The organism is Mycobacterium simulans (assembly GCF_900232995.1).
Classification (GTDB): domain Bacteria; phylum Actinomycetota; class Actinomycetes; order Mycobacteriales; family Mycobacteriaceae; genus Mycobacterium; species Mycobacterium simulans.
In genome coordinates this window covers 2,008,603-2,066,273 of sequence record NZ_OCVX01000003.1, presented here as the reverse complement: position 1 = coordinate 2,066,273, position 57,671 = coordinate 2,008,603, and the positions used below count along the sequence as shown (strand labels likewise).

The following is a 57,671-nucleotide window of genomic DNA, read 5'->3' as shown; positions in this document are numbered from 1 at the left end:
GTTGAATATTGATGTGTCGGGTGGTTTGCCGGCGTTCACATTGTTCCCGGGTGGCTTGTCGATTCCTCAGGAAGCGATCCCGTTGACGATCGATGCGTCGGGTGCGCTGGATCCGATCACGATTTTCCCCGGTGGTTTTACGATCGATCCGCTTCCGCTCAATTTCGCATTCAACATGAGCGTGCCAGACAGCACCATTCCGATCATCAATATCGCGCCGACCCCGGGTTTTGGGAACACGACCACGGCTCCGTCATCGGGCTTTTTCAACTCCGGCGCCGGAGGGGCCTCGGGTTTCGGCAACTTCGGCGCGGGCATGTCGGGCTGGTGGAACCAGGCGCACGCCGCGTTGGAGGGAGCGGGCTCAGGCGTACTCAATGCCGGCACGCTGGGCTCGGGTGTGCTCAACGTGGGCTCCGGGCTATCGGGGATCTACAACACCAGCACGTTGCCCTTCGGAACGCCGGCGATGCTGTCGGGTATCGGCAACGTCGGCCAGCAGTTGTCGGGGTTGTTGGCAAACACGACCGCGGGCCCCATCAACGTGGGGTTGGCCAATATCGGCGACTTCAACCTGGGGTTGGGCAACATTGGCGACAGCAACATGGGGCTGGCAAACATCGGCAGCGAAAACTTGGGGTTCGCCAATGCGGGTCTGGGTGCGGGCCTGCCCGGCATCGGCAATGTCGGTTTCGGCAATGCGGGCAGCAACAACTTCGGGTTGGCCAATCTGGGTGTCGGCAATATCGGGTTGGCCAACACGGNCCTCAACCTCGGTGCGGCAAACATCGGCCAGCTGAACCTGGGGTTGGGCAACATTGGCGACGGCAACCTCGGGCTCGGCAACATCGGCAACTCCAACTTCGGGTTCGCCAATGCGGGTCTGGGTGCGGGCCTGCCCGGCATCGGCAATGTCGGTTTCGGCAATGCGGGCAGCAACAACTTCGGGTTGGCCAATCTGGGTGTCGGCAATATCGGGTTGGCCAACACGGGCACCAACAACGTTGGGATCGGGCTGGTCGGGGACAATCTGACTGGTATCGGTGGCCTGAATTCGGGTAGCGGCAACATCGGGTTGTTCAACTCGGGCACCGGCAACGTCGGGTTCTTCAACACCGGGACCGGGAACTGGGGCCTTTTCAACTCGGGTAGCTACAACACCGGTATTGGTAACTCCGGAACGGCCAGTACCGGGTTGTTCAACGCCGGGGGCTTCAACACCGGTATCGGCAACCCGGGTTCATACAACACGGGCAGCTTCAACGCCGGTGACACCAACACCGGTGGCTTCAACCCTGGCAGCATCAACACCGGCTGGTTCAACTCAGGCAACGCCAACACCGGATTCGCCAACTCCGGCAACGTCGGCACCGGCGCCTTCATGTCGGGCAACTACAGCAACGGCATCCTTTGGCGGGGCAACTACGAGGGCCTGTTCAGCCTCTCCTACAACCTGGCTGTCCCCAAGGTTCCCATCTTGGATATGCACGCCACCGCCGCCTTTGGCCCAGTCGTTATTCCACCCATCCCGGTCCCGGCAACCAACCTGCACCTGACCGGAAACGTCGCGATGGGCTCCTTCACCATCCCTGAAATCGCGATCCCCGAAATCAACCCCGACATCATCGGAAGCATCACCCTGGGGCCCATCTCGGTGTCGCCCGTCACGATCCCCGCCCTGACTGCCCAAATCGACCTCAACCTCGACCGAATGACCTCGTCAGCCACGACGATAGACCCAATCCTGCTGTGGACTCCCACTGGACCCTTCGGGCCGACTTTCTACTCCATCGGGTCGATTTCTACGGGCACTTACGCCACCGGCGCAATCACGCTGGGAGGCAGTATGACGGGCCCGGTTCATGGCGTCACCGTTGCGGGCAGCCAGGCTTTCACTACTCCGGCATTGAATATTCACCAGATTCCGCTCACCTTCCGCGTGCCCGGCGGCATCGATGCGATCACCCTCTTCCCGGGTGGTCTCACGTTCCCCGAGGCTTCACTGTTGAATCTCGATATGACCGCCGGCAACCAGGCCGTCACCATTCCGGCCATCGTGTGGCCCGAAATCTCGGCGAACGCCGACGGTTCGGTGTATGTCATCGCCAGCAATATTCCGCTGATCACCATGCCGCCGACACCGGGCTTTGGGAATACGACCATGGCTCCGTCGTCGGGTTTCTTCAACTCTGGGGCGGGCGGTGGATCGGGTTTCGGCAACTTCGGTGCGAGCATGTCGGGCTGGTGGAACCAGGCGCACAGTGCGCTGGTGGGGGCGGACTCAGGCTTCGCCAATGTCGGCTCACTGGGCTCCGGTGTGCTGAATGTGGGTTCGGGGATATCGGGGCTGTACAACACCAGCATGCTGCCGTTGGGGACCCCGGCGTTGGTCTCCGGTATCGGCAACGTGGGCCAGCAACTGTCGGGGTTGTTGGCGGGCGGGTCGGCGCTCAACCCGGCGACCATTCTCAACATCGGGTTGGGCAACATCGGGGCCGGCAACCTCGGGTTCGGCAACATCGGCGACCTCAACCTCGGTGCGGCAAACATCGGCCAGCTGAACCTGGGGTTGGGCAACATTGGCGACGGCAACCTCGGGCTCGGCAACATCGGCAACTCCAACTTCGGGTTCGCCAATGCGGGTCTGGGTGCGGGCCTGCCCGGCATCGGCAATGTCGGTTTCGGCAATGCGGGCAGCAACAACTTCGGGTTGGCCAATCTGGGTGTCGGCAATATCGGGTTGGCCAACACGGGCACCAACAACGTTGGATTCGGGCTGGTCGGGGACAATCTGACTGGTATCGGTGGCCTGAATTCGGGTAGCGGCAACATCGGGTTGTTCAACTCGGGCACCGGCAATGTCGGGTTCTTCAACACCGGCACCGGGAATTGGGGCCTTTTCAACTCGGGTAGCTACAACACCGGTATTGGTAACTCCGGAACGGCAAGTACCGGCTTGTTCAACGCCGGCGGGGACAACACCCGGTTGGCCAACGCCGGGTCTTTTAACTCGGGCAGCTTTAACGCGGGCAACACCAACACCGGGGACTTCAACGCTGGCAGCATCAACACGGGCTGGTTCAACACCGGTAACGCCAATACCGGGGTGGCCAACGCGGGCAGTGTCAACACCGGCGCCTTCATCACCGGCAACGACAACAACGGCATCCTATGGCGGGGCAACTACCAGGGCTTGGCCGGCTTCTCCCTGGGATACACCATCCCACTGTTCCCGGCGGTTGGCGCCGACGTCACCGGCGGCGTGGGTCCCATCACGGTCCTTCCGCCCATCCACATCCCCTCAATCCCGTTGGGCATCACCGCACTTGGCGACATCGGCCCGATCACTATCCCCGACATTCCCATCCCGACCATCCGCTTGGGCATCAGCCCAACCGCCGACATCGGCACCATCACCATCGACCCCATCGCCTTCACCACGCCGGGCATCGTGGTCGGTGTCGGCTTCACGGATATCCCCATGACATCCTTCCCGGGCTCGGGCGTGTTTATCAAACCCAGCTTTGCGCCCGCAATCCCGATCCAGGCCGGCCCGACGACATCGAGCACGATTCAGGCATTCGACGTGGATCCCATCAACCTCGCCCCCTCGTCAGTCAACATTCCAGGACTGACTATCCCCACCGGACCTATCCACATAGGCCTGCCGCCGTCGCTGACCATTCCGGGCTTCACCATTCCGGGCGGCACGCTCGTTCCGCGAATCCCAGTGGGGCTCGGGTTGTCCGGCGCCACCCCGGCTTTCGACATCCCGACAGTCGTCATCGACCGGATCCCGCTGGACCTGCACGCCAGCACCAGCATCGGCCCGGTCAACATCCCGATCCTCGGATTTGGGGGGACCCCTGGCTTCGGAAACTCGACCACGGTGCCATCGTCGGGCTTCTTCAACGCCGGCGGTGGCGGCGGATCGGGCTACTGGAATGTCGGCTCGGGCATGTCGGGCTGGCTCAACGCGATCTCCGATCCCATGCTCGGATCGGCCTCGGGCTTCTTCAATTTCGGCACGCAGCTATCCGGCATGCTCAACCGTGGTGCCGGCATTTCGGGTGTGTTCAACACGGGCACGCTTGGCCTGATCAACTTGGCCGTAGTCTCGGGCTTCATGAACGTCGGCCAGCAACTCTCGGGTCTGCTGTACACGGGCACCGGGCCCTAACCGGTGCCGGGGAATCCGGCGTTGCCGGCGGCCCAGCCAGCGTGCACCCACAGGGCCGGGCTCGGCCTGCCCGTGAACCCTCAGCCCCGGTTCGGCTTTACTTGGCCAATGTGGCTCGCACGCACACCGTAATGTAGGGCAGCGCAAGGCCATTGGCGTTCGCCAGCGCCGGATGGGTTGCCAGCAGTTCGCGTACCTGCCCAAGAGTTTTGGTGCGGACCTCGGTCGGCGAAGTGATGCAGTAGGTGCGGGAGGCAACCAAATCGATCAGTGCTTGCGGCGTAAGGTAATTCGTCCACTCGAGTTGATGCCGTTCGACCTGGGTGAACGGCTCGGGCAGCGTCACCTTGTTGCGGACCGGATCGTCGTCGCGGCCGATGATCTCACCCAGCTCGCGCACCCAGCCAAGGCGTTCATCGCGCGTGTTCCACACCAGACCCAGCCGTCCGCCCGGGCGCAGCACCCGGGCCACCTCGGGGATCGCCCGCGCGGGATCGACCCAATGCCATGCCTGGGCGACGAGCACCGCGTCGACGCTGTTGTCCGCCAACGGAATTTCCTCGGCGGTACCCAACAGTGCGACGGTCTCGGTCAGCGAAGCGCGCAGCACTTCCAGCATCTCAGCAATCGGGTCGACGGCGACCACTTCCAGGCCACGCTCGACCAGCCGGGTGGTCAGCTTGCCGGTACCCGCACCAAGATCCAGCACGTCGCGCACACCCGCCGGCAGCAGCCAGTCAATGGCCTCGGGCGGATAGGACGGGCGGCCACGCTCATAGGCAGCAGCCGCTGAACCGAACGACAGGGAGCGGTCGCGGTGTGAGCGGGTCACCTTGGACACCTAAGGCACGAGCCTTCCCCTTCGGCCAATTTCAAGGTCGTTCGGATCAGTTCGCCAACGGCGTCGGATTCCACCAGAAAGCCGTCGTGCCCGCAGATGGAGTCGACGACGTTCAGGCCGTCGCAGCCGGGCAACAGCTCGGCCAGCTCCTCCTGCAAGCGCAGCGGGTAGAGACGGTCAGAAGTGATGCCGCCGACCACGACCGGTACCGGGCATCCGCGAAGCGCCGCCGCGACACCGCCGCGCCCGCGACCGACATCATGGCTGTTGAGTGTCTCGGTTAACGTCACATAGCTGCCGGCGTCGAACCGGGCCAACAACTTGTCGCCCTGGTGTTCCAGGTAGCTCTGCACGGCGTAGCGGCCGCCGCGCGCCGGGTTTTCGGTGCCTTGGCTGTCGTTGGCGAATCGGGTGTCGAGTTCGACCTCGCCGCGGTAGGTCAGATGCGCGAAGCGCCGGGCGATCTTCAGCCCGGTATCCGGTGACCTCCCCGTCTCGTAATAGTCGCCACCCTGCCAGTTCGGGTCGGCCTTGATGGCCGTGATCTGGGTGGTCTGGGTGCCGATCTGATCGCCCGTGGCACGCGCACCCACCGCCAGCAGCAGCCCGGCGCGCACCCTATTCGGATGTCCGACAATCCATTCCAGCGCACGGGCACCGCCCATAGACCCGCCAACGACGGCTGCCACCTCGGTTATTCCCATCGCGGCCAGCGCGGCGATGTCGGCCTCCACCTGGTCGCGCACCGTAATCTGCGGAAACCTTGAGCCCCAAGGCTTACCGTCGCGAGCTAGCGAGCTGGGCCCAGTCGAGCCCCGACAGCCGCCCAGCACGTTGGTGGCCACCGCGCACCAGCGGTGGGTGTCGATCGGCGCACCCGGTCCGGCCACACCGTCCCACCAGCCGGGCGTGGGATGCCCGGGCCCGGCGGGCCCGGTGATGTGCGAATCACCGGTGAGCGCGTGCAGAACCACCACCACGTTGTCACCGCTGGGCGACAACTCGCCCCAGCGCTGGACGGCGATACAGACATCGTCGAGCACCGCACCGCTTTCCAGCGTCAGCGAGCCGATGTCGACCAGGCCCACCTCGCCTTCGGCGGGCAGTGTCTGGGTAGGCACCTCGGAGATCGTCATCTCAGAACTCCTCAGAATGCCGCCACAGCCTGCGGGTCGCTGCTCTTTGCCGAGGCGGTATATACCCCGGCGGCGGCGAAACCAAGCTCCAGGTCGGCCAGGATGTCCTCGATGCCTTCGAGGCCGACGGCCAGTCGCACCAGACCCGGGCTGACGCCGGTGGCCAGCTGCTCGGCGGGGCTCAGCTGGGCGTGGGTGGTGGACGCCGGGTGGATCACCAGCGAACGCACGTCACCGATGTTGGCGACATGGCTGTGTAGCTGCAACGCGTCCACGAACGCCTTCCCGGCCGCTACGCCACCGGCTAGCTCGAAGGCAAGGACCGCTCCAGTTCCCTTGGGCGCCAGCTTCTTTGCCCTCTCATGCCATGGCGAGCTGGGCAACCCCGCATAGTTGACCGACAGCACGTCGTCGCGGGCTGCCAAGAACTCGGCGACTCGCTGCGCGTTGGCAACGTGCCGCTCCACCCGCAGACTCAGTGTTTCGAGACCTTGGGCCACCAGGAACGCGTTGAACGGCGAAGCCGCCGACCCGTAGTCGCGCAGCAGTTGCACCCGAGCCTTGAGCGCATACGCCGGCGGCCCCAGCTCGGCATACACCACGCCGTGGTAGCTGGGGTCGGGGGTGGTGAATCCGGGGAAGCGGCCTTGTGTCCAGTCGAAGGTGCCGCCGTCGACGATCACTCCGGCTATTGCGGCGCCGTGCCCGCCCAGGTACTTGGTGGCGGAGTGCACCACGATGTCGGCACCCTGTGCCAGCGGCTGGATCAGGTAGGGGGTGGCGATGGTGTTGTCGACGATCAGCGGTACGCCGTTGCCGTGGGCGACCTCGGCGACCGCCGGGGTATCCAATACGTCGATCTGTGGGTTGGAGATCGTCTCGCCGAAGAACGCCTTGGTATTCGGCCGGACCTCCGCCTGCCAGGACTCCGCATCGTCGGGATCGGCGACGAAGCTGACCTCGATGCCGAGCTTCGCCAGCGAATAGTGGAACAGGTTATAAGTTCCGCCATACAGCCGCGGGCTGGACACGATGTGATCGCCGGCACCGGCCAGGTTCAGGATGGCGAAAGTCTCCGCGGCCTGACCGGAGGACAGGAACAACGCGGACACCCCGCCCTCGAGTGCGGCGATGCGCTGCTCGACCACGTCGTTGGTCGGGTTGCCGATCCGCGTGTAGATGTTGCCCGGAACCTCAAGCCCGAACAGGGCGGCGGCATGCGCGGTGTTGTCGAAGGTGTACGACGTGGTTTGGTAGATCGGCAGCGCCCGGGCGTTGGTGGTCGGGTCCGGGTACTGACCGGCATGAATCTGCTTGGTCTCGAATGACCAATGCGCGGTCGGATCGGGGTCGGTACTGCTGTTTTCTGAGCTCACGCTGGTGCTTTCTGCTGGAAACGGGGGACCGGAAATGGGCAATCGGCGGTCACTCGAGGAAAGACACGGCAGGCCGAATCGAGTGGGGTGAAAGTGTGCACATCACGTTTCCCTGTCTTGTCAGGGGCCCGTCATGGCGGACCCGCGCTTGCCGCGTAGCCGGGACTGGCTACTCAACCTGGTCATCACCCGGGGCACCCCACCGCGGTTGGAGGGTTGCCGGCCAGCAAGCCGGGGCTTGACGCTGGCGCTCATGACCGCATTGCAGCTTATCGTATGGCGGCTAGTCGATGCCAATTTGCCCGCTGAAGGCTCCTAGTAGTCTGGCCTCACGAGCAACAATGGACGGGGCGGACCTGGAGGACCCAGACACAGATGTCCAACGAACCCAAGATCAAAGTCAAAGGTCCGGTGGTTGAGCTCGACGGTGACGAGATGACCCGCGTCATCTGGCAGCTCATCAAAGACATGCTCATCCTGCCGCATCTGGACATCAACCTGGACTACTACGACCTGGGTATCGAGCACCGTGACCGCACCGACGACCAGGTGACAATCGATGCGGCCTATGCGATCAAGAAGCACGGCGTGGGCGTCAAGTGCGCGACGATCACCCCTGACGAAGCCCGGGTCCAGGAATTCAACCTCAAGAAAATGTGGCTTTCACCCAACGGGACGATCCGAAACATCCTGGGCGGCACCATTTTCCGTGAGCCGATCGTGATTTCCAATGTGCCGCGGCTGGTTCCGGGCTGGACCAAGCCAATCGTTATCGGCCGCCATGCATTCGGTGACCAATACCGGGCGACGAACTTCAAGGTCGACCAACCAGGCACCGTCACACTGACTTTCACCCCTTCCGACGGCAGCGCGCCGATGGTGCACGAGATGGTGTCCATCCCCGAAGACGGTGGTGTCGTGATGGGGATGTACAACTTCAAGGAGTCCATCCGGGATTTCGCCCGCGCATCGTTCGCCTACGGGCTAAACGCAAAATGGCCGGTTTACCTGTCGACCAAGAACACCATCCTCAAGTCCTACGACGGCATGTTCAAAGACGAGTTCCAGCGCATCTACGAAGAGGAATTCAAGGACAAGTTCGAAGCGGAAGGGCTGACCTACGAGCACCGGCTGATCGACGACATGGTCGCCGCCTGCCTGAAGTGGGAGGGTGGCTACGTCTGGGCGTGCAAGAACTACGACGGCGACGTCCAGTCGGACACCGTCGCGCAGGGCTACGGCTCGCTGGGGTTGATGACGTCGGTGCTGATGACCGCCGACGGCAAGACGGTCGAGGCCGAAGCCGCACACGGCACTGTCACCCGGCACTTCCGGCAGTACCAGGCCGGCAAACCGACCTCGACCAACCCGATCGCGTCGATCTTCGCCTGGACACGCGGACTGCAGCACCGCGGCAAGCTGGATGGCACCCCTGAGGTCACCGAATTCGCCCAGCAGCTGGAAGAGGTCGTCATCGGCACCGTGGAAAGCGGCAAGATGACCAAAGACCTCGCGCTGCTGATCGGTCCCGAACAGGACTGGCTGAATAGCGAGGAATTTCTCGAAGCGATCTCCGACAACCTGGAAAAGGCGCTGGCCAACTAGCCGAGCAGACGCAAAAGCCCCCGAAAATGGGCATTTTCAGGGGCTTTTGCGTCTGCCTGCGCCCGCTAACTGGCCGGGGGTTCGATCGCCTTCGGCGGCGCACATAGATCGAGGAACTCGACAATCGCCTCCGTGACGCGCCCCGGTGCCTCGAACATCGGCACATGTCCGACACCGTCGAGCTCGGTGACCTTCGTCCCCGCTGGCAGGAAGTCGGTGAAATGCCGGCTGAACCTGCTCGGCGGGACCACTCGGTCCTTCTCGCAGAACACCAGATGGGCGGGCACAGCGGTGTTGGCCAACTCCTGCAACCCGGGCAGCAGCAGCGCTTTGAGCAGCAGCTGGAAGTAGGCCGGGCAATGCGCGGCGTCGTCGACAATGCCGGACAGTTCGCGCTCGCTGACCCCGTCCGGGGATCCGCTGAGCGGCAGGGTAGCCAGCAGGCGGCTGAACGGCAGTCGAAGCGACCGCTGCCCGAACAGGCGCGCCACCCCCAAGATCGGCATCCCCGCGATGAACTTGCTGATCACCTCGAATTTGACCGGGCTCCAGCGCGTCCACCCGCCTGCCGGGGCGATGCCGGTCACGCTGCGGGCCCGTCCGCGTCGTTCGAGTTCGAACGCGACCCAGCCGCCCAGCGAGTTGCCGACGATGTGGGCGGTTTCCCAGCCCAATTCGTCGAGCTGGCGCTCGACGTGGTCGGCCAGCACCGACGACGACAGGAACCAGGTACCCGCGCGGGGCCCGCCATTGTGGGCGGCCATGGTCGGGGCGAAAACCTCGTAGCGGCCCGTGTCGGCCAGCTGCTGGGCCACGACCTCCCATACCGTCTGGGACATCAGGAACGGGTGCAGCAGCAGGACCGGCTCTGCTGAGCCTTGTTTGGGGCCCAGGTGGATCGGTGCGCGAGTCGTCATACCGAAGGCGATGGCGAGTGAGCGGAGCTCACGAGTAAGGAGCCGAGCAGAGGCATACCGCCGACAGTAAATGCGATACCGCCGGTACCGCAAGGATGATCGTGCCCACGAGCGCCGGGGCCACCCGGCTGACCGGCTCCGGCGTAGGACCCTGCAGCCGTGTTCAGGGCCTGCACAAACTGCTCGTGAAACACCGCCGCCCGTGCGCCGAGCACCTGATAGGCCTGTGCATGCGAGGAAAACAGCGACGCCACCACGGCCGACACAACAGGTCTGATACTGAGAAAGGACGCTACGCCGAGACGGCCGAGAACTCTTACGTTTCCATGAGCCCAACCGTGCATTGTGTGCCGGCGCCGGCGTGAAATGATCAGGGCATCATGAGCACTCCCACCGGATTACGCCGCGTCTTCTCCGGCGTACAGCCAACTTCCGATTCGCTTCATCTCGGTAACGCGCTTGGCGCGGTTTCGCACTGGGTCGGGCTGCAGGACGACCACGACACCTTCTTTTGCGTGGTCGATCTGCATGCGATCACGATCCCGCAGGATCCCGAGGCACTGCGCCGCCGCACTCTGGTTACCGCCGCGCAATACGTTGCGCTGGGTATCGATCCGAGCCGCGCCACGATCTTCGTGCAAAGTCACGTGCCGGCGCACAGCCAGTTGGCGTGGGTGCTGGGCTGTTTTACCGGCTTTGGCCAGGCATCGCGGATGACGCAGTTCAAAGACAAGTCGACGCGTCAGGGCAGCGAATCCACCACCGTCGGGCTGTTCACGTACCCGGTGCTGCAGGCAGCCGACGTGCTGGCCTACGACGCCGAGCTGGTGCCGGTGGGTGAGGACCAGCGGCAGCACCTCGAGCTGGCGCGCGACGTCGCGCAGCGGTTCAACAGCCGGTTCCCCGACACTCTGGTGGTTCCCGATGTGCTGATTCCCAAGGTCACCGCCAAGATCTACGACCTGCAAGACCCGACATCGAAGATGAGCAAGTCGGCCGGCAGCGACGCCGGGTTGATCAGCTTGCTCGACGATCCGGCTTTGTCCGCCAAGAAAATTCGCTCGGCGGTCACCGACAGCGAACGAGACATCCGTTATGACCCCGACGCCAAGCCGGGCGTGTCGAACCTGCTGGGCATCCAGTCGGCGGTCACTGGAGTCGACATCGACACACTGGTCGACGGATACGCCGGACGCGGCTACGGCGACCTGAAGAAGGACACCGCCGAAGCCGTCGTCGAGTACGTCAGCCCCATCAAGGCCCGGGTCGACGAGTTGACGGCCGATCCCGCCGAATTGGAGGCGGTGCTTGCGACTGGCGCGCGGCGCGCCAACGATGTCGCCAGCAAAACCCTGCAGCGGGTCTACGATCGGCTCGGGTTCCTTCCGCAACGGGAATAGGACGTCCATGAGCGAGCCGGCCAAGCTGGGAATCTTGGATCGGTTGCGGGCTCGGTGGGCCTGGCTGGATCACGTTATGCGCGCGTACCAGCGCTTCGGCAAGCAAAAGGGCACCTTCTTCGCGGCGGGACTCACTTACTACACAATCTTTGCGTTATTTCCTTTGCTGATGGTCGGTTTCGCGGCAGGCGGATACGTGTTGTCGCGGCGGCCGGAGCTGCTCAACACGATCGACGACCGGATCAGGTCCGTGGTGTCGGACGAGCTGGGGCAGCAGCTGGTCGATTTGATGAATTCGGCCATCGCCGCCCGCGCTTCGGTCGGGTTGATCGGCTTGGCCACCGCGGCGTGGGCGGGTCTGGGCTGGATGTGGCACCTCCGGGAAGCGTTGAGCGAGATGTGGGAGCAGCCGGCCGATCCCGCGGGTTACGTTCACACCAAGCTGTCCGATCTCGTCGCGATGCTGGGAACGTTCGTGGTGACCATGGCGACCGTCGCGTTGAGCGCTTTGGGCCAGGCAGCGCCGATGGCCGCTGTCCTGAGATGGCTGCAAATACCGGACTTTTCGGTGTTCGACGAGATCTTTCGGGGTGTTTCGGTGTTGGTGTCACTGCTCGTGTCGTGGCTACTGTTCACCTGGATGATCGCCCGGTTGCCACGGGAGTCGGTCGGGTTCATCACGTCCATGCGGGCCGGATTGATGGCGGCCGTCGGGTTCGAGTTGTTCAAGCAAGTGGGCTCGATCTACCTGCAAACAGTGCTACGTAGCCCGGCGGGCGCCGCTTTCGGGCCGGTGCTGGGCTTGATGGTGTTCGCGTTCGTCACCTGGTCACTGCTCCTGTTCGCCACCGCATGGGCCGCCACCGCATCCGAGGAAGACTCGCGCGCTAGACACGTCGAGCCGCCCGGGCCCGCGGTCATCAGCCCGCGCATACAGATCGACGAGGGCCTCAGCGCACGCCAGACGTTGACCGCCGCAGCCTTGGGAGCCCTTGGGGCATGGGCGTTTTCGAGGTTGATCCGCTGGCGTCGCTAGGACCGCCAGTCGCCGTTGGCCATGACGGTAGTTACCTGCAGATCACGGTCCAGCACAACAAGATTCGCGTCATAGCCGGCTCGCAGTTCGCCCGCCCGATCCAGCCCGAGAGCCCGCGCGGGTGTTGCCGAAGTCATCTGAACGGCGGCGAGCAGCGCCGCATCGCGGTCCACGCCTAGTCCGGCCACCAACCGAAATAGCTGATCCATGGTCGCGGTGCTGCCCGCGATGGTCGGCGTTCCGCGCACCCGTGCCACGCCCGACTCGACATCCACTGGCAACGTGCCAAGCCGGAACGCGCCGTCGCCGCAGCCCGCCGCGGCGATCGCGTCTGTTACCACGGCGACCCGGTGCGGCCCCACGAATTGGATCACGGCGTGCACCACATCGGGGTGGACATGCACGCCGTCGGCGATCAGTTCGACGGTCACCCGCGGGTCGGCTAGCAACGCCAGCGCAGGTCCTGGCGCACGGTGGTCCAGCGGCGGCATCGCGTTGAACAGATGGGTACCGACGCTGGCGCCCAGGGCGATGGCTCGTTGGGTCTGCTCATACGTAGCATCCGTATGCCCAACGGCCACAACCACACCCGCGTCAAGTAGGCGCCGGATCGCCTCGTCGCTGCCGGGGAGCTCGGGGGCCAGCGTGACCATCCGGACGGTGCCGTCGGCGGCGGTAAGAATGGCGTCGATCTCGGCGAGATCCGGAGCACGCATCCGGGTGTGGTCGTGTGCGCCGCACCGTGCCGGGCTCAGCCACGGTCCCTCCAGGTGGATGCCCGCGATGACGCCGCGCCGAGTCGCGTCGGCGAGGGCGCTCACCGCGGAAAGCAACTCCGCGGGGTCGGCGGTGACCAGACTGGCCAGCGTGGTGGTGGTGCCGTGCCGCAGGTGAAACGCGACGGACGCGGATACATCCGGAGCGTTCCCTTCTGTGAAGGACCCGCCGCCGCCCCCGTGTACGTGCATGTCGATAAATCCAGGCACCACAATGCAATCCGGCGCTTCGACATACGTTGTTTCGGAGGCCTGCCCGGGCGGCGTGCCGGCGCTGCAGGCCAGAATCTGGCGACCGGCGATCTGCAGCCATCCGGGTCGGCAAATCTGCCCGTTGATGACCGCGGTGCCGGCACGGATGATCATCAGGTCTTTGCCTCGGCCGGCCAACGGCCGCCGTTCTCCCAGAAATGCCGAATGTCCTCGAGCTGGCGGCCTTTGGTCTCTGGCGCGAATCGGTACACCACCACGAAGGCAATCACGGCGAAGGTGCCGAACAAGACGAAAACGCCTGCGCCGCCAAGGAAATGCAACATCGTGAGGAAGAATCCGGCAATGAGAGCGTTGGCCGTCAGGTTCGCGGTCAGCATCACGCTCGACCCCATCGACCGCAGCCGCGACGGAAAGCTCTCGCCGGCGTATACCCAGACCAGCGCGCCAAACCCGAAGCTGAACCCAACGATGAACAGCAGCACGCCGCCGAATCCGAATAGCAGCGCCATGCCGTGACCGAAGTCTCGGGCGAACACAAAGATCAGCACCGCATCGGCGACGATCATCAACGCGATGCCGCACAACAGGATCGGACGCCGGCCCAGCCGGTCGACCAGCAACAATGCGACGCACACCGCCGCCAAACCGGCGACCTGCACCATTGCCGGCAGCGCCAGCAGCGCGAAATTGCCTTGGAAGCCCATGGCCGCGAATAGCCGTGGGCTGTAGTAGATGATCGCGTTGATGCCGGTGATCTGGACGAGAAAGCCGAGCGCGATCACAAACATGCTGGCCCGCAGGTACGGCCGCCGCAGCATCTCCGACAAGCCGCCGGTACCTTCTTCGGTTATCGCGTCGGCGATTTCGGCCAGCTCGGCGTCGACGGTGGTCTCGGGCTCTACCCGCATCAGCGCCAGGCGGGCCTCGGCGACCCGGCCCTTGAGCAGGTACCAGCGTGCGGTGTCGGGCATTCGTAACAGCAACGGCAGCAACAGCGTCGCGGGCGCCGCGGCGAGCCCCAGCATCCACCGCCACTCCTGCCAGCCGGCCAGCAGGTAACCGGTCAGATAGCCGAGGATGATGCCGTTGACCGTCGCCACCTGATAGGCCGCCACCAACGATCCGCGCACGGCGGCCGGTGCCGACTCGGCGACGTACACCGGGACCACGACCACCGAGACACCGATGGTGACACCGAGCAGCAGCCGCGCCACCAACAGCATTGGCACCGAGACCGAGCACGCGCCCAGCAATGCGAAAACCGCGTAGCCGGCGGTGATCAAAACCATCGACTTCTTGCGCCCGATCGCGTTGGCCAGCACGCCGCCACCGAGTGCCCCAACGATCTGCCCGAATACCACCATCGTGGTTAGCAGTTCCTGTTGGCGCGTGGACAGGCTGAATTCCTTGGTGATGAATAGCAGCGCGCCCGCGATGCTGGACAGGTCGTAGCCGTAGATGACGCCGACGCTGGCGGCGGTGAGTCCGACCAGTAGTCCCCGCCGCGACGATCCGGTCAGCTGACCGGTACCCGGGCGCTCAACAATTCAAGGACGCGGTCGGGATCCTCGGGCGTGATGCATGGCTTGACACGGGCGCCCACGTCCAGAATCAGCAGGGTGCTTTTGCTTCCTCGCCGCAAGTCCAATGGGAACCAGTAGCGCGGGTCCGATGCCCCCCAGAACCGGCCCTTGCCGGAAATCCAGGTCATTGGCGCAGTCTTGACACCGCGGATGTCTGTGTAGGCGATCCGCTTGTGCCCGGCCAATGGAAAGTAATAGCGGCGGATGGCGATTCCGTGCTCGTCGAGCGTTAGGCCGGCGTCCTCGTACAGGGCTTCAGCTTCAGTCATCCCGCAGAGTCTAAAGCGTGGGCCTGCGATTCATCGAGCGCGCGACCATGATCAGTCCGAAAACGATGACGGTTCCGATAACGGCCACGCCCACCCGTATCGGCAGCGCATCGGCCGACGACATCAGGCCGGCGGCCTGGCTGGCGTTGGCCTGCCGATCGGTGGGGTTGCCCTTGGCCGGCTGCAACGACGGGTCGGGTTCGATCAGCGAACCGATCTGGGTGCCCTGGGCGGTGCTGAACCCGTAGTCCAACAGGTGTGCGGCCTGTTCCCACGGCGCGATCGGCTGGCGGGTCCCGTGCAACAGCACCGCCATCAGCCGCCGGCCATTGTGATTGGCCGCGCCCACGAACGTCTGCCCGGCGTCGTCGGTGTAACCGGTCTTGCCACCCATCGCGCCCGGGTAGTGGTAGAGCAACTGGTTGTCGTTCTCCAGCTCGTAGCCGGGATGGTCGCCGTGCCCCGGGAAATCGAACGTGCGGGTGGCGACGATGTCGGCGAAGACCGGGTTCTGCCACGCGTACCGGTAGAACAGGCCGATGTCGTAGGCCGAAGTGCTCATGCCCGGTCCGTCCAGACCCGACGGCGTCGCCACCCGGGTATCCCGACCACCCAGCTTGGCGGCGAGCACATTGAGCTTTTCCAGCGCCTGCTGCATACCGCCGAGCTGCATCGCCAGCGCGTGCGCGGCGTCATTGCCGGAGTGCATCAGCAGACCGTGCAGCAACTGATTGATGGTGTAGTTGCCGCCGGCGTTCACGCCGACCTTGGTGCCCTCTGCGGCCGCGTCGTCGTCGGTTCCGGCGACGGACTTGTTTTGGTTGAACGCGTTGATGGACGCCATCGCGACCAGAACCTTGATGATGCTGGCCGGGCGGTGACGGCCGTGCGGGTCCCGGGCGGCGATGACCGCGCCGCTGTCTAGATCTGCCACCAGCCAAGCCTCGGCGGAGATGTCGTTCGGCACCGGCGGGGTGTCGGGGGCGGCGATGATGCCGCAGCCGCCCAGCGCGTTGCCGCCGACCGGGGTGGGGGGCACCGCCAGCGGCAGCGGCGGTTCGCCGGCTGCGGGAACTTCCGACGAGTCCACGGCCGGTGGAGTGGTGATCTTGTAGCGGCAGTTGTCGGCGCCGCCGTTCGCCTCCGCGTTGGGCTCGGCGACGGCTAGCGGCGCACCCGGAGCGACCGGCCCAGCCGCCACGAAAACGGCTGCGGCCAGGCATGATGCGGCGCGCGAGAGGGACCGTAAACAGAGCATCGTGTGTGCAGAGTAGGGGATGGGTAGCGCGATCGTAGGTCGGCGCGCTGTGACTGATGGGACACAAGTTAATTTGACAGTGTCTAATATCTGTATGACACTGTCAGTTAGGCCATGGAAACACTGCTGACGCTCTCTGAATTCGCCGCCGCCGCCGCCAAGGCGGTCCAGGTGGCGGGCGTCGTGCCCGACAACCGTCAAGCCAAACCGATCCCGGCCGAACGAATGGTCCGCTACTACACGGCGCGGGGCCTGCTGCCTAGGCCAGGCACTCGCGGACGCGCCCTCACCTTTGGGCGAACGCACCTGCTGCGCCTGGTCGCCATCAAACGGCTGCAAGGACAAGGCCTGTCGCTGGACGAGATTGCCGAACGCCTGGACGCAATGGCGCCGGCGGAGGTGGAGTCGCTGGCCGCGATCCCGTCCAGCGCAATACCGCCCGCCCTGGGCGCCCCCGAGACCCCCGCTCCATCGCGTGCGGCCGGCCGGTTCTGGCGCGACCCGCCGGCCTCCAGCGCCGCTCCGTCCGTCGCCTCACCGGCCGTCACCAACCTTCAGGCGGTGCGGCTTTCCGACACTGTCACGTTACTGATCGACGGGAACTCGCTGCCTGCGCTGGACAGCTTGCGCCGCGCCGCCGCGCCGCTACTCGACCTCATTTCCAGTTCCCGGAAGGACGACCAATGAGTACGCAGTTATTGCCCCTCATCGCCGCCGAACCCGTCCAGCCTGCCGACAGGCCGACCTGTGGCGAGCTGAGTACTGCCGACGGGGTCCGGCTGCCGCTAAAGGCGCTGAGCGTCGACACCGCAATCGTCGGCATGACGGCAACGTCCACCGTGCGCCAGCGTTTCGCCAACACCGGGGACACGACCATCGAGGCCACCTACGTGTTCCCACTGCCGGCGCGTGCGGGTGTCACCGATTTCGTCGCGGACCTGGCGGGGCGGCGCGTGGTCGGCGTGCTGAAGGAGCGCGGCCAGGCCCGAGCCGACTACGAGCAGGCATTGGTGCAAGGGCAGCGCGCCGCGATCGTGGAGGAGGACCGCTCCGACGTGTTCTCGGTGCGGGTAGGCAACCTCGGGCCCGGTGAGGAAGCCACCATCGAGATGCGCCTGACGGGTCCGCTGTCGTTCGAGGACGGCGAGGCCACCTTCCGTTTCCCGCTCGTGGTCGGCCCGCGGTACACCACCGGAAGCCCCGTGCCTGGGGATCAGACCGGCTCCGGTTTGGCCGCCGACACCGACGCCGTGCCCGACGCGTCACGGGTGACCCCGCCTCGGCTTGAGGACGCAGACGAACGTCCCGATGTCGGGATCGCGCTGACTCTCGACGGCGGCGGCTTTGCCGTATCGAACCTGCGGGCGTCGTTACCAACCGCCGTTGCCGAAAACGACGGATTGACCCGGCTTCGGGTCGAGCCGGGCGCCCGCGCCGACCGCGACTTCGTGCTGCGCTTTCACGTTGACCGCCAACAACTTTCGTCGTCAGCGCTACTCGTCCCCGACGCGGAGGGTGATGAAGGCACCTGGTCGGTCACGTTGGTGCCGCCCGCGGAAACGTCCACCACGCCGCGCGATGTTGTGGTCGTGCTGGATCGGTCCGGGTCGATGCACGGCTGGAAGATGATCGCCGCACGACGAGCGGCGGGGCGGATCGTGGACATGCTCGACACCGTCGACCGGTTCGGCGTCCTTGCCTTCGACGACCGGATCGACACGGCCGCGACCCTGCCTGCCGGACTCGTCGAGGCCAACGACCGAAACCGGTTCGCCGCGTCGTCGTGGCTGGGTTCGCTGGAAAGCCGGGGTGGGACGGCGATGGCCGAACCGGTGCGCAAAGCCGTCCAGATGCTTGCCGCCTCCGGTGAAGACCGGCTTGCCAGCGTCGTTCTGGTGACCGATGGCCAGATCACCGGCGAGGACCACCTGTTGAAGACGCTGGCACCTGTGGTCGGGCGAACCCGGGTCTACTGCGTGGGCATCGACCGCGCCGTCAACGCGGGCTTCCTGGACCGGCTGGCACGCTTGGGCGCCGGACGTTGTGAGTTGGTCGAATCCGAGGAGCGCCTCGACGAGACGATGGCCAGGCTGGCGCGGACCATCGGGCGTCCAGCGTTGACCGACATTCGGGTGAGCGCCGAGGGGGCCGAGATTGTCGAGGGTACGGTCACCCCATGCCGGTCGCCCGATGCCTTCGCCGGCGTGCCGTGTGTGATCTCCGGGCGTTATCGGGGTCGGCCGGACTCGGTGACATTCCGCGTCGCGGCCGACGGGTCTTTCGGCGCCGCACTGGCGGCTCGCTTCTCGACGGAAGCCCTTGCTGTGCAAACGATTTGGGCACGCTCGGTAGTCCGCGACCTGGAGGACGAATACGCGTCCGGTTATCCCGACGAGGAGTTGGCCGCCCGGCTGGTCGAGCATTCCATCCGGTTCGGCGTGCTGTCCCGTTTCACCGCGTTCGTGGCCATTGACCCCGAAAGGACCGAGACCGGGCCGCTCACCGAGGTCGTGCAACCCGTCGAGACCCCCTCGGGTTGGACCCCGGCGGTGCGCTTCGCTGCGGCCGCACCGTTGGCGGTGGGCGGCAGGGCTGGGGCCGCCGTGCGCCCGGCTGGCGCTCAACCGGTGGTCAAGCGATCCCTCAAAGACCTGCTCAAGCTGGTGCAAGACGGGATCGCCGGCGATGAGCCAGGGCTGGCTGCGGTCTGGGCGGAGCTCGAGATGCATCGAGACGCGACCTCGGACCCCGCCCTGAGCGCCGCGCTCGCGGTGCTGTGCGACGTGCTCAACCGGTACCTGTGCAACTCGACCGAGGCGTTGGCTCAGCAGGTGATCGTGGCCGTCGACGCGGTAAAACGCCTTCTCCCCAAACGGCGATTCTGGAGGTAGTTACACGCCGGCGAGCACGCTGCGCAGGATCGCTTCGATGGTGTCGAACTCGGCCTGACCGCTGATCAACGGCGGGGCTATCTGGATGACCGAATCGCCGCGATCGTCGGGGCGGCAATACAACCCGGCCTCAAAGAGCGCCGAGGAGACGTGGCCGAGCAGCTTTGCGCGTTCGTAGTCGGTGAAGGTCTGCTTGGTCGTCTGGTCCTTGACCAATTCGATGCCGAAGAAAAACCCCTCGCCGCGGACATCGCCAACGATGGGCAGGTCATACAGCTTCTCCAGGGTGGCCCGCAGCGCGGGGGAGTGTTGTTTGACTCGATCGTTGAGGCCCTCGCGCTCGAAGATGTCGAGATTGGCCAGCGCGACGGCCGCCGACACCGGATGACCGCCGAACGTGTAGCCGTGACGGAACATCGTTTTGCCGTCGTTGAATGGATCGAACACGCGGTCGCTGGCGATCATCGCCCCCAAGGGCGAGTAGCCCGACGTCAACCCTTTGGCACAAGTGATCATGTCGGGCACGTAGCCGAAGTCGTCACAGGCGAACATCGACCCGATCCGGCCGAACGCACAGATCACCTCGTCGGAAACCAGCAGTACGTCGTACTCGTCGCAGATCTCTCGGACCCGCTCGAAATACCCGGGGGGCGGCGGATACGAGCCGCCAGCGTTTTGCACCGGTTCTAAGAACACCGCGGCGACGGTGTCGGGCCCTTCGAACTCGATCGCCTCGGCAATCCGGTCGGCGGCCCACTGCCCAAAGGCCTTGATGTCGGTATCAAACGGTGCAGGCGCGCGGTAGAAGTTCGTGTTGGGCACCCGGAAGCCGCCCGGCGTCACCGGCTCGAACGGTTGCTTGAACATCGGCAGCCCGGTGATCGCCAACGCGCCCTGGGTGGTGCCGTGGTAGGCGGTCGCGCGCGAAATGACCTTGTACTTGCCCGGTTTGCCGGTGAGCTTGAAGTACTGCTTGGCCACCTTCCATGCGGTTTCGACGGCCTCGGTGCCGCCGCTGGTGAAGAACACTCGGTTCAGGTCGCCGGGCGCATATCGGGCCAGGCGTTCGGCGAGCTCGATCGCCGGCGGGGTGGCATATCCCCACAACGGAAAGAACCCCAGCGTGCCGGCTTGCCGGGAGGCGGCCTCAGCCAGTTCGGTACGGCCGTGACCGACCTGCACCACGAACAGCCCGGACAGCGCGTCGAGGTAGCTCTTGCCGCGGTCGTCGAAGATGGTCACACCCTCACCGCGAGTGATGATTGGCGGCTTGATACCCGCGCCGTGCCGGGCGAAATGCAGCCAAAGGTTGTCAGTCATCGTGCCCGCGAGCCTAGCCGGGCTAGGCTCGATGCATGACCTCGACGCAGGTCGCCGAATTCGAGGAGCTGCGGCCACATCTCATGTCGGTCGCCTACCGGCTAACCGGCACGGTGGCCGATGCCGAAGACATCGTCCAGGAGGCCTGGCTGCGCTGGGACGGCGCCGACGCTGTGATCGAGGATCTGCGGGCCTGGCTGACCACCGTGGTGAGCCGCCTTGGCCTGGACCGGTTGCGGTCGGCGGCGCACCGGCGCGAGACCTACACCGGCAACTGGCTTCCCGAACCTGTCGTCACCGCTCTCGACACTGCCGATCCGCTATCCGCCGTGGTGGCGGCCGAGGACGCCCGGTTCGCGGCGATGGTGGTGCTGGAGCAACTTAGCCCCGATCAGCGGGTGGCGTTCGTGCTGCACGACGGGTTCGCCGTGCCGTTTGCCGAAGTCGCCGACGTATTGGGAACCAACGAGGCCGCCGCGCGGCAGCTTGCCTCGCGGGCCCGCAAGGCCTTGAAAGAGGGAGGCGCGGGGCCGACCCCAGAACCGGATCCCAGCCATAACGAGGTGGTCGGCAAGCTGATGGCCGCCATGGCCGCCGGTGACCTGGACGCGGTGGTGTCATTGTTGCACCCGGATGTGACCTTTACCGGCGATTCAAACGGCAAGGCGCCCACCGCAATTCAGGTCATCCTCGGGGCCGACAAGGTGGCCCGGTTCATCTTCGGTTTGGCCCGGCGTTATGGCCCGGCGTTCTTTACGGTCAGCCAGCTGGCACTGGTCAACGGCGAGCTGGGCGTCTACACCGAAGGTTCACCCGGCGTTGACGGGTATCGGCAGATGGCACCGCGGATCACCGCGATGACGGTGCGCGACGGAAAGGTTTGCGCCCTATGGGATATCGCGAACCCCGACAAGTTCACCGGCTCTCCGCTTCGAGCCAGGGCACCCGGCACGCATCACCGGAGTTGAAGCCCTGCTCGGTGACGCCGAGCGCGGTGTACATCCGGGCCCGCATGTTCTCCACTCCGATTTGGTAGGTCAGTTCGATGACGCCGGGGTCGCCGAAGCGGGCTCGCAGATCGGCGACCTGCTCATCGGTGACGGTATGCGGGTCGGTGGTCATCGCGTCGGCGTAGGAAATGGCGGCGCGCTCGTCCTCGGTGAAGCGAGGCGATGTCGCGTAGTTGTCGATCTCCTTCAAGCGCTCGATGTCGAGGCCGTCCAGGCGTTGCAGCATGGATCCGAAGTCCACGCACCAGGAGCAGCCGATCTTGCGTGCCGTCCACAACACGGCGAGCTCACGCACGCTGATGGGCAGCGTTCGCGACGCCCGTTGCAGCAGCGTCTCGTGCACCGCGTTGGCGACTAGCAGACGGGAATGATGCGCCGCGACGGTGAACGGCTCGGGGACCTCGCCGAAGCGACGCTTGGCGACCCGGTACATGATGCGGGTCAGCAGGCCGGCGCGCTTTGGGGGTAGGGGCTCAATTCGGGTTTTCTGTGTCATACCAGTCAGACGAGACAGCCCGCCAAACCGTGACGGGTCTCAAGAATCGACCAAGAATCCACCAAGGCCCACGTCGCAGGCTCGGGTAGTGGCAGATGAAACGTCGTCGTACTGGTCTTTCACGCAGATTCCGCGGCCTCAGGACATCCAGGATTGGGCGCACGCCGAGGTTCTGGTTGCCGATTCGCGTGTGGACCAGGGGAGTATCCGCGCCGCAGTCGATGCGGTCTTCGAAGCCAACCCCGCCCTTGGCGCCGTGTTCGAACCGCGCTGTGACCGCTGGATGGCTCGCCCCGGCGGCTCATGGACCTGGGCAGTGGAACCCCCGGGGGTCGCCGTCGCGGAGGTGATCGCGCGGCAACGCGCCTCTTTCGACATGCGCACCGGCAGGCTGTTCGCGGTGTCGTTGCTCCCCGGAGCGCCGGAACGGCTGGTGCTTACCGCCAGCCACCTCTGCGTGGACGGGCAGTCGTGGCAGACCGTGGTGGAGGACTTGATCACGGAGTACGACGAGGGTGCTTTGGCGCCCGAAGCCGCGTACCACGGCTAGAAATCGCGCCGAAGGCTCATCGGTGTGGTGGCGGGCAGATCACCGCCCGCAATCACCATTCGGGCGACCGAAGTCAAAGCATCAAACAGCGCCTCCAGTTCGCCGTCGTCGAGACCATCGAACGCATGCAGCGCCAGCGTGTCGGTGACGTTCTCGATCTGATCCTTGAAGTGGCGTCCGGCGGGTGTCAGCGATCCGTCGTCGCCGAGGAGGCCGCGGCGGGCCAGGCTTTGCTCGCAAGCGTGCCACTCGGCGTCGTCGTAGTGACGGATCCGCCGCAGGTAGTCCTGCGGCACGGCTGCGGACGCAGCGTGCAATACGTTCGACTCCCGCCCCGAGATACCCGCGGCAGCAAGGACCGCCACGTGACCGTCGCCGCGATGCTCACGCAGCAAAGTTGCCGCATGCCACAGCGCCGCCGCCGGATCCGACGGCCAAGGAAGGGCGAGGTTGGCGGCGAACAGTGGCCGGCCGTCCAGGGGCGCCCGCTGCGCCGCGCGAGCGGCCAATTGGGCTGCGGTGCACACATTTTCGTCGTCGGTGACACCGTATCGCCGCAGCGCCGCGACCGCGGATTCTTCCCGGGCCCGCAGCGCCAGCTGTGGCTCGGCGATCTCCCAGGCCGCCGGAAGGGCCTTGGCTACCCGCCCGTGGGCGAAGTTGTAAAACATCGCCGTCACGACCTCCGGGGGTACCTGGCCGAGCGGAGCGGACCGCGCGGCGAAGTAACCCATCCAGAACCCGCGGTAACCGAGGTTCTCGAGCGCCGCGCGCGCCTCCGGCGCGAAGTACGTCACGGCATGGATCGGCTCGAAGCGGTCGTAGAACTGGCGGGCCAGGTCGGGGGTGCGCTGCATGTCTGCAGAATCTAGCCCGGGGTGAACTCCACCGGTATCGCCGCCGGCGACCGGCACGCCCTGCCGACGATGCGCGGGGCGGGTGCGTTTGGGTCGAGCCGCAGGTCCGGCAACCGGTCGAGCAACGCGTTGAGCGCGACCGTTGTTTCCATTCGCGCCAGGTGCATGCCCAGGCACAGGTGCGGGCCGCCACCGAACGTCAGGTGCGCGACGTTTTTCCGGCTGGGATCGAAGCGGTCCGGGTCCGGATAGCGCCGGGGGTCGCGGTTGGCGGCCGCGACACTGACGTTGACGGTCGTTCCCGAGGGAATGGCGATGCCCCCGAGCTTGCAGTCGACGACGGCTCTGCGTACCACCGAGGTGATCGGCGGCTCCCAGCGCAAACCTTCCTCGATGGCACCGCGGACCATGCCGCGATTGGTTCGCACCGTGTCGAGTAGCGCCGGCTCGGACAGCAGGGCGACCAGCAGGTTGCCCGAGGACCGGTATGTCGTCTCCACCCCGGCAGGCAGGATGAGCAGCAGGAACGCGAAGATCTCGTCGTCGGTCAGCCGCGCGCCGTCGATCTCGGACTCCGCCAGCGTGCTGATCAAATCGTCCTGTGGGTTGCGTCGCCGGGCGGCAAGAACCTCCCCGAAGTACTCCTTCAACGACGCGGAGGCGGCTATCCCACGATCCCAGTCGTAAACCACGTTGAGCAGCTCGATCGAAAGTCGTTGGAAGCGAGGGTAATCCGCGCGCGGCAGTCCCATCATGCGGGCGATCACCTGCACCGGGAACGCGAAGGTGAACTCGCGAACCAGCTCGGCTCGCCCACGCGCCGCGAATCTGTCGATGAGCTCATGCACCACCACCTCCACCAGCTCGCTGCGCCAGCGCTCGAGCAGCGCGGCCCGGAACGACGGCGACACCAGGGCACGGCTGGCCCGGTGCTCGGCTCCCTCGAGCTCGAGCAGGGTGCGGCCCATGACAGGGCCCATGATCCGGTCGTAGATCGACGAGGAAAACGTATCCGGATGGGTGAGCACCGTCTGGCACTCGTCGTATCCGAGCACCGTCACCCCAGCCACGCCCAGTGTCTGTCCAGCGGTTTCCGTGAATGGGTTGCCCAGCATTACCGGGTGGCGCGCGCGTGCGTCGCGCAGCCGGTCGTGCACGTTCTCGACCTGCATGAGCAGCCCGATATCCGGGCTGGTCACGATGCGCCCGCCCGGATCGTCTCGGTGTCTCGTCCGGATCGAAGGACGGTGCCGGGCGTTGCCCCGGTGGCCACACCGTCGCGGCAGACCTCGACGCCGCCGACCCACACGCACGTGATCCCGTGGGCGTCGGCGACCAACCGTGGGGCGCCGGCGGGCAGGTCGTAGCGGGTGCGCTCGGGCCCGTGGTCGATGGTCGCCGGGTCGAACAACACCAAGTCGGCGTGCCAGCCGGGCGCGATCCGGCCGCGGTCCGTCAGCCCGTAGAGGCGGGCCGGCACGTCGGTGATCAGCCGTACGGCCTCTTCGAGCGTCACCACTTTGTGCTTGCGGACACCGTGGCCGAGCAGCGACGTGGGGTAGATCGCGCCGCACATCATGTCGAGGTGGGCGCCGGCGTCCGAGCCGCCGATCACGGCATGCGGGTGGTGCCACACGTCGGCCCGCAGCCGCCAGTCGGCGGCTTCGTCGCCGGCCAGCGGCGGGCTGAGTCCGGTCCGCAGCTCGTCGGCGATGACGATGTCGAGCAGCGTGTCGAACGGCGCGCCGCCGCGCGCGGCGGCGACGTCACCGACGCTGCGGCCGGTCGCATCAGCGTTCTCGGGGGCGAAGGTCTCGACGAGGCTCAGCCGCTCCCACTGCGCCAGACCGCGCAGCATCCCCGCCTCCTTCGAGGCGGCACCCTCGGCGAGGCGTCGTCGTACCTCGGTGTCGGCCAACGCCTTGAGTCGTTCGGGCGCCGGCAGGTGCATGGTGTCGCGCCAACCCGGCAGCCCGTCGAGCACGAACCCGGACAGGAACGAGAGCCGGATCTTCATGGCGTGCGGCAGCGTGAGCGCGACGACGCGGGCGCCGCGTTGCGCGGCGACTTCCGAGGCGCGCAGCTGCTTTTGGTGCCCGGCCGGATTCGCGGCCGACACACCCAGCAGGTTCCAGTTGAGCGGCCGGTCGGCGGCCAGCGACAGGTCGGTGAGCAGCGCGACCTCGTCGTCGGTGAAGCCCGCCAGACAACCGGGGATGATCGCCTCGAGCGTGGTGCCCGGATGGTCGCCGACGGCGGTCGCCAGCGCCACCAATTCCTGCCGTGACGCGCTGCGCGACGGCACCGGGTGGCCGGCGCCGTCGTTATGGGTCGGTGACTGCGACGTCGACAGCCCCAGCGCGCCCGCGTCCAAGGCCTCGTGCAGCACCGCGACCATCCGCTCGATCTGCTCGGGCGTGGCCTCGCCACCGACCGCGGCGCTGCCCATCGCCGCCAGCCGGACCGCCGAATGGCCCACCAGGAAGCCGGCGTTGACGGCGATGCGGCCTTCGAACCGGTTCAGCCAGTCGCCGAACGACGACCACTGCCAGTCCAGACCGGCCCGCAGCGCGTCCAGCGGCATGCCTTCGACCCGCGCCAGCATCCGGGTGAGGTAGTCCTGTTGGTCGACCGCCGGCGCCAGCGTGAAGCCGCAATTGCCGCCGAAGACGGTGGTGACACCGTGCTCCAGCGACGGACTCGCGGTCGGGTCCCAGAACAGCTGAGCGTCGTAGTGCGTGTGCAGGTCGACGAAACCCGGCGCCAGCGTCAGCCCGTGTGCGTCGACCGTCTGCGTCGCCGGGTCATCGACGTGACCGACCGCGACGATCCGCCGCTGGCTGACACCGACGTCGCCACGGCGGGCGGGCGCACCGGTGCCGTCGACAATTTCGGCATCACGGATGAGTAGGTCCAGCATGGCAGCCCCCTACGTGTTAGCCAGCCATCCGTTGTCCGGCAGCTGGTGACGAAACAGCATCGCGGCGTTGCGGTGGGTAATCCGAGCGGCGTCCTCCGCCGAAAGGCCCGCGACGTTGCGCGCGACCACCTGCTGGGTGTCGGGCCAGCTGGAGTCGGCATGCGGGTAGTCGCTTTCGACGAGGATGCGCTCGGCGCCGATCGCGTCCAGCGCACCGAATGCGTGCGGGTCGTCGATCGAGCAGAACCAGAAGTTGCGCCGCAGCACCTCGCTGGGCAGCAGGTCGCCCTTCCAAGACCCGCCCTCGCGGCCCGAAGCGGAGTGTGCGAGAACGTAATTGGCCCGATCACCGAGCATCGCCGCCCAGCCGAGCCCGCCTTCGGCCAGCGTGATGTTCAGTCGGGGGAAGCGCACCGGAATGCCGGACCAGAGCATGTCCGCGCAGGCGACCAGGCCGTTCACCGGAAACAACGTGGTGATCGTCTCAAAGGGGGCATCCGGGGCGGGAATTGGCGCCCACTGGGCGGACCCGGTGTGCAGGCACACCACGGTGTCGGTCTCCTCGCAGGCGGCGAAGAACGGGTCCCACACCCCGGTGTGCAGGCTGGGCAGGCCGCATTGGGCGGGCAGCTCGGGGAAGCTCACCGCTTTGAAGCCGCGGGCTGCGTTGCGGCGCACCTCTTCAGCCGCGAGCCGAGGGTCGGCCAGCCACGGCAGCTGCAGCGGAATGATCCGCTCGGGAAAACTGCCGGCCCACACCTCGAGATGCCAGTCGTTCCAGGCGCGCAGCACCGCCAGCCCCAGCTCCGGGTCATCGCTCTTCCAGAACACGGTCCCGGCGAACCCGGCAATCAGAGACGGGAAGTTCAGCGAAGCCCAGATGCCGGCCAGATCCATGTCGACGATCCGGGCGTTGATGTCCCAGCAGCCGCGCCGCATCTCGTCGAAGCGGGCAGCCTCCATGCTCCATTCCTCGAGTGGCCGCCCGACCACGGCGTTGAGCCCAACGTTGGGGTATTCGCGGCCCTCGTAACGCCAAACCTGGCGTCCGTCATCGGTTTCCACGATCCGCGGCGCCCGTTCGGCCAAGGCCGCCGGCAGCCGGCCGGTGAACATGTCGGGTGGCTCGATGACGTGGTCGTCGACCGAGATCAGGATGTGCTGTCGTTCCCGCGGCGCAGGATCAGGCAGCAATGCCATACCTGTCGACTATCGTCCGATTTCGGCGGGTGTCAATCCCTTTTAGGGCTATTAATGCTATCTATGCAAAGATCGGTTCTTCGAGTGTGCGGTCTCGGCTTTCGTTGTGCGTCCAGGGCGTGGATTTGACCGAAATTTCGCCCTGAGAGCACACCCGAAGCCCCTAGCCCACACCAGAAAGTGAGCTAGCAGGGCGCGCTCTGTCGAACGAAGCCGCGAGGTTGAGTGAACGCCCGGACGCCCTCGAGGCCGAGTTCGCGGCCAATACCGGATTGGCCGACGCCGCCGAATGGCACCCGTGGGTCCTGTGCCGCCATGCCATGGCAGTTGACGCTAACCGTGCCGGCGACGAGCTGGGTGGCGACGCGGTCGGCGAGCGCGTCGTCACCGGTCCAGATCGAGGCGGTCAGGCCGAACTCGGTCGCGTTGGCGGCCTTGACGGCGTCGTCGACGGTGTCGTAGCCGAAAATCGGCAGCACCGGGCCGAACTGCTCCTCGGTGGCCAGCGGCGAGTCGGGCGCCAGATCCGTGACGACGGTCGGCAGCGCGAAGTACCCGCCGCCGTCGGCGTCCGCCTCGCGGACCCGCCCGGCCGTGCGCACCGACGCCCCGCGCGCTGCGGCGTCGGCGACCAATGCGGCTACCCGGTCGCGCCCCGCGGCGGTGTGCAACGGGCCGAGGGTGGTCTCCTCGGCGAGGCCGTCGCCGACCACCTCGCGCTCGCAGCGGGCGAGCAGCGCCTCGGCCAGCTCGCCGACCCGATCCCTGGGGGCATAGAGCCGCTTGATCGCCATGCAGACCTGGCCGCCCGTCGTATACGTCGCCGTCGCCAGCCGCTCGACCAGCTCGTCGCTGACGGTGATGTCGGGCCCGATGATCGCGGCGTCGTTGCCGCCCAGCTCAAGCAACACCGGGGTGAGCCGGGGGGCGGCCGCGGCCATGACCGCACGCCCGGTGGCGACGCCGCCGGTCAGCGAGATGACGTCGATGCCCGGATGGGCGACCAATGCTTGACCGAGTTCGCTGCCCGGGCTGGCGAGCATGTTGACCACCCCCGGCGGCAGTGCGGCGGCGAACGCCGCGCCAAGCTGCAATGCGGCCAGCGGACAGGTCGGCGGCACCTTGACGATCGTGGTGTTGCCGGCGACCAGAGCCGAGGTCAGCTTCGTCGCCGTTAGCGACAGTGGCCAGTTGAACGGGAGCACGACCGCGGCCACCCCGAACGGCTCGCGGTGCAGCCGGGGGTAGGGCGACTGGGGGTCGATCCGTTCCGGCGCTAGCGCCGCCTCCGCCATCGACCCGATCAGTGCCGCCAAGGCCGGGCCGGTGTTGATCTCGAATTCTGCCTCGGCGAGCACCTTTCCGTGCTCGCGGGTGTACAGCCGCGCGCCGTCGCCGCCCGCGAGTTCCTGGGCGGCCGCGGTAGCCGCGGTCGCGACGGCGGCGACTCGCTCGGCGACGGGGAGCGCGCGCCACCCTGGCAATGCGTGCCGCGCCGCCCGCGCCGCGGCGTCGAGCTGGCCTCGGTCGGCGGCCGGCGCGTGGCCGACGATCTCGGCCGGTCGAGCCGGATTGTGGACGGGGTAGCTCCCCGCGGCGCCGGGCTGCGGTTCGCCGCCGATCGTGAGCAACGCATCCGTCATCGTCCAGCTCCTTGACCTACTGCGGTCCTGCGGCCATGGTAGGTCGATATGAAGGCCGTCGTGCTGCGCGAGGCCGGGAAGCCCCCTGCGGCCGAGGAACTGACGCTGCGGCCGCTCGCCCGCCACGAGGTCCGGGTGCGGCTGGGGGCCAGCGGCGTGTGCCACACCGACCTGTCGATACGCGACGGTCTGATACCGACCTTGCTGCCGTGTGCGCTCGGCCACGAGGGCGCCGGGATCGTCACCGAGGTGGGCGACGCCGTCACCACCGTCGCCCCGGGTGACCACGTCGTGCTGACGTGGAACGTGCCGTGCCGGCGCTGCCCGCACTGCCTGCGCGGCGAAGTCGAACTGTGCCCGCACGGCCTCAAGCACGCCTTCGGTGAGCCCTATGCCCAGAGCGCTACCGGCCCAGTGTGGCCGGAGATGGGCGCCGGCACACTGGCGGAGCAGACACTACTGCCGGCCGCGGCGGTAGTCCCGGTGAATCCGTCGCTGCCGCTCGACCACGCGGCGCTGCTGGCGTGCGGGGTCACCACCGGGGTCGGCGCGGTCGTGCGTACCGCCGGCGTCCGTCCGGGCGAGAGCGTGCTGGTGGTCGGCTGTGGCGGTGTGGGTCTGGCGGCGATCCAAGGCGCCCGGCTGGCCGGCGCGGCGCGGATCATCGCCGCCGACCGGGTGGCCGGGCAGCTTCCGGCCGCCGCGGCCAACGGCGCGACCGACACGATCGACGTCGGCGACGTCGACCTCGCCACTGCTGTCCGCGACCTCACCGGCGGCGTCGGGGTCGATCACGGGATCGAGGTCGTCGGCAAGCCCGACACGATCCGGGCGACGTACGACGCCACCCGCCGGGGCGGCACCGTCACGTTGGTTGGTGCTGCCGGTATCTCCGAGACGGTGACCCTCCCGGCGTTGTCGTTGATGGCCCACGGCAAGCAGATTCGGGGCAGCGTCTATGGCGCGAGCGACCCCGCACGCGACATCCCGGTGCTCGCGGAACTCGCCGTGCGCGGTCGGCTCGACATCGAGGCGCTCGTGACGCGGCGGATCGGGATCGACGACGTCGAGGCGGCGTTCACCGATATGGCCGCAGGGCGGGGAGCGCGTAGCGTGGTCTGCTTCAGCGACACCCCGTGAAAGGACGCCGAGCAGACACAAAATCGCCCTGGACCGAACGTTCCAGGGCGATTTTGCGTCTGCTCGGCGGAAAACTCAGCGCGAGAACATGATTGCGCGTTTGACCTCTTGGATCGCCTTCGTCACCTCAATGCCCCGCGGACAGCTTTCGGTGCAGTTGAACGTGGTCCGGCAGCGCCATACGCCGTCGACCTCGTTGAGGATGTCGAGGCGTTCGGCGGCCGCCTCGTCGCGGCTGTCGAAGATGAAGCGGTGCGCGTTGACGATCGCGGCCGGGCCGAAGTAGCTGCCCTCGTACCAAAACACCGGGCAACTGGTGGTACAGCACGCGCACAGGATGCACTTGGTGGTGTCGTCGTAGCGGGCGCGATCGGTCGGGCTCTGGATCCGTTCCCGGGTGGGCGGGTTACCGCTGGTGATCAGGTAGGGCTTCACCGCGCGGTAGGCGTCGAAGAACGGCTCCATGTCGACCACCAGGTCTTTTTCCACTGGCAGCCCGCGGATCGGCTCGACGGTAATGGTCAGGTTCTTGCCCGGCTTTTTCGGTAGCAGGTCGCGCATCAGCACCTTGCACGCCAGCCGGTTCACCCCGTTGATCCGCATGGCGTCGGAACCACAGACTCCGTGGGCGCAGGAGCGTCGGAAGGTCAGCGTCCCGTCCAGGTAGCCCTTGATGTAGATCAGCAGGTTGAGCAACCGGTCGCTGGGCAGGCAGGGCACCCGAAAGCTCTGCCAGCCACCGGTTGCCGCGAACGCGTCGGGGTTGTCGGGGTTGAACCGCGCGATCTTGACGGTAACCATCACGGCGCCCTCCGGTACCGGCGGCAGGGGCGGGTCCAAAGTTTCGACGTCGGTCATCAGTACTTCCGCTCCTTGGGTTCGTAGCGGGTCTGCACGACGGGTTTGAAGTCCAGTCGGATGTCGCTGAGCAGGTCGGTGCCTTCCTTGTATGCCATGGTGTGGCGCATGTAGTTGACGTCGTCGCGGTTGGGATAGTCCTCCCGGGCATGGCCGCCGCGGGATTCCTTGCGGTTCAACGCACCTACCACGGTGACTTCGGCCAGCTCCAGCAAGAAGCCCAACTCGATGGCCTCCAGCAGGTCGCTGTTGAAGCGTTTTCCCTTGTCGTGCACGGTGATTCGGGAATACCGCTCCTTCAGAGCGTGGATATCCGTCAACGCCTGCTTCAGGGTCTCCTCGGTGCGGAACACCGCGGCGTTGTTGTCCATCGTCTGCTGCAGGGCGCCGCGGATGTCGGCGACGCGCTCGTTGCCGTGTTCGGACAGGATGTCGCTCACCCAGCCGACGACCATCGCCGACGGGTCCGGCGGCATGTCGGTGAAGTCGTGGCCCCGTGCGTAGTTGGCGGCGGCGATGCCGGCGCGGCGGCCGAACACGTTGATGTCCAGCAGCGAATTGGTGCCCAGCCGGTTGGCGCCGTGCACCGACACGCAGGCGCATTCGCCGGCCGCATACAGGCCGGGGACGGTGTTGGTGCTGTCGCGCAGTACCTGTCCGGTGACCGTGGTCGGGATGCCGCCCATCAGGTAGTGACACGTCGGATAGACCGGCACCAGCTCGGTGACCGGGTCCACGCCGAGGTAGGTGCGGGCGAACTCGGTGATGTCGGGCAGCTTGGCCTCCAGCACGTCCTCGCCGAGGTGACGGACGTCGATGTAGACGTAGTCCTTGAGCGGTCCGGCGCCGCGGCCCTCCAGAACTTCCAGCACCATCGAGCGGGCGACGATGTCGCGGGGCGCCAGGTCGACGATCGTCGGGGCGTAGCGCTCCATGAAGCGCTCGCCTTCGCCGTTGAGCAGCCGGCCACCCTCGCCGCGCACGGCCTCGGAGATCAAGATGCCCAGGCCGGCCAGGCCGGTCGGGTGGAATTGGTGAAACTCCATGTCCTCCAACGGAAGTCCCTTGCGGAACACGATGCCGATGCCGTCGCCGGTCAGCGTGTGCGCATTGGAGGTGGTCTTGTACATCCGGCCGGAGCCGCCGGTGGCGAGCACGATGGCCTTGGCGTGGAAGACGTGGATTTCACCGGTCGCCAGCTCATAGGCCACCACCCCGGTGGCCACCGGGCCGGTCGGGGTTTGCGTCAAGGCCAGGTCGAGCGCGTAGAACTCGTTGAAGAACTCCACGTCGTGCTTCACGCAGTTCTGGTAGAGCGTCTGCAGGATCATGTGGCCGGTGCGGTCGGCCGCGTAGCAGGCGCGGCGCACCGGGGCCTTGCCGTGGTCGCGGGTGTGCCCGCCGAACCGGCGCTGGTCGATGCGGCCCTCGGGGGTGCGGTTGAACGGCATGCCCATCTTCTCGAGGTCGAGCACCGCGTCGATGGCTTCCTTGCACATGATCTCCACCGCGTCCTGGTCGGCGAGGTAGTCGCCGCCCTTGACGGTGTCGAACGTGTGCCATTCCCAGTTGTCGTCCTCGACGTTGGCCAGCGCGGCGCACATGCCGCCCTGGGCGGCTCCGGTGTGGCTGCGGGTGGGGTAGAGCTTGGTCAGCACCGCGGTACGCACCCGCGGACCTGCCTCTACCGCCGCGCGCATTCCGGCACCGCCAGCGCCGACGATCACCACGTCGTATCGGTGTTGCTGGATCACCGGTCCCCTCTCAAGAGATGTTCGGGTTGAACGTGACCAAGATGTAGGTGCCCAGCATCAGCGTGAACGTCATCGACACCGCCAGCAGCGCGTTCAGCCAGAATCGGGTGATGTTCTTGCGGCTGTAGTCGTCGATGATGGTACGGATGCCATTGCCGCCGTGCAGTTGCGCCAGCCACAACAGCAGCAGGTCCCAGGTCTGCCAGAACGGCGATGCCCAGCGTTGCGCCACGAAGTTGAAGTCGAGGCGGTATACGCCGGTGTCCCACATCAGCATGATGAACAGGTGGCCGATTGCCAGGAATATCAGCACGATTCCGGAGAACCGCATGAACAGCCAGGCGAATTTCTCGAAGTTGGGGATGCCGGCGCGGCGCCGCGGCGACCGCGGGTTGTCCAGGCTGGCGGGGCGATCGTAACTGCGCTGTTTGACCGGGGCGATTTGGCCGCGTGTCAGCTGTAGGTCGGGACTGCTCATCGGAAGTGCTCCCACATGTGGACACCAATTACGACCCCTGCCATAACCAACAGGATCAGGAACACGACGCCGATAATCCACAGCATCAGCCGCTGGTAGCGCGGGCCCTCCGACCAGAAGTCGATCAGAATGACCCGAATCCCGTTCAGCCCGTGGAAAAGCACCGCAGCCACCAGGCCGTATTCCATTAGCCCGACGATCGGTGTCTTGTAGGTCGCCAACACCGCGTTGTAGGTCTGCGGGCTCACCCGCAGCATCGCGGCGTCCAGGACATGGACAAACAGGAAGAAGAAAATTGTCGCGCCGCTGATGCGGTGTAGCACCCATGACCACATACCGGGATCGCCCCGATAGAGGGTACGAGGTGGTCGCCGCTTGCGTTGTGATCCGGGTGATCCGGCAGCAGTTGCCGGATCCGCGGTTGTCGTCGTTGTCCTCACCCCTTCAAAACCACCGTCAAAACGCCAAAATAAACAGCTTTGGCCGGGCAATCGAGCTTAACTTGACCAGGTTGCGGGTGGTACCGAACAGTCGGATCGAAAGGCGTGTGTCTTATAACGACAATAGCGGAGTTAGGGTGGGCTTTCTTGAGCCGCGTCGCCGTTGAGCAGGGGTTGCGGAATGCCTGACATTGATTGGAAGATGCTGCGGGACACGGCAATCCAGGCCGCGGCTGGAGCATATGCGCCGTATTCGCGGTTCCCGGTGGGTGCGGCGGCATTGGTCGACGATGGCCGCATTGTCAGCGGATGCAATGTGGAGAATGTCTCATATGGCCTGGGTCTATGCGCGGAGTGCAGTGTGGTGTGCGCCCTGCATTCGACCGGTGGCGGCCGGCTGGTGGCGCTCGCGTGTGTCACCGGGAGCGGCTCGCTGCTCATGCCCTGCGGGCGATGTCGTCAGGTATTGCTCGAGCACGGCGGCACCGAGCTGCTGATTGACCATCCGGCCGCGCCCCGCCCGCTCGGCGATCTGCTTCCGGATGCCTTCGGGCCCGGCGATCTGGCTAAGGAACTTTCTTGAGCGACTTCGCATTCGACGCGCCGACAGTGATTCGGACCAAACGCGACGGGGGCCGGCTCTCCGACGCCGCCATCGACTGGATCATCGGGTCCTACACCGACGGCAAGGTTGCCGATGCACAGATGGCGGCCCTGTTGATGGCGATTGTGTGGCGCGGCATGGACCGCGGCGAGATCGCCAGGTGGACCGAGGCGATGCTCACTTCCGGTGAGCTGCTGGACTTCACCGATCTGCGCTCGGGCGGTAAGCCATTGGCGACGGTGGACAAGCACTCCACCGGCGGGGTCGGGGACAAAACCACGCTGGCCTTGGTGCCGATCGTCGCCGCCTGTGGCGGGGCCGTGCCAAAGGCATCCGGTCGTGGACTGGGCCATACCGGCGGCACCTTGGACAAGCTGGAATCCATCGCGGGCTTCACCACGGACTTGCCCAATCAGCGGGTCCGCGAACAATTGTGTGACATCGGTGCGGCGATCTTCGCCGCCGGACAGCTGGCAACGGCCGACAAGAAGCTGTATGCACTGCGCGATATCACCGCGACGGTCGAATCCTTGCCGTTGATCGCCAGTTCAGTGATGAGCAAGAAGCTGGCCGAAGGGGTCGGCGGGTTGGTGCTCGACGTGAAGGTCGGCGCCGGGGCGCTGATGGAGTCGGAGACACAGTGCCGCGAACTGGCGCACACCATGGTCGAGCTGGGCGCGGCCCATGGGGTGCCCACCCATGCGCTGCTGACGGACATGAACTGCCCGCTGGGCGCGACCGTCGGCAATGCACTCGAGGTTGCCGAGTCCATGGAGGTGCTCGCCGGTGGTGGGCCGCCCGACCTGGTCGAGCTGACGTTGCGGTTAGCCGAGGAGATGCTCGCGCTGGCCGGGATCGACGGTCTCGATCCCGCCCAGACACTGCGGGACGGCACCGCGATGGACCGATTCCGCCAGCTGGTCGCCGCCCAGGGAGGTGATTTGTCGGTACCGCTACCGGTCGCCGCGCATTCGGAGAGGGTCATCTCCTACCGGAGCGGCACAATGGGCACCATCGACGCGATGGCAGTGGGGTTGACAGCCTGGCGGCTGGGCGCGGGCAGATCGCGCCCGGGTGAACAGATCCAAGCCGGCGCCGGTGTCAGGATCCACCGACGTCCCGGGGAGCCGGTCGCGGCCGGTGAGCCGTTATTCACGCTGTACACCGATACCCCGGAACGCTTCGGCGCGGCGATGGCCGAGCTGGAGGGCGCCTGGAGTGTCGAGGACACACCACCGCAGGCCCGGCCACTGATCATCGATCGGATTGCTTGATGACCAACCCGCTGAACTTGCAGACGATCAAGCAAGCGCCCAAGGCGCTGCTGCACGATCACCTCGACGGCGGGCTGCGCCCGGCGACCGTGCTCGACATAGCCGGCCAAGTCGGCTACGACGGGCTGCCGGCGACCGACGTCGAGGCGCTGGCGAACTGGTTCCGAACCCGGTCGCACAGTGGCTCGCTGGAGCGCTATCTCGAACCTTTCTCGCACACCGTGGCGGTAATGCAGACTCCGGAGGCGTTATACCGCGTCGCCTATGAGTGCGTGCAAGACCTAGCCGCCGATTCGGTGGTGTATGCCGAGGTGCGCTTCGCCCCCGAGTTGCATATCGACCGCGGGCTGTCGTTCGACGAAGTCGTCGATACCGTGTTGACCGGGTTCGCCGCCGGCGAGAAGGCTTGTGCCGCCGAAGGCAGTCCGATCAAGGTGCGCTGTTTGGTCACCGCGATGCGGCACGCCGCGGTGTCTCGCGAGATCGCCGCGCTGGCGATCCGATTCCGAGACAAGGGGGTAGTCGGATTCGACATCGCCGGCGCCGAAGCCGGACATCCGCCGACTCGGCACCTGGACGCTTTTGAGTACATGCGGGATAACAACGCGCGCTTCACAATTCATGCTGGCGAGGCGTTTGGGTTGCCGTCCATCCATGAGGCGATCGCGTTTTGCGGTGCCGACCGGCTGGGCCATGGGGTGCGGATTACCGACGATATTGACGTAGCTGCCGACGGTGGTGTCACGTTGGGCAGGCTGGCATCCATCCTGCGGGACAAGCGAATTCCGCTGGAGTTGTGCCCCAGCTCGAACGTGCAGACGGGAGCCGTCGCGAGCATCGCCGACCACCCGTTCGATCTGCTGGCCCGGACGCGATTTCGGGTGACCGTCAACACCGACAACAGGCTGATCAGTGACACGACGATGAGCCTCGAAATGCATCGTCTGGTAGAAGCTTTCGGATACGGCTGGAGTGATCTCGAGCGGTTCACCATCAACGCGATGAAGTCGGCGTTCATTCCATTCGATGAGCGGCTGGCGATCATCGACGAGGTGATCAAGCCGCGGTACGCGGTGCTGATCGGGTAGCGCAGATGCCGACGCAGAGACCCCTCGGACTGAACGGTTTTAACGAGCTAACCGACCGCCAGCGCATGGCGCTGCTGTTCGGCGTGTGCTCGTCGACCGGTTGGGCGCGGCATTCCGTTGACGATTTTCGCGGTCGCCACGGCGCTGCAACGGAATCCCGAGGCGGTCGCCGCTTTTCGCGAGCTCGGCCATGAAATCGCCTGCCATGGTTTGCGGTGGATTTCCTACCAGCGGATCGATCGGGATACCGAGCGTGCGCACCTAGAGCTCGCGGTGCGGATCCACCGAGAGCTCACCGGCGCAGCGCCGCGTGGTTGGTACACCGGCCGCGACTCGCCGCACACCCGCGAGCTGGTTGTCGAGCACGGCGGCTTCCTCTATGACTCCGACTCCTACGCCGACGACTTGCGCCCTATTGGGTGCGTGTGCACGACGCCGACCACCTCGTCGTGCCGTACGCGCTCGATACCAATGACATGCGATTCGCTTCTCCGGCAGGATTTTCCAACGGCGATGACTTTTGGCGCACCTTCGCGACGCGTTCGACGTGCTCTACGCCGAGGGCTCCGACGGCAGCCCCAAGATGCTGTCCGTTGGTCTGCACTGTCGGCTGGCCGGCCGCCCGGCGCGGGTCGCGTCGCCGCAGCGCTTCCTCGACTACGTGCAGTCGCATGATCGGGTGCGGCTGGCCAGGCGCGTCGAGATCGCCGAACACTGGCGTGCCGTTCATCCGGCCTAGGGTCCGCCAGGCCGGTCGCAGAACGCCACACACAATGCCCAAGCGGGAATGGACACCCATTGCAGTTGCCCATCCGCCTGGCGCTCGCAATATATTGGGCCGGGGTTCCCCCATAGTTTCGCGCCTTCCGGCGAGCATGGTTTACCGATATCGGTATCGGCATGCGCCGCGCTGCTTCCGATGAGGACCGCGATCGGAGCGACCGCCGTCATGATCGCCAAGCCGACGAACCTCCGTGCGTTCATGATCCACGCCTTCCTGTAGCAACAGCGCCAAACGACAGACTTGACGATACAAGGAAACGTGATGGAGCAGGAGGGCATGTAAGTCTCAGCAAAAGACGATCCGGAATATCACTGCCGCAACGCCTTTCCTGCAAACGTATTGCGGTGAAACACAACAACATTAACGGAAATGGGGGCATGTGTTGTCCTGCCGGCCCTCCCGTCGCAGCAAGTGCCGGAATGTGGAACTCGGTGCGGGCGCCGGCGATGTCGCCTGCACCGATGGGCAGGCGCGGCAACGGAATCCCGCGAGTCGCGCTGTGGTTCGCCGAAGCCGCGAACATCACCTTTGCAAGATGGACTCAACGCTGTGCGTGCGCACACGCCGTGTCGTTGCGTTGGGGTCCGGGTTCAGTCGGGGGAGGAAGGTGAGCCGGACGCCGAAGTGCTAGCCGGCGGTCGGGCCGCCAACCGATCGCAAATGGCCATATAGCACACCGAGGCGCGCGAATGCATAGAAATTCGCACAAATCGCGTCGAAACCGCGCCCGGCGCGAAGAAAATCAACAAACACGCCAGCCGGACGATGCACAATGCACAACGCGCAATACGCGCGCAATGCACATTGCACAATGCGCACCCAATGCACATTGCACAATGAGCAATGCAAAATGCACAATGCGGCCACTATCGAGAAAGCCAGAGGTCGGCTAATCTTCGACGTTGACGGTGAAAGTCATTGGCGCAGTGGACAAGTACGCAACCTGACTTAGGGCTGACGGTAATCCGTGAGGCAACAAATCAGGCTACGCAGACTTTTTAGTGAGTCAAAAGCGAGGCCTTGCCGACGGATTGTTACCTGTAATATATTCGCGTATCAGTGACACCGATGTTCCGAATTTTGTTCTGCATCCAGTTCTGGATCGACTATCCGTCTTAAGATCTGAAGAGGTGGCATTGTGGCCGGTCCTGGTACCAGCATTGCAACGGACTACCCGTTCACTCAGCCGCACGCGTTGTCGGCGTCGTACGAGCTCGGCGAACTCCGGCAGCGCTGCCCGGTTGCCGACGTGCGCTTTCCGAGCGGCGACCCGGCGGTGGTCATCACCCGCTACGACGATGCCAAGCAACTGCTGGACGACCGTCGAGTCAGTCGGAACATGTATCGTGCGGACGCGGCCAGGCTTTCGACCACACAGCTCAACATGCTGGAGCTGGAGTTCGTCTCAACATTGGTTGACCCGCCCAATCACACGCGGATTCGCCGGTTGTTCGCCAAGGCGCTGCGCCGAGGGCGGATCGAGGAGTTGCGGCCAAGAATCGTCACGATTGTCGACGAGCTGCTCGATGCAATGCTGGCCGGGCCGATGCCCGCCGACGCCGTCGAGGCCCTCGCCCGACCGCTGCCGCGGCAGATTATCGGTGAGATGTTCGGGTTTCCGGCCGATGATGGGGACCGAGCCCAGTACTGGGCGGAGCGGTTGTTTAGCCTCTCGCGCCACACGGCCGAGGAGATGGCCGCGGGCCAGCAGGAGTTCGCGCAGTTCATTTGTGATCTGGCCGAGAAACGGCGAGCCGAACCGACGGGCGATTTCTTCAGCGATCTGGTCGCCGTGTCGGACGTCGACGACGGGCGGCTCAGTCACCTCGAACTGGTCTACCTCGCACAGGCACTCTTCGCCGCGGGCATCGACTCCACCTGGGTGATGATTTCCCGGATGATCGGTCTGCTGCTGCACAAGGGTTGCTATGGCCGGGTGGTTGCCGATCCGAAACTGATCGAGTCGACGGTCGAGGAGGTGCTGCGCTACCTGCCGCCGTCGAACCTCGGTGCTCTCCGTTATGCAATCGAGGACATCGAGCTCGACGACACGGTAATCCCGAAGGGAACGACGATCGCGATCAGCACTACTTCGGCGAACCGCGACGCCCGCGTCTTCGACGACTCCGAGGAGTTCCTGGTCGACCGATCGGACAATCGGCATATCAGTTTCGGCCACGGTCGGTTTCTGTGTCCGGGCGCCTGGCTCGCCCGTTGCGAGATGCAGTCGCTCCTGCGAGGTTTGGTCACCCGAGTGCCGACACTTGAGCTTGCGGTGGATGTGGACGACCTGGAGGTTCGCACCGGGATGATGAACGAGGGCATGCTGTCGTTGCCGGTGCGTTGGTAACGCCCTGACGACGACGCAAAGGCCGCCATGACACACCCGAGAGCGACGGTCGCCGCTTCCGCGCCGACCGCTGATGGCACACTCAACAGCGCGCTGATCACCCCGCGGCGGCGCAACTTCATCTTCCTGGCAATCGTGCTCGGCATACTGCTCTCGACGCTGGATCAGACCATCGTCGCGATCGCGTTGCCAACCATCGTCGCCGACCTGGGAGAGGCCGGTCGTCAATCATGGGTGGTCACCAGCTACCTGGTGGCCTCGACGATCGTCACAGCGCTGGTCGGCAAGCTCGGCGATATGTTCGGACGCAAGCGGGTGTTTCAAGTCGCCGTGCTGCTCTTTGTGGTGGGGTCGGTGTTGTGCGGGCTGGCGCAGTCGATGACCATGCTGGTGTTATCGCGTGCCCTACAGGGAATCGGCGGAGGCGCCATCACCGTCACCGCCGTCGCCCTGGTCGGTGAGGTTGTGCCGCTTCGAGATCGCGGGAGGTATCAGGGGATCCTGGGCGCGGTAATCGGCGTCACGACGGTCGGGGGCCCGTTGCTCGGGGGCTACTTCACCGACTATCTGACCTGGCGGTGGGCGTTTTGGATCAACCTCCCGGTCTCGGCGGTGGTGATCTGTGTGGCGGCCGCGGCGATCCCGGCGCTGGCAGCCGTTACCAAACCCGTAATCGACTATGCCGGCATCGTTTTCATTGGCCTGAGCGCGGCCGCATTGACTTTGGCCACCAGTTGGGGCGGCGCCGTCTACGCGTGGGGGTCGGCGCCGATCATTGGGCTGTTCGCGGGTGCCGCGGTGACTCTCGGCGTGTTCGTATGGGTGGAAACCCGTGCTGCCCAACCGATTTTGCCAACTCGGCTGTTCGCCGGGCCGGTATTCAGCGTGTGCTGTGTGCTGGCGTTCGTCGTAGGGTTCGCGATGCTGGGTGCACTGACATTCGTGCCAACATTCATGCAGTACGTCAACGGTGTTTCGGCGATCGCCTCGGGTCTGCGCGTACTGCCGATGGTGATCGGCATGTTGATCACCTCCATCGGTAGCGGCAGCGTGGTCGGGCGTACCGGTCGCTACAAGATCTTTCCGGTGGTCGGCACCGCGCTGATGACGATCGCGTTTGTCCTGATGTCTGGCATGGACGGATCGACTTCTGCGACAACGCAATCGGTCTACCTGCTGATCCTGGGTGCCGGCATCGGCCTGACCACGCAGGTGCTGGTACTGATCGTGCAGAACACGTCGAATTTCGACGACCTAGGCGTTGCCACCTCCGGCATAAGTTTCTTCCGCACCATCGGCGGCTCGTTCGGGGCAGCCATATTTGGTTCCTTGTTCGTCAACCTCCTCAACTCACGGCTGGCTTCGGCGCTGGCGGCCACCGGCGCGTCCGACGACGTGGTGAGCTCGCCCGTAGCGCTGCACCGACAACCCCCTGCCGTGGCCGTGCCGATTGTGCACGCCTACGCCGGGTCGCTAGCCCTGGTATTCCTGTGCGCGGCTCCGGTGGCCGCGATCGGTTTTGTCTTGGCGCTGTTTATGCGCGAAGTTCCGTTGCGCGACATCCACAACAGGGCAGTCGATTTCGGTGAGGGGTTTCGGAATGCCAACGACCGATACCCCGGAACAACCGCTGCAGAATGTGATCGCACGCATGCCGCGCAGCGATGACGCGGGCATACCGCCCGCTTGAGCCGTTGTTTGACATCGGTGTGGAGTCGGCGCCGACGGCTCGGCGGCCTGACTTGCGGCGCAGCTCGAACAGATCCCCGATGGCCGCGAGGCGGGCCGAACTGATTTGGGCTTCGGCGCGCCCCGCCGCGCGCATCCGGTCGATCAGGGAACGGGACTGATCGGTGTCGGACGGCTCCCCGAGACATCACAGCCGACACGCGCATTCCATCGCTCGGGTGCTGCGGTTCACCGGGGGCTAACCCGGTGATCAGCCGGGAGAACCAGCTCGCCAGCGTTCTGACACACACCAGTCGGCGGCAAATCTGGTTTGGATCAGGGCGGACGTGCTACACGCCGGCGTCAGCGCCCGGCATACCATCGCTCGTGTGCTGCTCAACCGTGCCACCGCCGAGGGCATTGCGAACGGTCGCGTCAACCTGGTGCTGCGGCGCTGGGACGTCGCACGAGCAAAACCTGGTGGCACCCAACGCACGATGGCGGGCACGATCCGCATCGACGATGTCGAGGAGCTTCCCCACGACTATCGGGTCACCGAGCAGCAGGCACGCGCTGCCGGCTTTCCTGATGCCGCGATCGCGCAGGCGGAGCTGGATCGGCGGCCCGCGAAACACACATACCTCATCACGGTGTCGTTCGCCGGCCCCGACGAACGCCCGGCGCTCGCAGCGGACGACGCCCTGACCGCCGATGACGTCGCGGCGATCGTGACCGGCCTCGACCGCCTCGATACCGCCAGCCCGTCCGGCGCGTGGACCAGAAGGTACCTGCGGTTGATCGCCGATAACGAGGCGGTGCGCGCCCCCAACCTGGCGGCCGGAGAAGGGCTGGACGTGCCTCGGTTCAAGCGGCGGGTCCGCCGGCTCAAGGAATTGGGCCTGACGATCAGCCTCGATGTCGGCTACCGGTTGTCGCCGCGGGGCCGGGCTTTTCTGGAAGCAATCGGCTAATGTTGTTGTTACCCAAATGCATTCGCACCGATGAGTTTAGTGTGTTCGTCCTGCCCGACGGGCGCGAACTGGCCTATCTGGAATGGGGCGACCCCGCCGGCTACCCGGCGTTCTACTTCCACGGCACGCCAAGTTCGCGGCTGGAGGGCGCTTTCGCCGACGGAGCCGCAAAGCGAGCGGGCCTTCGGCTCATCGCAATTGATCGGCCAGGGTTTGGTCGCTCAACCTTCAAGCAAGGACGTACCTTTCGTGATTGGCCGGCAGACGTTTGCGCTCTGGCCGACGCGTTCGAGCTGGAACAGTTTGGCGTGGTTGGACATTCGGGTGCCGGACCGCACCTGTTTGTCTGCGGGACCGTCATCCCGCCCGCACGGCTGAAGTTCGTCGGCGCGCTTGGACCGTGGGGTCCGCTGGCGACACCGGACATCATGCGCAGCCTGAACTCGACGGACCGGTTCTATGCCCGGCTGGCGCAACGCGCGCCGCGCACATTCGGCGCTTTGTTTGCGCCCCTCGGCTGGTGCGCGAAGTACTCCCCAAGGCTGTTTTGCCGGTTGGTGACGGCTTCGGTATCCGGGGCCGACCAACAGCGCATGCGCGACGAGCTTTTCGCCCAGCACTTCCGCGCCATCCAGCTCGAAGCGTTCCGTCAGGGCAGCCGCGGCGCAGCGTATGAATCGCTACTCGAGTATCGACCGTGGGACTTCGACGTCGCCGACGTGGCCGTGCCCACCCACATCTGGTTAGGCAGCGAAGACACCTTCGTACCGCGCTCGATGGGGGAGTATCTCGAGCGCACGATCCCAGACGTTGATTTTCACTGGACGGACGGCAAAGGCCATTTCCACATCGAAGATTGGGACGAGATCTTCGCCGCTATTCGCGCCTGAGCCGCGACGCTCTGGCTCAATGTCGTCGCCGGCTTGCGGCGCTATTCGCGCCTGAGCCGCGACTCGACGAACGACTCCAACTTTTCCCACTCCCGAACCGCGGTGGCATACGGCGGCGCGGGCTTGCTAACCGCATCGGGGTCCAGCACGTAGGCCACCAGCTTGCCCAGTGGCTTGCCGGAGTCCAGCGCCTTGTCGACGGTGCTTTCCTCGGAGTAGTCGCCGATATCGCGGAGCAGCTCGACGGCGAGGTCGAGCTGGTCGCGGTCCACCGCGTCGGGCCCGTCGGCGAAATCGTCGGCGAGGCCGCTCAGCACATAGACGTTGTCGTCGGTGACGTCCACGGCCAGTGACCCGTCGGTGGCGGCGGTGCGGATGTCGTCGTAGGTACTCAGATCCGACAAGTCATGGTCGTGCTCGTCGGCAAGGTAGCGGGCCAGTGCGCGCTCGGAGCTGAATACACTGATCCGGCCGTTGCGGCCAAGGAATATCGGCCGATCATCCAGGTAGCAGCGCAGCGTATAGAAGGTGCCTGAACCCGTCATGATCTGGATCGGGTCGATTCCCACTTGCAGCCAGAAATCCTCCTGGCTGCCAAGCACGACAGTGTCGCCGGGCGCGCGTTCTTCCTCCTCTTCCTCGGCCTCCTCGCCCTCCTCGGCCTCGTCAACCGCGTCCTGGGCGGCCTCGGCGTCGGACTCGTCAGATGCTTCGGGCTCTTCGATCTCCTCTTCCAGTTCTTCGGCGGCCTTCTCCGACAGCTCCGCGTCGACGTCCGGAGTGCTGATGATGTCCTCGACGGCCTTGAGCACGTCATCCCAGCTTCGCCCGATGATCTCGGCGATCGCGTTCCAGCGTTTCTGGCCGGCCTTCCCGGTGAAGTGTTCGATGCCGCCGGACACCGTGCCCAGCATGGGATTGCCGTTGAAGAACTTCGACACCGCCGCCAGCTCGCACACCGATCCGATGGACGAGACCACGGCTAGTGTCGCCGCAAGCGCCGACACCGCGTCTTCTGTCGGCTTCTCGGCCACCAGCTCCTCGACGACCATCAGATCGAACTGCTTGTTTTCGGACGGCTCGAAGTGGTGCGCGTGCGCCTCGGTCAGACCCTGCCACGCCGGGTGGTCGACCACGTCGTTGTCGGTGTTGGAACGCACGAATGCGACCAGGTCAGCGACGCTTTCGAAGCCGTACAGGTCGTCGTCCTTGCCCAGAAACGCTTCCCACTCGTCGCCGGCATCACGCCACCGAGGCGCCCACAGCGTGTAGCGGTCACCTTCGGACAGGCTCAGGCGGATGGGCACGAGGTCAGCAGCCATGCGGCACAGAATAGCGACCTCGCCCGCTGGCGCTTATCCGCCCCAAATACTTGCGATGGGGGCGGCATTCGCCGCATTGCCCGTCTTGGGCAGCCCATACATCTGCTCCAGCGTGGAAAGAACGTTGTAGTGGTTGATCTGCTCGGTGTAGGTGCCGGGCTGCACGTGCGCGCCGTAGAACACCGTCGGAATTTGGTTCCGGCTGGATCCGTCGTCCTCGTCCCAGGTCACGATCAGCAGGCTGTTGTTGGCTTTGGCCCAGTTCGCATAGGCAGCCAGCTCGCGGTTCAACCAGGCGTCGCCGGCAGCGATCGAGCCGTCGTGCATGTTGTTGGCGGCATTGGGAATGACGAACGCGACGGTCGGCAGGCTGGCGTAGTTGTCCGGGGTGGGAAACGCGGAAAACGGCACCGAAGCTGCAGGTGGCACGTTGCTGAAGTTGACCCACGGCACGTGCTTGCGGCCGTACTTGCCCGCCGCGCAGACCGTTGAGCCGACCGCGGGCAGGTCTTCTGAATAACCCACGAATGTGTAACCGGCGGCTAGCAATTCAGAACCCAAATTGGGCAGGTTGCCGCCGTTGACCGGACAGGTGTTCTTAGTCAGCCCAAAGGTGTTGCCGGCGAACAGCGCCAGGTAGTTCGGTTCGCTTGGGTGTGTTTCGGCGAACGATTGGGCCATCATTGCGCCGTTGGCAGCCAGTGCGTTGATGAATGGCGCCGACTTGTTACCGATGATGTTGGCCTGAGAACGGTTTTCTTCCACCACGATCACCACGTGCGCGAAGGTTGGCAGGGCTGCCGCCGCGAGGCTCACGCGGGGGGCCATGGCGCTGGTTGCAACCACCAAAACGGCTACAGCCAGCGCTCGGAACGCCCTGGTCTGGGGTCGCCGGTGATCCCGCATGCCGGGAGTATATGGGCGGTTTGTACGGCATACGGCCTCGCGCGACGTGTGTTAGCGGTACTACCCCTGATTGTTACGTACGCTCGAACCCATGGACGTGTGCGTCGTAGACCACCCGCTGGCCGCTGCCCGACTGACCGTGCTGCGCGATGAACGCACCGATCCGGCTGCGTTCCGTGCCGCGTTGCGCGAGTTGACGCTTGTCTTGGTTTACGAGGCCAGCCGGGACGCACCCCGCGAGCCGGTCAAGATCCGGACCCCAGTGGCTGAAACGGTCGGGACGCGACTCATCAACCCGCCACTACTGGTTCCCGTGTTGCGCGCCGGCCTGGGGATGATCGATGAGGCACAGGCTGCGATACCCGAGTCCCAGGTCGGGTTCGTCGGTATGGCGCGCGACGAGGAAACCCACGAGCCGGTCACCTATATGGAGAAGTTGCCCGACGATCTCAGAGGCTGGCCGGTAATGGTCCTCGATCCCATGCTGGCAACTGGTGGGTCGATGATCCAAACGATTGAACTGCTGAAACGCCGCGGCGCAACGGAATTCATCGTGCTCTGTGTGGTGGCTGCACCGGAAGGGCTTGCGGCGCTTGAGAAGGCGGCGCCCACCGCCCGGGTGTTCACTGTGGCGGTCGACGAAGGGCTCAATCAGGCCGCATATATCGTGCCGGGTCTCGGCGACGCCGGCGACCGGCAGTTCGGGCCCAGCCCGTTCACCGAGCCGCAACCGAAGAGGCCAGCTCCGCACGCACCGCGGCGGCCCGTTCCCGGGCATGTCGTAGGTCACCGGTCACCGCACAGCGAACCTCCAAATAACACTTCACCTTCGGCTCGGTTCCGGAAGGGCGCACCGCCACCCTGATCGAAGTGCCGTCGTCGCCGCCGGTGAAGATCAGCACATCGGTGATATCGGTGACGGTCACGGCAAATCCAGCCAGCCGATCCGGCGGCACCCTACGCAGCCGCTGCATCCAAGCGGCAGCCTCTTCGGGATTGGCGACCCGACGCGATACTGCGGCAACATCGTGCACTCCGTGGCGCCGCGCGAGCTCGTTGAGCACATCAGACACCGAGCGACCCTGCTGTTTCAGCATGGCGACCAGATCGCACACCAAAACCGCGGCACTGATGCCGTCCTTATCGCGCACCGCGACGGGATCGACGCAATGCCCGATCGCCTCCTCGTAGGCGTATGCCAGCGTTCCGCCGGCGATGCCCTCGTCGGCGCGCGCCAACCATTTGAAACCGGTGAGGGTTTCTACGTGGACCGCGCCGTAGTGCGCGGCGATCGCGGCCAGCATCCGCGACGACACCAGCGTGCTGGCAACCACCATGTGCTCCGGATTCGAGGCCCGCGACAAAATGTAATCGCCTAGCAGCCAACCGGTTTCGTCGCCGGACAGCATCCGCCAGCCCGACGCCCCCGATTTCCCCAAAGGGATGCCCACCGCACACCGGTCGGCATCGGGATCGAGTGCGATCGCGATGTCGGCGCGGACGTCGTTAGCCAGGGCGAGCAGTGCGTCGGTGGCACCGGGCTCCTCCGGATTTGGGAATCTCACGGTAGGGAAGTCGGGATCCGGCGCGAATTGTGCTGCGACGGTTTGCACATCGTCGAAGCCGGCCCGTCGCAGCGTCTCGACTGCGACCGCGCCGCCGACCCCGTGCATCGGTGTCAGGGCCACCCGCACCGAACCGGCGCAGTGGCGGACTCCGGCCGCGCGCTGAATGTAGTGGTCAACCAGCTCGTTGCCGGTGGCTCGGACCGGTTTCCTGGCGATCCGATCGGCCAGGGGAGCCGACGACATCGCGGCTTCAATCTGGTGGTCGGTGGGAGAGACGATCTGGATGCCGTCGTCGAGATACACCTTGTACCCGTTGTCGGTCGGGGGGTTATGCGATGCGGTGATCTGTATCCCGGCGGCGGCCCCGATGTGGCGCACCGCGAACGCGACCACGGGTGTGGGCACTGGATCGGGCAATAGCAGAACCGAAAAACCTTCTGCAGCAAGCACTTCAGCAGTAGCGGCGGCAAATGTCGCCGAGCCGTGCCGAGCGTCGCGCCCTACGATCACCGGTGATCGGGCGAGGCCGCGGCTGGTGAGCACCTGTGCCACCGCCCAAGTGGCGCGCAGCACCACGGCAACATTCATCGCGTCCGGCCCGCCGCGCACCGGACCGCGCAGCCCCGCGGTGCCGAACGCCAGCGGACGAGCGAATCGCGCTGCCAGTTCGTCGGGGTCACACGCGGCAAGCTCGGCGGCCGTCCGCGGGTCCGGGTCGTGAGCGATCCAATCCTGCGGTGTCACAGTCACTTTCTAAAACCGAGCTATGACGTCGGCCAGCAGCGATCCCATCCGAGCCGCCGATGCGGCCCCGGCGGCGAGCACCTCGGCGTGGCTCACCGGCTTGCCGGTGATCCCGGCAGCGAGGTTCGTCACCAGGGACACCCCGAGCACCTCGGCACCCGCCGCCCGGACGGCGATGGTCTCGTGCACGGTCGACATTCCAACCAGGTCGGCGCCCAACGTTTGCAGCATCCGGATCTCCGCGGGCGTCTCATAATGCGGACCCGGCAGGGCGGCGTACACGCCCTCGGCCAGCTCCGGGTCCGCGGCGTGAGCCAGCGCCCGCAACCGCGGTGAATACGCGTGGGTCAGGTCGACGAACTGCGCACCGACCAGTGGCGAACGCGCGGTCAGGTTCAGGTGGTCACTGATCAGCATCGGCTGGCCCACCTGCAGCTCCCGACGCAGGCCGCCGGCCGCGTTGGTGAGCACGACGATCCGCGCTCCCGCGGCACACGCCGACCGCACCGGGTGCACGACGTGCCGCAGCTCGTGTCCCTCGTAGGCGTGTATGCGACCGGCCAGCAACAGCACCCGGTGCCTACCGATCGGCACCGACAACAGCTCCCCGGCATGACCGGCCGCCTGCGGGGGCGTGAAACCTGGCACTTCGGCGTAAGGCACCGCGGCGGTAGGGGAGCCCAGTGCCGCAACGGCCGGTGCCCATCCCGACCCAAGAACGACCGCGACGTCGTGCTCTCCGATCCCGGTGCGCTCTGCGATGACCTGGGCCGCCCGTTGTGCGAGTTCGGCGGGATCAGTCACAGTGGGGGAGCGTAACTCGCTCGGTGAGATACTGCGAGCATGCTTGCTGCCAGCGCCCTGGATAACGTCGAGGAAGTGGTGCGGCGCCGTGGCAGCGAACTGGTCGAGCTGTCCCATGCGATCCACGCCGAACCGGAGTTGGCGTTCGCCGAACACCGCAGCTGCGCCAAGGCCCAGGCGCTGGTTGCCGAACGCGGTTTCGAGGTAGCCGCGGCCGTCGCGGGTTTGGACACGGCATTTCGCGCCGACTACGGCAATGGGCCGCTGGTGGTCGGGATCTGCGCAGAATTACGACGCGCTTCCCGGGATTGGCCACGCCTGCGGTCACAACATCATTGCGGCATCGGCGGTGGGCGCCGCGCTGGCATTGGCCGAGGTAGCCGACGACTTGGGTCTTACCGTGGCGTTGCTGGGCACTCCCGCCGAGGAGTCCGGCGGCGGTAAGGCGCTGATGCTGCAGGCTGGGACGTTCGATGATGTCGCGGTGGCGGTGATGGTTCATCCCGGGCCGACCGACATCGCCGGCACCCGATCGTTGGCATTGTCCGAGGTCACCGTGGAGTACCGCGGCAAGGAATCGCACGCCGCCGTCGCCCCGCACCTCGGGGTCAACGCCGCCGACGCCGTGACCGTTGCCCAGGTGGCCGTGGGCTTGCTGCGGCAGCAGCTGGCGCCAGGGCAGCTTGTGCACGGCATCGTCACCGAGGGCGGGCAGGCGGTCAACGTCATCCCCGGGCATGCGACGTTGCAGTATGCGATGCGGGCGGTGGAATCGGATTCGCTGCGCGAGCTAGAGGGCAGGATGTTCGCTTGCTTTGCCGCTGGTGCGCTGGCCGCCGGCTGTGAATACGAAATCGACAACGCCGCACCGGCATACGCGGAGCTCAAACCCGACCAATGGCTAGCCGAGGTATGCCGCGAGGAGATGCGGCGGCTAGGGCGCGAGCCGGTGCCATCCGCCATGGAGGCGGCGCTCCCGTTGGGCAGCACCGACATGGGTAACGTGACGCAGGTGATACCGGGGATTCATCCGGTGATCGGTGTGGACGCCGGCGGTGCGACGGTTCACCAGCGCGCCTTCGCTGCGGCAGCCGTCGGTGCCAGCGCCGATCGCGCGGTTGTCGACGGCGCGATCATGTTGGCGCGCACCATCGTTCATCTCGCCCAGACTCGCGACGAGCGTGATCGGGTACTGGAGGCTCGCGATAAACGGGTGGCCTCATGAGCCGCGCCGGCGACGATGCAGAGCGTAGCGATGAGGAGGAGCGGTGCATATGAGCCTTGTCGACACCGCCGAATCGTGGCTCGCCGCGCACTACGCCGAGCTGGTCGAATGGCGCCGGCACATCCACCGCTATCCGGAGTTGGGCCGCCAGGAGTACGCCACGACGCAGTTCGTTGCCGAGCGGTTGGCCGATGCGGGGCTCAACCCCAAGGTGTTGCCCGGGGGAACGGGACTGACCTGCGACTTCGGTCCCGAGCATCAGCCGAGGATTGCGCTGCGCGCCGACATGGATGCGCTGCCGATGGCCGAACGGACCGGCGCGCCGTACGCCTCGACGATGCCCAATGTCGCGCACGCCTGTGGTCATGACGCGCACACAGCGATCCTGCTGGGTACCGCGCTGGCGTTGGCGTCGGTACCCGAGCTCCCGGTCGGAGTGCGGCTGATCTTCCAGGCGGCCGAAGAGCTGATGCCCGGCGGCGCCATCGACGCGATCGCCGCCGGAGCGCTGATCGGGGTGTCACGAATCTTCGCCCTGCACTGCGATCCTCGGCTCGAGGTCGGCAAGATCGCGGTCAGACATGGCCCCATCACTTCGGCGGCCGACTCCATCGAGATCACGCTGTATTCGCCCGGTGGACACACGTCGCGTCCACACTTGACCGCCGACTTGGTCTACGGGCTCGGCACGTTGATCACCGGGCTGCCCGGGGTGCTGTCGCGTCGTATCGACCCGCGCAACGGCACGGTGCTGGTGTGGGGGGCGGTCAATGCGGGCGTGGCCGCCAACGCCATTCCCCAAACCGGCGTCCTGTACGGCACCGTTCGCACCGCGAGCCGGCAGACCTGGGTCGACCTCGAGGAGATCATCCGCCAAGCGGTGTCTGCGCTGCTGTCGCCATTGGCCATTGAGCACACCCTGCAATACCGACGCGGCGTGCCACCCGTCGTCAACGAGGACGTCTCGACACGCATCCTCACCCACGCCATCGAGGCCGTCGGCCCCGATGTGCTCGCCGACACCCGGCAATCCGGCGGCGGTGAGGACTTCTCCTGGTACCTGGAGGAAGTGCCGGGCGCGATGGCGCGCCTGGGGGTTTGGTCGGGCGAGGGACCGCAATTGGACCTACATCAGCCAACATTCGACCTCGACGAGCGTGCGCTGGGGATCGGGGTGCGAGTGTTGGTGAACATCATCGAGCAGGCCGCAGCCTTCTGACCGCGAGCGTGCGTGTCTGTGCAAGGACACGCCGCGCTGGCCGGCATTCTGTGCACCCTCAGCAGGGTGAATTGTCGGTACGGGCGGCCCCCCGGACGATAGCGTGTGTGCAGCCAGAGCTGAGCCAGCTACTCGACTCGCAGGGTGGGGTCGTTACTTCCGCCCAGGCCTTGACATTCCTTACCCGGCGCGGCCTGGAAGCACACATAAAAAGCGGGGTCCTGCAAAAGATTTGGCATGGCATTTACGGCGGCGGTGAATTGACCACCGAGTTGCGACTGCGCGGCCTGGACCTGGCCGCCGGCACGACGGTCGCGGCATGCATGGGTACCGCCGCCGCTGCGTACGGCTTCGACACCGAACGAACAACGGATCTGCACGTGCTCAATCCCGGTGGTCGGCAATTGCGTTCAGCCGACGGCCTGATCGTGCACCGCCGTGTGGCTGCGCCGTTGACATTGGTTGCGGGACGCCCTGTCACGGCGCCGCCGTGGACAGCGGTCGAGGTCGCCCGCGGGCTGCGCCGGCCTCGGGCGCTGGCGACCCTGGACGCCGCTTTGCGCAGCGGCACGTGCAGCCACTTCAATCTGGAGCGGGCTATTGACCTGCAATCCGGACGTCGCGGCATCGTAAATGTGCGCGAGTTGTTGGGATTGGCGTCCCCGCAGGCTGAGTCGCCAATGGAGAGTGAGGCCCGCCTGGTAATGATCGACGGCGGCTTGCCACCGCCCGTGTTGCAATACCAGCTCGTGGACACCGTTGGGCGGATCTGGCGGCTCGACTTTGCCTGGCCCGAACACCGCGTCGCGGCCGAGTACGACGGCGTCGAATGGCACAGCGGGCCGGACGCATTTCTCCGGGACCGCCGGCGTGCGTCTGCCCTCCAACAGCTGGGCTGGCTGGTCGTTCCCATCATCGCCGAGGATGTCAGGTACCGACCGGTCGAACTTATCCGGCGACTCGAGACATCGCTACGACGGGCCGCGTGAGAGTGCGTAAAGTGCCAGTAGCAACGGCGTGTCGCTGTACAGACATGCACGCTCGCGAGACCGAGGCTAGGTGGTCCCCGGGCCGATGTTGCGGGCCGGACGGGTACGCAGGTCGTGAACGTAATCGGCTGGGGCGCCGGCGATTTCGGCGGCGTCGGCCATGACTCCCAGATAGCGCGCCGACGGCAGCCCGCCCTCCCAGGCATCCAGCACGTAGAGCCAGGCCAGGACGGGATCGGTTGTGGTGTCCGAGGATAAGCGCTCCACGCGACAGCGGATCTTCTGGTGGACGCCGAACTCGGAGCCCTCCCACTGATCAAGGTTCTTCTCGTCCGACGGCGTCATGTCGTAGAGCACGACGAACACCTTCGAATCGGGATCCTCGACGACGGTGGCCAGTGCCCCTTCCCAGCCGATGTCTTCACCGCCGAACGTCAGCCGCCACCCGTGTAGCCAGCCGGTTCCGGCCATCGGCGAGTGGGGCGCCCGCTTGAGCATCTGCTCGGGATGCATGTTCGACCCATAGGCTGCGTAGAGCGGCACGGGGAAAGCTTAAACAACACACCGGCGCGCTAGGTTAAGCCTGTGGTGACACGCATTGTGATCCTTGGCGGGGGACCGGCCGGTTACGAGGCCGCATTGGTAGCGGCAACCTCCCACCCCGAATCAACCCGTGTCACCGTCATCGACTCCGAAGGCATCGGCGGGGCGGCTGTGCTCGACGATTGCGTGCCCTCCCAGACCTTCATCGCCCCCACCCGCCTGCGCACCGAACTGCGCAAAGCGCCCCAACTGGGCTTTGACATCGACATCGAGGACGCCAAAATCTCGCTGCCGCAAATCCACGCCAGGGTTAAGTCGCTGGCGGCGGCACAGTCGGCCGACATCACCGCTTCGCTGAAGGGCATGGGAGTGGAGGTGATCGCCGGCCGCGGTGAGCTGGTCGATCCCACCCCCGGGCTGGCGCGGCACCGCATCAAGGCGACCGCCCCCGACGGCACGACCAGCGAGCACGACGCCGATGTCGTGCTGATCGCCACCGGCGCCAGCCCCCGCATCCTGCCGTCGGCCCGGCCCGACGGCGAGCGCATCCTGACCTGGCGGCAGCTCTATGACTTGAAGGCGTTGCCCGAGCACCTCGTGGTGGTCGGCTCGGGGGTTACCGGTGCCGAGTTCGTGCACGCCTACACCGAGTTGGGTGTGCAGGTGTCGGTTGCCGCCAGCCGGGACCGGGTGCTGCCGTACGAGGACGCCGACGCCGCGCTGGTCTTGGAAGAGTCGTTCGCCGAACGCGGCGTGCGGTTGTTCAAGAACGCGCGCGCCGAATCGGTCACCCGTACCGACGCCGGGGTCCTGGTGACCATGACCGACGGCCGCACCGTCGAGGGCAGCCACGCCCTGATGACCATCGGGTCGATCCCCAACACCAGCGGGCTGGGCCTGGAACGCGTCGGCATCGAGCTCGGGCCGGGCGACTATCTGAAGGTGGACCGGGTGTCGCGCACCTCGGTGCCGGGCATTTACGCGGCCGGCGACTGCACCGGTCTGCTGTTGTTGGCTTCGGTCGCCGCGATGCAGGGCCGAATCGCGATGTATCACGCGCTGGGCGAAGGGGTGAGCCCGATCCGGTTGCGCACGGTGGCCGCCACGGTGTTCACCCGCCCCGAGATCGCCGCCGTCGGCGTGCCGCAATCGGCGATCGACGACGGGTCGTTCAGCGCGCGCACCATCATGTTGCCGCTGCACACCAACGCGCGGGCCAAGATGTCAGGGCTGCGGAAAGGGTTCGTCAAGATTTTTTGCCGGAAGTCCACCGGGGTGGTGATTGGCGGGGTGGTGGTGGCGCCCATCGCGTCGGAGCTGATCCTCCCGATCGCCGTCGCCGTACAGAACCGCATTACCGTCAACGAGCTGGCCCAGACGCTCGCCGTTTACCCGTCGTTATCGGGTTCGATAACTGAGGCCGCCCGCCGCCTGATGGCGCACGACGATCTGGACTGAAGGGCAACTCACGACGGCATAAGCAACTAGCCTTGGCTAAGCAACGCCTACCCATCGGTAACTGACAGGAGTCCTTAGTCGTGAGCAACCCGATCCCCGGACCGGAGAGCGACCAGGTCTGGTCCGCTGCGTCGCTGGGCCCTGAGCAGCGCGCGTTGGCCTGGGAGAGACTCGGTACCGAGCAATTCGACGTCGTGGTTATCGGCGGCGGTGTGGTGGGTTCCGGCTGCGCGCTGGATGCCGCCACCCGCGGACTCAAGGTGGCCTTGGTCGAGGCGCGCGACTTTGCCTCCGGCACGTCGAGCCGGTCGTCGAAGATGTTCCACGGCGGCCTGCGTTATCTCGAGCAACTGGAATTCGGGCTGGTGCGTGAGGCGCTCTACGAGCGCGAGCTTTCGCTGACCACGCTGGCGCCGCATCTGGTCAAGCCGTTGCCGTTCCTGTTTCCGCTGACCAAGCGTTGGTGGGAACGCCCCTACATCGCGGCGGGCATTTTCCTCTACGACAGCCTCGGCGGCGCGAAATCGGTTCCGGCGCAGAAACATATGACCCGCGCCGGTGCGCTGCGGTTAAGTCCTGGCCTCAAACGTAGTTCGCTGATCGGTGGTATTCGCTACTACGACACCGTCGTCGATGATGCCCGGCACACCATGACGGTCGCCCGCACCGCTGCGCATTACGGCGCGGTCGTCCGGTGCTCTACCCAGGTGGTCGCGTTGCTGCGCGAAGGCGACCGGGTGATCGGCGTGCGGGTCCGCGATTCCGAGGACGGCTCGGTCACCGAAGTCCGCGGCCACGTGGTAATCAACGCGACCGGGGTGTGGACCGACGAGATTCAGGCATTGTCCAAGCAGCGCGGCCGATTCCAGGTGCGCGCGTCCAAGGGCGTGCACGTCGTGGTGCCGCGGGACCGCATCGTCAGCGACGTCGCGATCATCTTGCGCACCGAGAAGTCGGTGATGTTCGTCATCCCTTGGGGCAGTCACTGGATCATCGGGACCACCGACACCGACTGGAACCTGGACCTGGCGCACCCCGCGGCCACGAAGGCCGATATCGACTACATCCTCGGGACGGTCAACACCGTGCTGGCCACCCCGCTAACCCACGCGGATATCGACGGCGTCTACGCGGGCCTGCGGCCGCTGCTGGCCGGGGAAAGCGACGACACCTCCAAGTTGTCCCGGGAACACGCCGTGGCGGTGCCGGCGGCCGGCCTGGTCGCCATCGCGGGTGGCAAATACACCACCTATCGGGTGATGGCGGCCGACGCCGTGGACGCGGCGGCGGAGTTCATCCCGGCCAGGGTGGCGACGTCGATCACCCAAAAAGTGCCGCTGGTCGGCGCGGACGGCTATTTCGCCCTGATCAACCAAACCGAGAACGTTGGCGCGACGCGAGGTCTGCACCCATACCGGGTGCGCCACCTGCTGGACCGCTACGGGTCGCTGATCGACGAGGTCCTGGCATTGGCGGCCAAAGACCCCAGCCTGCTGGGCCCGATCAAGGAGGCGCCGGGCTACCTGAAGGTGGAAGCCCTCTACGCCGTCACGGCCGAGGGTGCGCTGCATCTCGAGGACATCCTGGCCCGACGAATGCGCATCTCGATCGAGTATCCGCACCGCGGTGTCGACTGCGCCCGGGAGGTCGCCGAGCTGGTCGCGCCGGTGCTGGGGTGGAGCGCCGCGGACACCGACCGGGAAGTCGCGAACTACAGGGCGCGGGTGGAGGCGGAGATACTGTCGCAGGCGCAGCCCGACGACGTGTCGGCGGACATGTTGCGCGCCAGCGCGCCCGAGGCGCGCGCCGAAATTCTCGAGCCGGTACCCCTCAGTTGAGTCAGCGTTGAGACCCGCGCCGCTGCCGGTTCGCGACGGATTGGGGCCCGCGCGGGTGCGGTTGCGCGGCGGACCGGTGCTGGACGAGCTGAACGCACGATTCGGCGCGGCAGCCCGCACGAAAGTCCTTGCCGGAGAAGTCGTCGACGCTCGTGGCCGAGTGGTTGACGACACCACCGTGCTGCCCAGCGGCTCTCACGTGTATCTCTACCGTGAGCTGCCCGCCGAAGTGCCGGTGCCCTTTGACATTCCGGTGCTCTATCGGGACGCGGACATCGTGGTTGTCGACAAGCCGCACTTCCTGGCCACCATGCCCAGGGGCCGTCACGTCGCGCAGACGGCGCTGGTGCGGCTGCGCCGGGAGCTGGATTTGCCCGAGCTGAGCCCGGCCCACCGGCTGGACCGGCTGACGGCCGGCGTGCTGCTGTTCACCACTCGGCGCGAGCTGCGCGGGCGGTACCAGACGCTGTTCGCCCGGGGCGCCGTGCGCAAGATCTACCTGGCCCGAGCGGCCGTTGACCCGGCCCTGGAGCTGCCGCGCGTGGTGCGAGACCGCATCGTCAAGCGGCGGGGCAACCTGCAGGCGGTCTGTGAGCCCGGCGCGCCTAACGCGGAGACGTTCGTGGAGCTGTTATCACCAGACGGTCTGTATCGGCTGACGCCGCGCACCGGACGCACGCACCAGTTAAGGGTTCACATGGCATCGCTGGGCCTGCCGATCGTCGGAGACCCGTTGTACCCGAAGGTGCTAGACGTAGCCGACAACGACTTCAGCACGCCGCTTCGACTGCTGGCGCAGCGCATCGGGTTCAAGGATCCTGTGACCGGTTCGCCCCGGGAATTCATCAGTCGCCGAGAAATCTAGGAGTCAGTTCATGGGTGAGGCAAACGCGCTAGTCATTGTCGCCGGCTATCAGGACCTCGAGGCGGCTCGTCACGACTTCGAAAACCTCACCGGTGGGGCCACCGCCAAGACCGTTCCGCTGCAGGATGCGGTGCTGGTCGGCAAGGACGCGCAGGGCGAGCGGGTGGTGCTCGACAGCGGGAATCGGCTCGCCCGCAAGGGCGCGGTGTGGGGCGCTGGCGCGGGTCTGGCGCTGGGCTTGTTTTCACCGGTGTCGTTGGCCACGGCCGCATTCGGTGCCGCGACCGGAGCGTTGGCCGGCAGTGTCGTCAACAAGCGCGTCAAAGGGGGGGTGGCTGACAAGATCGGCGAAGCGATGGCGGCGGGCAGTGCGGTGATCATCGCGGTGACACCGGCGTCGGGCCGACTGGCGGT

Annotated in this window: 44 protein-coding genes, 7 pseudogenes and 1 riboswitch (2 of these 52 only partly in view); of the genes and pseudogenes, 25 read left to right on the top strand and 26 right to left on the bottom strand. The window is 66.0% G+C overall.

Annotation, left to right across the window (positions count from 1 at the left end):
• Positions 1-4,180, top strand: part of the annotated coding region (locus MSIMFI_RS09995; RefSeq protein WP_191497083.1) for a PPE family protein (this coding region is incomplete at its 5' end). 194 nt of the annotated region lie to the left of the window's left edge; 4,180 of its 4,374 annotated nt are in view.
• A 97-nt stretch (positions 4,181-4,277) separates the two neighbouring features.
• Here the strand turns inward: MSIMFI_RS09995 and MSIMFI_RS09990 are convergent.
• Genes MSIMFI_RS09990 through MSIMFI_RS09980 form a run of 3 tightly spaced genes read right to left on the bottom strand, consistent with a single transcriptional unit; the run spans position 4,278 to position 7,533 of the window.
• Positions 4,278-5,012: a class I SAM-dependent methyltransferase gene (locus MSIMFI_RS09990; RefSeq protein ID WP_186241863.1), complete on the bottom strand. Its 735-nt coding sequence runs from the start codon at positions 5,010-5,012 to the stop codon at positions 4,278-4,280.
• Positions 5,009-6,157, bottom strand: a complete 1,149-nt coding sequence (metX, locus tag MSIMFI_RS09985; protein WP_191497082.1) for a homoserine O-acetyltransferase MetX — start codon at positions 6,155-6,157, stop codon at positions 5,009-5,011. The genes MSIMFI_RS09990 and metX overlap by 4 nt, the downstream gene beginning before the upstream one ends.
• Before the next feature lie 11 nt (positions 6,158-6,168).
• Positions 6,169-7,533 carry a bifunctional o-acetylhomoserine/o-acetylserine sulfhydrylase gene (locus MSIMFI_RS09980; RefSeq protein ID WP_191497081.1) on the bottom strand — a complete coding sequence of 455 codons (1,365 nt, stop codon included), beginning with the start codon at positions 7,531-7,533 and terminating at the stop codon, positions 6,169-6,171.
• A gap of 139 nt (positions 7,534-7,672) precedes the next feature.
• A riboswitch (SAM riboswitch) is annotated at positions 7,673-7,792 on the bottom strand.
• 116 nt (positions 7,793-7,908) lie between these two features.
• On the opposite strand from MSIMFI_RS09980, the gene MSIMFI_RS09975 reads away from it, so the two are divergent.
• The gene (locus MSIMFI_RS09975; protein WP_191497080.1) at positions 7,909-9,138 is read left to right on the top strand and encodes an NADP-dependent isocitrate dehydrogenase; all 1,230 of its coding nucleotides are present in this window, start codon (positions 7,909-7,911) and stop codon (positions 9,136-9,138) included.
• Between the two features lie 65 nt (positions 9,139-9,203).
• Here the strand turns inward: MSIMFI_RS09975 and MSIMFI_RS09970 are convergent, their stop codons facing one another.
• Together MSIMFI_RS09970 and MSIMFI_RS29230 are read right to left on the bottom strand one after the other, a co-directional pair.
• Entirely contained in the window at positions 9,204-9,998 is a 795-nt protein-coding gene (locus MSIMFI_RS09970; RefSeq protein ID WP_186245597.1) for an alpha/beta fold hydrolase, read from the bottom strand.
• A gap of 53 nt (positions 9,999-10,051) precedes the next feature.
• Entirely contained in the window at positions 10,052-10,399 is a 348-nt protein-coding gene (locus tag MSIMFI_RS29230; RefSeq protein ID WP_191497079.1) for a PE family protein, read from the bottom strand.
• Positions 10,400-10,435: 36 nt separating this feature from the next.
• On the opposite strand from MSIMFI_RS29230, the gene trpS reads away from it, so the two are divergent.
• Positions 10,436-11,455 carry a tryptophan--tRNA ligase gene (trpS, locus tag MSIMFI_RS09960; RefSeq protein WP_186241868.1) on the top strand — a complete coding sequence of 340 codons (1,020 nt, stop codon included), beginning with the start codon at positions 10,436-10,438 and terminating at the stop codon, positions 11,453-11,455.
• A 7-nt stretch (positions 11,456-11,462) separates the two neighbouring features.
• Positions 11,463-12,326 (top strand): annotated as a pseudogene (gene yhjD / locus MSIMFI_RS09955) (inner membrane protein YhjD); the annotation flags it as partial.
• Between the two features lie 161 nt (positions 12,327-12,487).
• Here the strand turns inward: yhjD and nagA are convergent.
• Genes nagA through MSIMFI_RS09935 form a run of 4 tightly spaced genes read right to left on the bottom strand, consistent with a single transcriptional unit; the run spans position 12,488 to position 16,590 of the window.
• Complete coding sequence (nagA, locus tag MSIMFI_RS09950; protein WP_191497078.1) at positions 12,488-13,633, bottom strand: N-acetylglucosamine-6-phosphate deacetylase; 1,146 nt, start codon at positions 13,631-13,633, stop codon at positions 12,488-12,490.
• A complete protein-coding gene (locus MSIMFI_RS09945; RefSeq protein ID WP_224770252.1) occupies positions 13,633-15,027 on the bottom strand; it encodes a sugar porter family MFS transporter in 1,395 nt (464 codons plus the stop codon). The genes nagA and MSIMFI_RS09945 overlap by 1 nt, the downstream gene beginning before the upstream one ends.
• Positions 14,997-15,332 (bottom strand): hypothetical protein, encoded by a 336-nt coding sequence (locus MSIMFI_RS09940; protein WP_191497077.1) that lies wholly within the window; start codon positions 15,330-15,332, stop codon positions 14,997-14,999. The genes MSIMFI_RS09945 and MSIMFI_RS09940 overlap by 31 nt, the downstream gene beginning before the upstream one ends.
• Before the next feature lie 10 nt (positions 15,333-15,342).
• Positions 15,343-16,590, bottom strand: a complete 1,248-nt coding sequence (locus tag MSIMFI_RS09935) for a D-alanyl-D-alanine carboxypeptidase family protein (RefSeq protein WP_191497076.1) — start codon at positions 16,588-16,590, stop codon at positions 15,343-15,345.
• A 114-nt stretch (positions 16,591-16,704) separates the two neighbouring features.
• On the opposite strand from MSIMFI_RS09935, the gene MSIMFI_RS09930 reads away from it, so the two are divergent.
• Entirely contained in the window at positions 16,705-17,277 is a 573-nt protein-coding gene (locus MSIMFI_RS09930; protein ID WP_191497075.1) for a helix-turn-helix domain-containing protein, read from the top strand.
• Complete coding sequence (locus tag MSIMFI_RS09925) at positions 17,274-19,481, top strand: VIT domain-containing protein (RefSeq protein WP_191497074.1); 2,208 nt, start codon at positions 17,274-17,276, stop codon at positions 19,479-19,481. Before MSIMFI_RS09930 ends, MSIMFI_RS09925 begins: the two co-directional genes overlap by 4 nt.
• Here MSIMFI_RS09925 and MSIMFI_RS09920 read toward each other — a convergent pair whose 3' ends face one another.
• Positions 19,482-20,801 (bottom strand): aspartate aminotransferase family protein, encoded by a 1,320-nt coding sequence (locus MSIMFI_RS09920; protein WP_191497073.1) that lies wholly within the window; start codon positions 20,799-20,801, stop codon positions 19,482-19,484.
• A gap of 35 nt (positions 20,802-20,836) precedes the next feature.
• On the opposite strand from MSIMFI_RS09920, the gene MSIMFI_RS09915 reads away from it, so the two are divergent.
• The gene (locus MSIMFI_RS09915) at positions 20,837-21,769 is read left to right on the top strand and encodes a sigma-70 family RNA polymerase sigma factor (RefSeq protein ID WP_186241876.1); all 933 of its coding nucleotides are present in this window, start codon (positions 20,837-20,839) and stop codon (positions 21,767-21,769) included.
• Here the strand turns inward: MSIMFI_RS09915 and MSIMFI_RS09910 are convergent.
• Positions 21,717-22,340 (bottom strand): annotated as a pseudogene (locus MSIMFI_RS09910) (carboxymuconolactone decarboxylase family protein); the annotation flags it as partial. The gene MSIMFI_RS09915 and the pseudogene MSIMFI_RS09910 overlap by 53 nt on opposite strands.
• 55 nt (positions 22,341-22,395) lie before the next feature.
• Here MSIMFI_RS09910 and MSIMFI_RS27985 point away from each other — a divergent pair.
• Entirely contained in the window at positions 22,396-22,857 is a 462-nt protein-coding gene (locus MSIMFI_RS27985) for a condensation domain-containing protein (RefSeq protein ID WP_224770137.1), read from the top strand.
• On the opposite strand, the gene MSIMFI_RS09900 is transcribed toward MSIMFI_RS27985, so the two are convergent.
• The 5 genes from MSIMFI_RS09900 to MSIMFI_RS09880 all read right to left on the bottom strand — a co-directional run bounded on the left by MSIMFI_RS09900 (position 22,854) and on the right by MSIMFI_RS09880 (position 29,477).
• The gene (locus tag MSIMFI_RS09900) at positions 22,854-23,714 is read right to left on the bottom strand and encodes an SCO6745 family protein (RefSeq protein ID WP_191497072.1); all 861 of its coding nucleotides are present in this window, start codon (positions 23,712-23,714) and stop codon (positions 22,854-22,856) included. The genes MSIMFI_RS27985 and MSIMFI_RS09900 overlap by 4 nt on opposite strands.
• An 11-nt stretch (positions 23,715-23,725) precedes the next feature.
• Positions 23,726-24,886 carry a cytochrome P450 gene (locus MSIMFI_RS09895; RefSeq protein ID WP_191498111.1) on the bottom strand — a complete coding sequence of 387 codons (1,161 nt, stop codon included), beginning with the start codon at positions 24,884-24,886 and terminating at the stop codon, positions 23,726-23,728.
• A 23-nt stretch (positions 24,887-24,909) separates the two neighbouring features.
• Positions 24,910-26,634 carry an N-acyl-D-amino-acid deacylase family protein gene (locus tag MSIMFI_RS09890; protein ID WP_191497071.1) on the bottom strand — a complete coding sequence of 575 codons (1,725 nt, stop codon included), beginning with the start codon at positions 26,632-26,634 and terminating at the stop codon, positions 24,910-24,912.
• A gap of 9 nt (positions 26,635-26,643) precedes the next feature.
• The gene (locus MSIMFI_RS09885) at positions 26,644-27,834 is read right to left on the bottom strand and encodes an amidohydrolase family protein (RefSeq protein ID WP_186241880.1); all 1,191 of its coding nucleotides are present in this window, start codon (positions 27,832-27,834) and stop codon (positions 26,644-26,646) included.
• Between the two features lie 185 nt (positions 27,835-28,019).
• Positions 28,020-29,477: an aldehyde dehydrogenase family protein gene (locus MSIMFI_RS09880; RefSeq protein ID WP_191497070.1), complete on the bottom strand. Its 1,458-nt coding sequence runs from the start codon at positions 29,475-29,477 to the stop codon at positions 28,020-28,022.
• Between the two features lie 48 nt (positions 29,478-29,525).
• Between MSIMFI_RS09880 and MSIMFI_RS09875 the strand changes: the two genes are divergently transcribed.
• On the top strand, positions 29,526-30,617 hold the full coding sequence (locus MSIMFI_RS09875) for a zinc-binding dehydrogenase (RefSeq protein WP_191497069.1): 1,092 nt from the start codon (positions 29,526-29,528) through the stop codon (positions 30,615-30,617).
• Between the two features lie 75 nt (positions 30,618-30,692).
• On the opposite strand, the gene MSIMFI_RS09870 is transcribed toward MSIMFI_RS09875, so the two are convergent.
• Genes MSIMFI_RS09870 through sdhC form a run of 4 tightly spaced genes read right to left on the bottom strand, consistent with a single transcriptional unit; the run spans position 30,693 to position 34,042 of the window.
• Positions 30,693-31,475 (bottom strand): succinate dehydrogenase iron-sulfur subunit, encoded by a 783-nt coding sequence (locus MSIMFI_RS09870; protein WP_191497068.1) that lies wholly within the window; start codon positions 31,473-31,475, stop codon positions 30,693-30,695.
• Positions 31,475-33,229, bottom strand: coding sequence for a succinate dehydrogenase flavoprotein subunit (gene sdhA, locus MSIMFI_RS09865; protein ID WP_191497067.1), 1,755 nt, complete (start codon positions 33,227-33,229; stop codon positions 31,475-31,477). The genes MSIMFI_RS09870 and sdhA overlap by 1 nt, the downstream gene beginning before the upstream one ends.
• 10 nt (positions 33,230-33,239) lie before the next feature.
• Positions 33,240-33,707, bottom strand: coding sequence for a succinate dehydrogenase hydrophobic membrane anchor subunit (locus MSIMFI_RS09860; RefSeq protein WP_191497066.1), 468 nt, complete (start codon positions 33,705-33,707; stop codon positions 33,240-33,242).
• Entirely contained in the window at positions 33,704-34,042 is a 339-nt protein-coding gene (gene sdhC, locus MSIMFI_RS09855; RefSeq protein ID WP_260860965.1) for a succinate dehydrogenase, cytochrome b556 subunit, read from the bottom strand. Before sdhC ends, MSIMFI_RS09860 begins: the two co-directional genes overlap by 4 nt.
• Before the next feature lie 286 nt (positions 34,043-34,328).
• Between sdhC and MSIMFI_RS09850 the strand changes: the two genes are divergently transcribed.
• The 4 genes and pseudogenes from MSIMFI_RS09850 to MSIMFI_RS09835 form a co-directional block, all read left to right on the top strand.
• A complete protein-coding gene (locus tag MSIMFI_RS09850) occupies positions 34,329-34,730 on the top strand; it encodes a cytidine deaminase (RefSeq protein WP_186241887.1) in 402 nt (133 codons plus the stop codon).
• Entirely contained in the window at positions 34,727-36,025 is a 1,299-nt protein-coding gene (locus tag MSIMFI_RS09845; RefSeq protein WP_191497065.1) for a thymidine phosphorylase, read from the top strand. The genes MSIMFI_RS09850 and MSIMFI_RS09845 overlap by 4 nt, the downstream gene beginning before the upstream one ends.
• Positions 36,025-37,113 (top strand): adenosine deaminase, encoded by a 1,089-nt coding sequence (locus MSIMFI_RS09840; protein ID WP_186241889.1) that lies wholly within the window; start codon positions 36,025-36,027, stop codon positions 37,111-37,113. The genes MSIMFI_RS09845 and MSIMFI_RS09840 overlap by 1 nt, the downstream gene beginning before the upstream one ends.
• Positions 37,114-37,218: 105 nt before the next feature.
• A pseudogene (locus tag MSIMFI_RS09835) lies at positions 37,219-37,852 on the top strand (polysaccharide deacetylase family protein); the annotation flags it as partial.
• Here the strand turns inward: MSIMFI_RS09835 and MSIMFI_RS09830 are convergent.
• The gene (locus MSIMFI_RS09830) at positions 37,849-38,097 is read right to left on the bottom strand and encodes a hypothetical protein (RefSeq protein WP_186241897.1); all 249 of its coding nucleotides are present in this window, start codon (positions 38,095-38,097) and stop codon (positions 37,849-37,851) included. The pseudogene MSIMFI_RS09835 and the gene MSIMFI_RS09830 sit on opposite strands and share 4 nt — an antisense overlap.
• 938 nt (positions 38,098-39,035) lie before the next feature.
• On the opposite strand from MSIMFI_RS09830, the gene MSIMFI_RS09825 reads away from it, so the two are divergent.
• The 4 genes and pseudogenes from MSIMFI_RS09825 (at position 39,036) to MSIMFI_RS09810 (ending at position 43,776) form a co-directional block, all read left to right on the top strand.
• Positions 39,036-40,247: a cytochrome P450 gene (locus MSIMFI_RS09825; RefSeq protein ID WP_191497064.1), complete on the top strand. Its 1,212-nt coding sequence runs from the start codon at positions 39,036-39,038 to the stop codon at positions 40,245-40,247.
• A 27-nt stretch (positions 40,248-40,274) separates the two neighbouring features.
• Positions 40,275-41,937: pseudogene (locus MSIMFI_RS09820) on the top strand (MDR family MFS transporter).
• A 367-nt stretch (positions 41,938-42,304) separates the two neighbouring features.
• Entirely contained in the window at positions 42,305-42,886 is a 582-nt protein-coding gene (locus MSIMFI_RS09815) for a hypothetical protein (RefSeq protein ID WP_191497063.1), read from the top strand.
• Positions 42,886-43,776: an alpha/beta fold hydrolase gene (locus tag MSIMFI_RS09810; RefSeq protein ID WP_191497062.1), complete on the top strand. Its 891-nt coding sequence runs from the start codon at positions 42,886-42,888 to the stop codon at positions 43,774-43,776. Before MSIMFI_RS09815 ends, MSIMFI_RS09810 begins: the two co-directional genes overlap by 1 nt.
• Positions 43,777-43,817: 41 nt before the next feature.
• Here MSIMFI_RS09810 and satS read toward each other — a convergent pair whose 3' ends face one another.
• Together satS and MSIMFI_RS09800 are read right to left on the bottom strand one after the other, a co-directional pair.
• Positions 43,818-45,098, bottom strand: a complete 1,281-nt coding sequence (gene satS, locus MSIMFI_RS09805) for a protein export chaperone SatS (protein ID WP_191497061.1) — start codon at positions 45,096-45,098, stop codon at positions 43,818-43,820.
• A gap of 33 nt (positions 45,099-45,131) precedes the next feature.
• On the bottom strand, positions 45,132-46,004 hold the full coding sequence (locus tag MSIMFI_RS09800) for an alkaline phosphatase family protein (RefSeq protein ID WP_191497060.1): 873 nt from the start codon (positions 46,002-46,004) through the stop codon (positions 45,132-45,134).
• A gap of 91 nt (positions 46,005-46,095) precedes the next feature.
• On the opposite strand from MSIMFI_RS09800, the pseudogene upp reads away from it, so the two are divergent.
• Positions 46,096-46,713, top strand: a pseudogene (upp, locus tag MSIMFI_RS09795) (uracil phosphoribosyltransferase); the annotation flags it as partial.
• Positions 46,714-46,720: 7 nt separating this feature from the next.
• Here upp and MSIMFI_RS09790 read toward each other — a convergent pair.
• Together MSIMFI_RS09790 and MSIMFI_RS09785 are read right to left on the bottom strand one after the other, a co-directional pair.
• Complete coding sequence (locus tag MSIMFI_RS09790; protein ID WP_224770135.1) at positions 46,721-48,316, bottom strand: phospho-sugar mutase; 1,596 nt, start codon at positions 48,314-48,316, stop codon at positions 46,721-46,723.
• A 9-nt stretch (positions 48,317-48,325) separates the two neighbouring features.
• The gene (locus tag MSIMFI_RS09785) at positions 48,326-49,120 is read right to left on the bottom strand and encodes a purine-nucleoside phosphorylase (protein ID WP_224770134.1); all 795 of its coding nucleotides are present in this window, start codon (positions 49,118-49,120) and stop codon (positions 48,326-48,328) included.
• 39 nt (positions 49,121-49,159) lie between these two features.
• Here MSIMFI_RS09785 and MSIMFI_RS09780 point away from each other — a divergent pair.
• The 3 genes and pseudogenes from MSIMFI_RS09780 to MSIMFI_RS09770 all read left to right on the top strand — a co-directional run bounded on the left by MSIMFI_RS09780 (position 49,160) and on the right by MSIMFI_RS09770 (position 52,553).
• A pseudogene (locus MSIMFI_RS09780) lies at positions 49,160-50,345 on the top strand (amidohydrolase).
• A gap of 49 nt (positions 50,346-50,394) precedes the next feature.
• Positions 50,395-51,564 (top strand): M20 family metallopeptidase, encoded by a 1,170-nt coding sequence (locus MSIMFI_RS09775; protein WP_191497057.1) that lies wholly within the window; start codon positions 50,395-50,397, stop codon positions 51,562-51,564.
• Between the two features lie 107 nt (positions 51,565-51,671).
• Positions 51,672-52,553 carry an endonuclease domain-containing protein gene (locus MSIMFI_RS09770; RefSeq protein ID WP_191497056.1) on the top strand — a complete coding sequence of 294 codons (882 nt, stop codon included), beginning with the start codon at positions 51,672-51,674 and terminating at the stop codon, positions 52,551-52,553.
• A gap of 66 nt (positions 52,554-52,619) precedes the next feature.
• On the opposite strand, the gene MSIMFI_RS09765 is transcribed toward MSIMFI_RS09770, so the two are convergent.
• Positions 52,620-53,096, bottom strand: coding sequence for a gamma-glutamylcyclotransferase (locus tag MSIMFI_RS09765; RefSeq protein WP_186241908.1), 477 nt, complete (start codon positions 53,094-53,096; stop codon positions 52,620-52,622).
• Between the two features lie 42 nt (positions 53,097-53,138).
• Here MSIMFI_RS09765 and MSIMFI_RS09760 point away from each other — a divergent pair.
• The 4 genes and pseudogenes from MSIMFI_RS09760 to MSIMFI_RS09745 all read left to right on the top strand — a co-directional run.
• Positions 53,139-54,619: pseudogene (locus MSIMFI_RS09760) on the top strand (NAD(P)H-quinone dehydrogenase).
• 15 nt (positions 54,620-54,634) lie between these two features.
• Entirely contained in the window at positions 54,635-56,392 is a 1,758-nt protein-coding gene (locus MSIMFI_RS09755; protein ID WP_191497054.1) for a glycerol-3-phosphate dehydrogenase/oxidase, read from the top strand.
• A 7-nt stretch (positions 56,393-56,399) separates the two neighbouring features.
• Positions 56,400-57,257, top strand: coding sequence for a pseudouridine synthase (locus MSIMFI_RS09750; protein ID WP_191497053.1), 858 nt, complete (start codon positions 56,400-56,402; stop codon positions 57,255-57,257).
• Positions 57,258-57,267: 10 nt separating this feature from the next.
• On the top strand, positions 57,268-57,671 hold the beginning of the coding sequence (locus MSIMFI_RS09745; protein WP_191497052.1) for an arylsulfatase. 2,506 nt of this gene lie beyond the right edge of the window; the window shows 404 of its 2,910 coding nt (coding positions 1-404); it begins with the start codon at positions 57,268-57,270; its stop codon lies beyond the right edge, outside the window.

What these genes read in the sequence shown, in the direction of transcription:
- metX (WP_191497082.1), bottom strand. Translation starts at nt 6,157, where the DNA reads ATGACGATCTCCGAGGTGCCTACCCAGACACTGCCCGCCGAAGGCGAG.
- MSIMFI_RS09975 (WP_191497080.1), top strand. Translation starts at nt 7,909, where the DNA reads ATGTCCAACGAACCCAAGATCAAAGTCAAAGGTCCGGTGGTTGAGCTC.
- MSIMFI_RS29230 (WP_191497079.1), bottom strand. Translation starts at nt 10,399, where the DNA reads ATGCACGGTTGGGCTCATGGAAACGTAAGAGTTCTCGGCCGTCTCGGC.
- trpS (WP_186241868.1), top strand. Translation starts at nt 10,436, where the DNA reads ATGAGCACTCCCACCGGATTACGCCGCGTCTTCTCCGGCGTACAGCCA.
- nagA (WP_191497078.1), bottom strand. Translation starts at nt 13,633, where the DNA reads ATGATCATCCGTGCCGGCACCGCGGTCATCAACGGGCAGATTTGCCGA.
- MSIMFI_RS09940 (WP_191497077.1), bottom strand. Translation starts at nt 15,332, where the DNA reads ATGACTGAAGCTGAAGCCCTGTACGAGGACGCCGGCCTAACGCTCGAC.
- MSIMFI_RS09935 (WP_191497076.1), bottom strand. Translation starts at nt 16,590, where the DNA reads ATGCTCTGTTTACGGTCCCTCTCGCGCGCCGCATCATGCCTGGCCGCA.
- MSIMFI_RS09930 (WP_191497075.1), top strand. Translation starts at nt 16,705, where the DNA reads ATGGAAACACTGCTGACGCTCTCTGAATTCGCCGCCGCCGCCGCCAAG.
- MSIMFI_RS09925 (WP_191497074.1), top strand. Translation starts at nt 17,274, where the DNA reads ATGAGTACGCAGTTATTGCCCCTCATCGCCGCCGAACCCGTCCAGCCT.
- MSIMFI_RS09920 (WP_191497073.1), bottom strand. Translation starts at nt 20,801, where the DNA reads ATGACTGACAACCTTTGGCTGCATTTCGCCCGGCACGGCGCGGGTATC.
- MSIMFI_RS09915 (WP_186241876.1), top strand. Translation starts at nt 20,837, where the DNA reads ATGACCTCGACGCAGGTCGCCGAATTCGAGGAGCTGCGGCCACATCTC.
- MSIMFI_RS09900 (WP_191497072.1), bottom strand. Translation starts at nt 23,714, where the DNA reads ATGCAGCGCACCCCCGACCTGGCCCGCCAGTTCTACGACCGCTTCGAG.
- MSIMFI_RS09895 (WP_191498111.1), bottom strand. Translation starts at nt 24,886, where the DNA reads ATGCAGGTCGAGAACGTGCACGACCGGCTGCGCGACGCACGCGCGCGC.
- MSIMFI_RS09890 (WP_191497071.1), bottom strand. Translation starts at nt 26,634, where the DNA reads ATGCTGGACCTACTCATCCGTGATGCCGAAATTGTCGACGGCACCGGT.
- MSIMFI_RS09885 (WP_186241880.1), bottom strand. Translation starts at nt 27,834, where the DNA reads ATGGCATTGCTGCCTGATCCTGCGCCGCGGGAACGACAGCACATCCTG.
- MSIMFI_RS09880 (WP_191497070.1), bottom strand. Translation starts at nt 29,477, where the DNA reads ATGACGGATGCGTTGCTCACGATCGGCGGCGAACCGCAGCCCGGCGCC.
- MSIMFI_RS09875 (WP_191497069.1), top strand. Translation starts at nt 29,526, where the DNA reads ATGAAGGCCGTCGTGCTGCGCGAGGCCGGGAAGCCCCCTGCGGCCGAG.
- MSIMFI_RS09870 (WP_191497068.1), bottom strand. Translation starts at nt 31,475, where the DNA reads ATGACCGACGTCGAAACTTTGGACCCGCCCCTGCCGCCGGTACCGGAG.
- MSIMFI_RS09860 (WP_191497066.1), bottom strand. Translation starts at nt 33,707, where the DNA reads ATGAGCAGTCCCGACCTACAGCTGACACGCGGCCAAATCGCCCCGGTC.
- sdhC (WP_260860965.1), bottom strand. Translation starts at nt 34,042, where the DNA reads ATGTGGTCATGGGTGCTACACCGCATCAGCGGCGCGACAATTTTCTTC.
- MSIMFI_RS09850 (WP_186241887.1), top strand. Translation starts at nt 34,329, where the DNA reads ATGCCTGACATTGATTGGAAGATGCTGCGGGACACGGCAATCCAGGCC.
- MSIMFI_RS09840 (WP_186241889.1), top strand. Translation starts at nt 36,025, where the DNA reads ATGACCAACCCGCTGAACTTGCAGACGATCAAGCAAGCGCCCAAGGCG.
- MSIMFI_RS09830 (WP_186241897.1), bottom strand. Translation starts at nt 38,097, where the DNA reads ATGAACGCACGGAGGTTCGTCGGCTTGGCGATCATGACGGCGGTCGCT.
- MSIMFI_RS09810 (WP_191497062.1), top strand. Translation starts at nt 42,886, where the DNA reads ATGTTGTTGTTACCCAAATGCATTCGCACCGATGAGTTTAGTGTGTTC.
- satS (WP_191497061.1), bottom strand. Translation starts at nt 45,098, where the DNA reads ATGGCTGCTGACCTCGTGCCCATCCGCCTGAGCCTGTCCGAAGGTGAC.
- MSIMFI_RS09800 (WP_191497060.1), bottom strand. Translation starts at nt 46,004, where the DNA reads ATGCGGGATCACCGGCGACCCCAGACCAGGGCGTTCCGAGCGCTGGCT.
- MSIMFI_RS09775 (WP_191497057.1), top strand. Translation starts at nt 50,395, where the DNA reads ATGAGCCTTGTCGACACCGCCGAATCGTGGCTCGCCGCGCACTACGCC.